This window comes from Rhizobium sp. Root1204, assembly GCF_001424965.1.
In the GTDB taxonomy this organism is placed as follows: Bacteria; Pseudomonadota; Alphaproteobacteria; order Rhizobiales; family Rhizobiaceae; genus Pararhizobium.
Genome location: NZ_LMCZ01000001.1, coordinates 286,969 through 342,665, shown reverse-complemented (window position 1 = coordinate 342,665; position 55,697 = coordinate 286,969). Strand labels below are relative to the sequence as shown.

Below are 55,697 nucleotides of genomic sequence, written 5' to 3'. Positions count from 1 at the left end.
CTGTTCGGCATAATAGCGCAGGAAGTCGATGGCTTCGCGGACCTCGGCGATGGCGTTGGGCAGCGACTTGCCGGCCTCGCGGACGATCAGGCCGAGGAGTGCGGGCATGCGGTCCTGCATCAGGTCGGCGGCGCGCACCAGGCATTGGGCGCGCTCGCTGGGCGAAACGGCGCTCCACTTGGCACCTTCGGCGCGGGCGATCTCGACGGCACGGCGCGCGTCATCCTCGGCCGTTTCGATCACGGAGCCGACGATATCGCGGTGATCGCCGGGATTGAGGACCGGGCGGCTCTCGCCGCGCAGGGTTTCGGCGCAGAGATGTGGCGCAGCCTTCCAGTCCGTCGCGGCACTTGCCTTCAACGCTTCCGAGAGCATCGACAGCGATGTCTCGTTGGAAAGATCGAGACCGGCGGAATTCGCTCGCCCGGCGTAGAGATCGACCGGCGCCTTGATCTGATCATGCTGGGCACCCATCACCGGCATGGCGCGGACGGTATCGACCGGATCGGCGATCAAGTCGTCGATCGAGACGGCCGGATCGGCGATGCGGTTGACGAAGGAGGAGTTGGCGCCGTTTTCGAGCAGGCGGCGGACAAGGTAGGCAAGTAGCGTCTCATGCGTGCCGACTGGTGCGTAGATGCGGGCCGGGCGGTCGAGATTGGCCTTGCCGACCACTTCGTCGTAAAGCGGCTCGCCCATGCCGTGCAGGCACTGGAATTCATAATCGCCAACCTTGAAGTCAGGCCCGGCCATCTCATAGATCGTTGCCAGAGACTGCGCATTGTGGGTGGCAAATTGCGGGAAGATGACGTCCTTGGCGGCAAGCAGCTTGCTGGCGCAGGCAATGTAGGAGATGTCGGTGTAAATCTTGCGGGTATAGACCGGGAAACCTTCGAGACCGTCGATCTGCGCGCGCTTGATCTCGGCATCCCAATAGGCGCCCTTGACGAGGCGTACCATCATCCGGTGGCCGGAACGGCGGGCGAGATCGATGATGAAATCGAGCACGAACGGGCAGCGCTTGCCATAGGCCTGGACGACGAAGCCGACGCCGTTCCAGCCGGACAGGGCCGGGTCGAGGCGCAGTGATTCCAGAAGATCCAGCGACAGTTCCAGCCGGTCTGCTTCCTCGGCATCGATGTTGAGGCCAATATCGTAGCTCTTGGCGATCAGCGCCAGCGCCTTCACCTTTGGCAGCAGTTCGCCCATGACACGGGCCGACTGGGCGCGGACGTAGCGCGGATGCAGGGCCGACAGCTTGATCGAGATGCCCGGGCCTTCATAGATGCCGCGGCCGGCGGACGCCTTGCCGATGGCGTGGATGGCGTTTTCGTAGTCGGCATAATAGCGCGTGGCGTCGGCGGCTGTCGTCGCGGCCTCTCCCAGCATGTCGTAAGAATAACGGAAGCCGCGGGCTTCCAACGGCCGCGAGCGCTTCAGCGCCTCGTCGATGGTTTCACCGGTGACGAACTGCTCGCCCATCATCCGCATCGCCATATCGACGCCACGGCGGATCACCGGCTCGCCAGCGCGTGCGATCAGGCGGGTGAGCGCGGCCGACAGGCTGCGATCGTTGACGGTCGAGGTCAGCTTGCCAGTGACGACGAGACCCCAGGTGGCAGCGTTGACGAACAGGGAGCGGCCGCCGCCGATATGCGAGCGCCAGTCGCCGTCGGCGATCTTGTCGCGGATCAGCGCATCGCGGGTTGCGGTGTCGGGAATGCGCAGCAGGGCTTCGGCCAGGCACATCAGGGCCACGCCTTCCTGGCTCGACAGCGAGTATTCATGCACCAGACCCTCGACACCGGAGCCTTTGTGCTTGGCGCGCAGGGCGGTGATCAGTTTGCGGGCCGTCGTCCTGGCGCGGGCGCGAACATCATCGGGAAGCGTCGCGGCCGCCACCAGCGGCGGCAGGCATTCGGTCTCGGGGCGGCGATAGGCGGCGGTGATTGCCTGACGCAAGGCGGTCTGTTCGGCAATCGGCGGGGCGAAATCGGCAAAGGGAGCGGTCGGGCTATTAGAAGTGTTTTGCGGCAGCGGCTGGCTCATCAGATCGTCCCTGTTCGAAGCTGTCAGGCACACGCAGTGTGGCCCGGAATTCATGGGCGCAAAATAGGGTAGACGGCTCCGGATAGCTATCCGGGAAAATGAGACTTACGGCGGATGTTTCACCGATTATGATTGTCAAGACCGTACACTCTGCGGCCGTATCCAGATTGAGCCGGATGATCCGGTGTCAGAGAAGCACTTTCTGGGATAGTTTATGGCGAGCCATCAGGCATTCGTCATCGCCCGGCATGCAGGTTCGGCAGACAATCGGGCGCACGGCATAGATCTTGCAACCGACATGAACGCCCAGCTTTCCGTCGAGCGCCGAACAGCGATTGTCCTCGCAGCGCATGCCGCCAAGATCGGCTGACACATATTCTGCCGGGATACGGTCCAGTTCCTCGTCAGTCTCAAGTGAAAACCGTGGCCAGTCTTCGGAATAGCTGCAGCACGCGCCGCAACTCTGGCAGTCGAAATCATCGGTGGGAACGGCAAGGGTCATGCGGGTAGGGTAGCTGAAATCATGCGGGAACGGAATGGGGTGGCGTCATACACGGGTTAACCCTCCCCCTTGTGGGGAGGGTCGTAGCGAAGCGGAGGGGAGGGGCTCTTTTATAAACAGAAAGTCCCCTCCCCAACCCCTCCCCACGAGGGGGAGGGGCCTGACCCATCACGCCACCGCCGCTTCCCTGATCGCGATCTCATAGTCTTCCGTATGCACCAGAATGCCGGTGTCGGTCATCACAGCGATGCCATAGGCGGCGGGTTCGTCGACGGAGAGCGAAGGGTCAGGCGCATCAAAGGGCATCGGCTGCTGGTGGACTGGGCTCTTGAACACCGAAAACGGAATGCCGCGACTGGAGCCCGAAATCGTCCGGTGCACATGGCCAGCGAAAATGTGCAGCACATTGCCCCGGCGTTTGACGACGTCGTAGAAATCCACCTCATTGATCAGCCGCATCAGGTCCATGCCGGTAAAGCCGGTGGCGTGCGGCGGATGGTGCATGAACAACAGCACCGGCAAGTCGCCTGCGGTCTCCAGTTGGCGGTCGAGCCAGGCAAGCCGCTTGGTGCAGAGGAAACCGGCATGGCTGCGCGGGTAGTCGTAAGGCGGTGCAAACAGCGTATCGAGGATCACGGCGCGGCAATCGGGAAAATCGATGACTTGCTGGACGAAACCGTCGTCGTCTGTCGCAACGTCTGGAAAGACATCGCGAAAGGTTTCGCGGTTGTCATGATTGCCTATGGTGATGGCAAGCGGCGGGATCAGCTGGTCCAGCAGACCTTTCAGCCGCTCGTAGGAGGGCTGATCGGCCCGGTGGGCCAGATCGCCCATGACAATGATCCTGTCCGCATCGGCGTGGTAACGGTTGACGTGGTCGATACCGGCGGCGAGCCGTTTGAACGGATCGAGGCCAATGATGGACTGCCCCACGGGCACCATATGCAGGTCGGTGAAGATAATGAGCTTCGTCATTTCGCGGAAATCCGATTAAAAAAGAAAACTCTAATTAATAGATTCACGCTGTCGCTGGATGCGGCGCACGTCAAGCAACATAATTGGGAGGATTCGATCAGAGGGGCCGGTTTCAAACCACATCCCAGGCCACGCCCTTGGTAAGGCACGCCGTACTCATCAAGGCGGACTATCGATGTGAAAAATCCGCGGGCGTGGTAACCGTCAGCGGATAGATCAATTTCGCGGCCGGTCTGTATCCGGGGAAAACGGTGCCGCGCCGCAGTTCTGGCTTTTCACTTTACCCGGCCCGCCTTTGGTACAGTCAGGCTTGCCTGTTCGTTCGGCTCGATGCCGGTCGCGGCGGCGATGGCGATTGCCGGCTGAATGATCTTGCCTTGCGCGAACACGTCACCCATTTCGGCGGCCTGGCTGAACATTGCAGTTGCGGCAGCGCGATCGACGGGCATGCCTTCGCCGTTCTCCAGCATCAGCCCGAGATTGACCATCGCATCGACATTGCCGCGATCGGCGGCGAGTTTGTAAAATTGTGCGGCCTTGTGGTTATCTTCCGGAATCTGCGTGCCCTCATCCAGCATGACGGCGAGATTGAAGGCGCCCAGATTATCCTTGGCGGCCGATGCCCGCTCGAACCATTGCGCTGCAAGTTCACCGTTGGCCGACGTGCCGATGCCGTCGCGATAGGCAACGCCGAGATTGTAGGCGGCGAGAATATTGCCGGTAGCGGCAGCCTTCTGGTAGAGCGCAAACTCCGCTGCATGGTCACCACGTTCACCGAGCATCACGGCATAATTCACCATCGCGACCGCATGGTTGCCCTCCGCCGCCTTTTCCAGCATCGCCATGGCTTGCCCGCGTTGGCCGGCAGCATGGAGCACGCGGGCAAGCTCAAAGGTCTGCCGGGGGCCGCTGCCCTGGTTGTAAGCCTCGCGGCAAGCCGAAAGGGCAATGCCGATGCGGATGTCCTCGGTCGCGACGGGGCGAAAGGCGAGGTTGCGTTGCAGATCGTGTTCACTGCCTGCTTCCGCATCGCACTGGTCTGCCGGCAGCAGCGCCGAGGCAGCGCGAGCGGAAGGAATGGCGATCGCGGCGACTGAAAGCAGACTGACGGCGGTAAGCAGGATCGCGTTGATGGCTGAAATGCGCTTGCTGGGTCCGTTTTTCATGGCGTTCTCCTTGGCGTTTGTGTCACCCTATGGCGCACGCCGGTCTGCGGCTGTTCCTTGGGAAACAGTCCGTGGTGCAGCCGGAGAGGAGGATCAGGACAGGCCGGGAAAAGCGGCATCCAGACGGAAGCGGGATTTCCCACCCCGCCGATATGGATCGCTCGCCGAAAACCGGGTTATGTGAACAAGGAGCAAGGACAATGACGCCAGACATTCAACTGCTGCGGCAAGGCCTTATCGGGCGGCGGACATTCATCGCCGGCTGTGCGCTGGTCGCCGGTGGTCTTGCGGCCATACCGACCCAGGCAAGTACGGTGATCGGCAAGGCATCTGACGTGCGCGGCAAGGTCAATCTCAAGCGGGCGGAAAAGCAGGAAGGGCTGGCAACGGGCGCGCAGATCATGGACAATGATTTTGTGGCGACCGGCAGCGACAGTTTTGCCGATCTGGCGCTGGTCGGTGACACGCGCATCCTTTTGGGCAGCAAGACGGAGCTGCTGCTCGACAGCTTCATTGCCGGCCAGGGGGGGACGATGGAGCTCGGGATGGGGCAGATGGTTTTTGACCGGCCGGAGGGCCTGCCGAAGATCGATCTGGCGCTGCGCACCACGTTCGGCATGATCGGCGTGCGGGGCACGAAGTTTTTTGCTGGCCCCAATCGCGGTGTCTTTGCCGTCTTCGTCGAACACGGCCAAGTGTCTGTGGATGCCGGCGGAGTCCAGCGGCTGGTTGGTGCCGGTGAAGGCATCGAGATTGCAAAGCCGGGCGAAGCGCCGAACGAGACTGTGAAATGGAAGGAAGCCCGGATCGTCGAGGCTTATGCCAGCGCCGGTCTGAAACGTTAGAGCGGCCCATCGTTAGACAGAAGCGCTCCAAGCCTGTTCAGGCTTGACTGGTGAACAGCTCCATTTCGCCAAAGCCCCGGATTTCGTGCATGCCGACCGAGCGCAGTGTGCGGCCGCTCTGGACGGCGGCTTCCGGGCCGATGCAGATGGCGGTGCCGAGAAATTTGTTGGCTTCCTGAAGCCGGGCAGCAAGGTTGATGCAGTCGCCATGCGCGGTATAGTCGAGCTTGCCACCGGCGCCGACTTCGCCGAGCACGGCGATCCCCGTTTCGATGCCGATGCGGGTGCGGCCGAACTGGTGTTCGGCAAAACCCGGACGCTGCCGCATTTCCTCCGTCAGAGCCCGGATTGCCTCGGCACAGTCGATCGCCTTGTTGACGTGGTCATCCAGATCCTCCGGCGCATTGAAGAAGGCATGCACCGCGTCGCCAACCACCTTGTCGACCATGCCGCCATACTGTGCGACGAGACCGTTGACCTCAGCGTAGTAGATGTCGAGCAGGGTGACGAGATCGCGTGGCGGAAGCTTCTGGGATAGTGTGGAAAAGCCCTCGATATCGGTAAACAGGGCAGTGACCGGGCGTTCTTCTCCCGCCACGCGGTCGTCATCCGGGTTATCGATATATCGCGCGACGACGGATTGCGGCAGGTATTGCGAGAATTTGCTGCGCGCCGCGGATTCCGCCCGCCGCACACGGGCGAATTGCAGCGTGCTGGTCACGGCAAGTACGAAGATCAGAGCAAGGCTGATGCCGACGGCATCGACCAGGAGAGCGGAGCCGGCATAGATCGCGGTGGCCGCGGCGATCGTGGCGGAGATGGCCAGAAGCCCGAGGGCAACGGCGGTGACCGGCCGCAGGCGCGTGGCGACAAAAGCCACCAAAAGCCCGCCGATCAGGGCCAGCGCCGCTTCGAACAGGGGCAGTCTTGCCTGTCTCTCGGGAATGAAGCCGGTAAGCACGGCATTGGCGATGTCGGCATGGATTTGCACCGATGGCTCAAGCGGCATCGAGGCGGTGGAGCGCAGTCCGCCGAGATTGGGCAGGCTGCTGCCGATCAGCACCGTCTTGTCCTTGAAACGTCCCTCGGCAACCGCGCCGCTCAGCACATCGCCCGCCGACACCGTGCGCGCCTCGATGGCGCCAATCGGGCTGGCGGCAAAACGCAGGCTGCCATCCTCGTCCAGCTCGATCAACCGGCTCTCAAGCTTCAGCCAGGCGGGTTGCCCGCCCAGAATTGGCGTGCGGCCGCCTGCGGCCAACCGCGCGGCTTCCAGCCCCAGCGCCGGATAGGCGTCATTGCCGATAATCGAGAAAGCCTGGACCCGGCGGATACGGGCATCCTCGTCGCCCACCAGAAACGCCGCTGCTGCCGAGTGCGACGCCGTTTGCAGGAAGCTGCAGGATGCTTCCGCGCCATTGATGAACCAGAGATCGGGAATGGTGACCGGCTTGCGGACCGCAACCGGCGGCACGGGGGCCGGATGCTCCGGTCCCCCATCGGCGATCAGGAAGCCGAGAATGACGGGCACGCCGGAAATCGCCTGCGTCAGGGCAATGTTGGATGGTTCCGCCGGATCGCAGGCCGTACTGAAGATGAAATCGAGGGCGACAGCCCTGGCGCCCGCCTTTGATAATTTCGACAAGAGACCGGCCATTTCGCTCCGGCCCCAGGTCTTGTCCTGCAACTGCTGCATCGATTTGCGATCGACGTCGATGACGACGATTTCTGCCGATTGGGGCGCCGGAACCCATTGGGTGAGGGAATCGAAAAACTGTTCCCGCTGTGTCTCAAGCGCAGGCCCACCATAGAAGAACAGCAGCAATGCGCTGAAAAGGCTCGCAGCCGCCCCCGCAAAAAGCGGCCGGATTCGGGCCAGGCGGAAACTTTTCAAAGGGTTATTCCTCCTCCGGTTCCGCGATCTTCTGCAGGCGGCCGATGTGGCAGGTGATGACGCCGTCGACCCGCTTGATCGCGGCGCTTTCCTCCAGCGCCAGAATGGCCCGGTTCACCTTGGGGCGGCTGGCGCCGAGTATTCCAGCAATGTCGGACTGGCTGAGCGTGATGCGGAGATTTGCGCTTTCGGGCAGGTCGGTTCCGTGGATCTGTTTCAGTGTGGCGAGGAAAAAACGCGCGACGCGAGCGTGCAGGTCGTAAAGCGCGATCGTCTCCAGCCGGTCTGTCGTGTCGCGCAGCTGCGAGCAGAGATAACGGATGATCGATTCCGCTGCATTCGGCGTGTGGGTGATGAAGTCGAGGAAGGCTTTCTTGCTGATGACATAGCCTTCAGTCGCCGTGATCGCCGTTGCATCGGCGGAACGCGGCTGGTTATCGAGAATGGCCATTTCGCCGAAAAGCGCTCCAGCCTCGATATGGCGAAGCAGCAATTCGCGGCCCTGTGGCGTGATCAGCGACAGCTTGATGCGGCCGGACAGGACGGCAATCATGTAATTACCCTCATCGCCGCGCTGGAAAATCACCGTTCCCGGCGTCCATTTGCGATAGGTCGCAAGTGCTGCGATCGCAGAAATCGTCTCCTTGTCGAATTCCTCGAAAATCGGAAAGGAACGCCAGAAGGCTGGACTCTTGTTGATCTCGCTCATTTGCTTCCCCATCCGCAAATTCATTGCTGCCCCGCCGAAATTCTTCTCGCAGTCTTTAAGGCGTTGCAACAAAAAACACTCAGGATGCGGTAATGCCCGGGATATGCTGGCGCTGCCATGGTGGTTTCGCTGTCACAACGATGTTCATTACACGTGACCGTTTGCTCGGTTGACGATCTGCGCAAGGCGTCTACTTATTGTGAACGATCTGTCTCCGGCGCATGGGCTGGATGAATTGGGAATTGCTGATAAATCTGTCGCCAACAAAGAACCCAACCGGAGTCTCTTCCAATGCCGCAGAATGCAGTCCTCCTCGTCGCACGTATCCTTCTGTCGATCCTCTTCATTATCGCCGGCTACGGCAAGCTCACCGCACTCGGCGGCACTGCCGGCTATTTCGGCAGCATGAACCTGCCGCTCCCGATGGTCACGGCCATCCTCGTCACCGCCGTCGAACTGCTCGGTGGTCTTGCCATTCTCGTTGGCCTCTTCACCCGCCCGGCAGCTTACATCCTGGCGCTCTTCTGCGTTGCCACGGCGTTCATCGGCCATGGTGACTTCTCGGTTGCCGGCAACGACATCCACTTCATGAAGAACCTGGCCATGGCTGGCGGCTTCCTGTTCGTCGCCACCTTCGGTGCCGGTTCCCTTTCGGTCGATGCCAAGCGCGCCTGATTGCTGAATAGCTGAATAAAAAAAGCCCGCCGATTGGGAAAATCGGCGGGCTTTTTCGTGTCTGGATAATCGTCAAGGATAGATGACGCCCTTGCGCAGGATGACATTGCCGTAAAGCCGCGGTTCGCTGGTCTGGACGACGGTATGGGCTGCGCGAACCCTCGGATAGAATTCCGGCCCGAGAAGTGGTGTGACTGCACGGTCGGGTTCGTATTTGGCGCAGCAGTCGATAATGTCCTGATGCACGGGGTCGAGTGCATCACGATCCTGTTTCACGGTGGCGCGAAAAATGGCTTCCTGCACGAAGTCGTCGATCGGCAGAACGCTGAGGATGGCGTCGAGAACCGGGATTAGATGATGCCCGTCGAGCCGGATCAGCCGGCGGCCATGCTCCATGCCGGGATAATTTCCATCGACCAATGCGATTTCGTCGCCATGGCCCATGGCGCGCAACGTGCTTAAAAGCTCGGGGCTTAAAAGCGGGTTCAGACCTTTCAGCATCAGGGTGTTTCCTTGAAAAGAACGTTGGTATCTATGAGGTAACGGGAGAACAGCGGCAGGCTGGCGCCACCAATGGCGCGGGCCTGGGCACCGACAGCACCTTCAATGATGTCAGGCAGGATGACGCCTTCAAGATCGAGTTCGCCCGCCGCATTGCGGATTGCCGCGACGATGCGTTCGCGTACCCAGCCGGGAAAGCCTCCGTCGATCACGGCGGCGCCGAAATCGATGATCGAGGCGGAGGAGACGATGGCCTGCGCCAGTGCCGCGGCCGTCAGCTGAATCCAAGTTTCCAGCGGTTCGCCGAAATCGATCCATTCATCAGCGGAATACCAGAGTGGCTTTGGGTCTATGCCCTTATCGCGCAGCAGATTTTCGAGCACGTATATCGAAGCGATCTTCAACAGCTGCTGCGGCTTGCCATTCTTATCGGAAACCTGCAGCGGGCCGACGGCGCCTGCCGTTCCGGTGCGGCCGGAAAACAGCGCCGAGTTCAGGACGATACCGCCGCCGATGAACGAGCCGATATAGAAATAGATGAAATCCGGATAGGAAGAGCCGACTCCGAAGATCAGTTCGGCACCGCAGGCGCTGGTGGCATCGTTCTGCATCAGCACGGGGTGATGGGTGCGGGCCGCCACCTCTTCGCGCAGATCAAAACCGCGCCAGCTGTTCATCGCCTCGCGCGGTGCGCCGGTCTCCTCGGCCCAGCTCCAGAGCTGGAAAGGGGTAGCGATGCCGACGCCCGCGATACGTTCGCGTTGCTCCGCAGTCAGCATCTTTTCGAGTTTGGGGATACCTTCTACGATGAAGGACAGGATGTCGCCGGGCATCGGATAGGCATGCGCTTGATGTAACTGCAGGCGGATATTGCCGACGAAATCCATCAGCACGAGATCGCAGCTGCGCCGGCCGATCTTGACGCCGTAGGAATAGACCGCATCCGGATTGAGCCGCATCGGGATCGAGGGCTGGCCGACACGGCCGCGCACGGGTTCGCCGCGCATCAACAGGTTGTCTTTTTCCAGCGCCCGCATGATGACCGTCACCGTCTGTGCCGAAAGGCCGGAACGCCGGGCAATGTCGGCCTTCGACAGGCTGCCGTGGCGGCGCACCAGCGACATGACCAGCCGTTCGTTGTAGGCCCGCACGCGAGTCAGATTTGCGCCGCCGCCGGGGTCGAAGACGTCCGGAACGGTCGATGCACCGCCGGAACCGGCCTGAGATGTCATGCCCGTTACCTCCCTAAAGCGTGACCTCCTATCCGGGCTGGGTTGTTCCGGACTGGCCTCCTGATCGCGCCTTTATTTTGTTTCTTGCATGCACTGCAACCAAGAGAGGCGCATGCCGATTTTCTGCGCAGAGAATGGCACAGATTTTTAATAATTCAATTTGATTTATTTATTGACAGCATTTCATTTTGATGTTTGTTTTGTGTCCGGAAGCGCCACCCGCACAGAGGAGATGTTGCGGTGGGCGAAGCCTGACGGACCGGTTCGCCGGTTCCATTTTTCAATCCTTGGGAGGATTTCATGAAGAAGACTATTGTTTCCGCCGCTCTCGGCGCGCTGGCGCTTGGCGTCGTATTTTCAGCCCCTGCCCAGGCCGCCGGTGTTTCGGCTTGCCTGATTACCAAGACCGATACCAACCCCTTCTTCGTCAAGATGAAGGAAGGCGCCGAAGCCAAGGCCAAGGAACTGGGTGTTGACCTGAAGTCCTATGCCGGCAAGGTCGATGGCGATCATGACAGTCAGGTTGCTGCCATCGAATCCTGCATCGCCGATGGCGCCAAGGGTATCCTGATTGCCGCTTCCGACACCAAGGCCATCGTTGACCAGGTCAAGAAGGCGCAGGATGCCGGCCTTCTCGTGATCGCGCTCGACACCCCACTGGATCCGCCCGGTTCCGCCGATGCAACATTCGCAACGGACAACCTGCAGGCCGGCAAGCTGATCGGCGCCTGGGCCGCCGCCACCCTCGGCGACAAGGCAAAGGATGCCAAGATCGGCTTCCTCGATCTCGTTCCCTCGCAGCCGACCGTCGACGTTCTGCGCGACCAGGGCTTCATGATCGGCTTCGGCATCGACCCCAAGGATCCGGCGAAGATTGGCGATGAGGACGATCCGCGCATCGTCGGCCATGACGTGACCAACGGCAACGAAGAAGGCGGCCGAACCGCCATGGAAAACCTTCTCCAGAAGGATCCGGACATCAATGTCATCCACACGATCAACGAACCCGCTGCAGTCGGCGCGTATGAAGCGCTGAAGGCCGTCGGCAAGGAAAAGGACGTTCTGATCGTTTCCGTCGACGGCGGTTGCCCGGGCGTCAAGTCGGTGGCTGAAGGCGTCATCGGTGCAACGTCGCAGCAGTATCCGCTGCTGATGGCCTCGCTCGGCATCGAAGCGATCGCCCAGTACGCCAAGGACGGCACCAAGCCGAAGCCGACCGAAGGCAAGGACTTCTTCGATACGGGCGTGGCACTCGTCACCGACAAGCCGGCCGCCGGCGTCGAGTCGATCGACGTCAAGACTGGCACGGACAAGTGCTGGGGTTGATGCCTTAGGGCTTTGAGCACACAATCAATATGGAAGGGCGGTTTCATGGCCGCCCTTTTCAACAACCGGTTGGTAGGCCGGTCTCTTGGGAGGGAGGCGTTGTCATGACAAGCGTCCAGGAATTCGAAAAAACACTGGATCAGAGCGACAAAACAGTCGCTTCATTCGAAGATCGTTCGCTTCTGCGGCGCGTTCAGCATTTCCTGCATTCGACACCGGCCGCCGTGCCGGCAATCGTGCTGATTGTATCCATTATCGTGTTCGGCGTCCTCAAGGGCGAGCGGTTCTTCACCGCCGGAACGCTGACTTTGATCCTGCAGCAGATCGCCGTCGTCGGTATTCTTGGCGCGGCGCAAACGCTGGTCATCCTGACTGCCGGTATCGATCTCTCGATCGGCGTGATTATGGTCCTCTCCGCGGTTGCGATGGGCAACTGCGCGGTCACCTATGGCATGCCGGCGCCGCTCGCCGTGCTCGTCGGCTTTATCGTCGCCGGCGTTTGCGGTCTGATCAACGGCTTCCTCGTTGCCCGGCTGAAGCTGCCGCCGTTCATCGTCACGCTTGGAACATGGAGCATTTTCGCGGCGACGAACTACATCTATTCCGCCAACGAAACCATTCGCCGCGCCGATATCGAGGCGTCGGCGCCCTTCCTTGGGATCTTCGGGTACAGTCTGAAGCTCGGCTCGGCGGTGTTCACGCTCGGCGTGATCATGATGGTCGTGCTGGTGCTGGTACTCTGGTATGCGCTCAATCACACCGCCTGGGGGCGGCACCTTTATGCCGTCGGTGACGATCCTGAAGCCGCTAAACTTTCCGGTATCCGCACCGACCGCGTCCTGCTCGGCACCTATGCGCTGGCGGGTCTGATTGCCGGGCTTGCCGCCTGGGTCTCGATCGGCCGCAATGGTTCTATCTCGCCCTCCTGGGCGGTGACCGACTACAACCTGCAGGCCATTACAGCAGCGGTGATTGGCGGGATCTCGTTGTTTGGCGGCCGTGGTTCCATCCTCGGGACCTTGTTTGGCGCGCTGATCGTCGGCGTCGTCTCGATGGGCCTCAACATGCTCGGTGCCGATCCGCAATGGAAAGTCGGTCTTACCGGTGTCCTCATCATCTCGGCCGTCGCGGTCGACCAATGGATCAGAAAGGTAGCCGGCTGATGGAACCCCTTCTCACCGCACGTGGTATCGTCAAGCGCTACGGCCGCGTCACGGCCCTCGATCAGTCCGATTTCGATCTCTATCCCGGCGAAATCCTCGCCGTGATCGGCGACAATGGTGCGGGAAAATCCTCGCTGATCAAGGCGATCTCAGGCGCCGTCCGGCCCGACGAGGGGGAAATCCGCCTTGACGGAAAGGTCGTGCACTTTTCCAATCCGATGGAGGCGCGCGCCGCTGGCATCGAGACCGTCTATCAGAACCTTGCGCTGTCGCCGGCTCTGTCGATCGCCGACAACATGTTCCTCGGTCGCGAAATCCGCAGGAGCGGCCCGATGGGCTCGCTGTTCCGGATGCTTGACCGGCCGAAGATGGAGAAGATCGCCCGCGACAAATTGAGTGAACTGGGGCTGATGACGATCCAGAACATCAATCAGGCGGTGGAAACCCTGTCCGGCGGCCAGCGACAGGGGGTCGCGGTGGCGCGTGCCGCAGCCTTCGGCTCCAAGGTCATCATTCTCGATGAGCCGACGGCGGCCCTTGGGGTGAAGGAATCGCGCAAGGTTCTGGAGCTGATCCTCGACGTTCGCAAGCGCGGCCTGCCGATCGTGCTGATCTCGCACAACATGCCGCATGTGTTCGAGGTGGCAGACCGCATCCACATCCACCGGCTTGGCAAACGCCTCTGCGTCATCAATCCGAAGGACTATACGATGTCGGATGCCGTCGCCTTTATGACAGGGGCCAAGGTTCCGCCGGAGGCTGCCGTCGCATGACCATGACGCTTGCCGCCATCGCGGATAGCATCGTCGAGAAGGCGGGTAAGTCGTCCCGCTTCATCGTCGCCATCGCCGGCCCCCCGGGGGCCGGCAAGTCCACGCTTGCAGATGCGCTGCAGGAGGAGCTGACGCGCCGTGGCGAAAAATCGGCCGTGCTGCCGATGGACGGTTTTCACATGGACAACGGCATTCTCGAAGAGCGCGGCCTGCTGAAGCGCAAAGGCGCGCCGGAGACCTTCGATGTGCGCGCCTTCATCGATATCGTTTCAGCGGTGCGCAAGGCCGATGAAGAGGTTCTCGTGCCGGTATTCGACCGGTCGCGCGAAATCGCCATTGCGTCGGCCCGGCCGGTATCGCCGGAAATGCGTATCATCCTTGCTGAAGGCAATTACCTGCTGCTGAACGAGGCGCCGTGGTCGCGGCTCGATGGCATGTTCGACCTGTCGATCTTCGTCGGTCCACCCTATGAGGTGCTGGAAGAGCGGCTGCGGCAGCGCTGGGTCCATTATGGGCTGGATGCCGCGGGCATCGAATGGAAGCTCTACGGCAACGATCTGCCGAACGGCAAACGGATCATCGACAATTCGAGGCCGGCCGATATCGCCATCGAGATTTTCGAAACGGCCTGATGCCGGGCAATCGATCATTGTTTTCCGCCACACAATGATGCTATCGGAGCCTTCGGTCAGCGCATGCCCGAACCCATGCGCAAAAGATTGCGTCTGGAGATACCGCCATGAGCCCACAGTCCGTCACCGAACTGACGATCCGCCGTCCCGACGACTGGCATCTGCATCTGCGCGATGGCGGCATGCTCAAGGGCGTCATCGGTGACACCAGCCGCCACTTCGCCCGCGCCATCATCATGCCCAATCTTGTGCCGCCGGTGGTGACCACCGCCGATGCGACGGCCTATCGCGAACGCATCATGGCCGCCTTGCCGAAGGGCGACCGTTTCGAGCCGCTGATGACGCTCTATCTCACCGAGGGAACCAACCCGGATGACGTCGAGGCTGGTCATGCCAGCGGCCTGATCAAGGCCGTCAAGCTCTATCCGGCCGGCGCGACCACCAATTCGCATGGCGGCGTGCGCAACTTTGAAAATGCCATGCCGGTTCTGGAGCGGATGGCCAAGATCGGCCTGCCGCTTTGTGTCCACGGTGAGGTGACGACGCCGGAAATCGATATTTTCGACCGCGAAGCCGTCTTCATCGAAACCGTGCTCGAGCCGCTTCGTGCCCGCCTGCCGGAACTGAAGGTGACGATGGAGCATGTCACCACCAAGGACGGTATCGACTACATCAAGTCGGCAAAGAGCAATCTCGCCGGTTCGATCACCACCCATCATCTGATTATCAACCGCAACGCCATCCTGGTCGGCGGTATCCGCCCGCATTACTATTGCCTGCCGGTCGCCAAGCGCGAACTGCATCGTCTGGCGCTGCGGGCTGCGGCAACCTCCGGCGATGGCCGTTTCTTCCTCGGCACGGATTCTGCGCCGCATGTCGATCCGCTGAAGGAGTGCGCCTGCGGCTGTGCCGGTATCTATACCTCGATCAACACGATGAGCTGCCTTGCGCATGTGTTCGAACAGGAAAATGCCCTGGACAAGCTGGAGGCCTTCACATCGCTGAATGGTCCGGCCTGGTACGGCCTGCCGGTCAACGAGGAGACGATCACATTGCGCAAGCAGGCAGACGCTCTGACATTCCCGGAAAAGATCGAGACGGAAGCAGGTACGGTGACGGTGTTCGATCCGATGTTTCCGCTGCATTGGGCCGTTTCCTGAAGGTGAGCCAAAGCCCGCCTCCGGGAAACAGGCGTTGTGCTGTCAGGATTTGAGCTTCGAATTGCAGATGCTGTAGAAGCCGCCGCCCTTTTGGATCCAGGCAAGGCCGTTGAGTGAATTGTCGGCCTTGTCGGCCTTGTATTGATCGAGGCAGGTATGCATCCGGGCCTTGCCCGCAGTCTCGGTCGAATATTTGGAATCGACCTTGGTCGGGAAGACGACGCCTTTCGGTGCCTTTGCCGTGGTCTTGGCCGGTTCCGGCATATTCTCCGTATTGGCCATCGTTGGTTCCTGGTCGGTACTCATCGCAGCCGGTTTTTTCGCGGCCGTTTTCGTGGAAGCCGGTGTCATGGATGTCGCGGCGGCATCGGTTCCGCATTGCGCTTTGCGGAAATCGTTCCACTTCATTCCGTTCAGCGTTCCGGCCGACTGGGCCGTTTTATACTTGGCGCTGCAATCCGTCATGCTCATGGCATTTGCGGCGGAGGACAGGACGAAGGGAGCAAGAGAAAGAGCGGCGAGGGTGGCAAGGCTGATCATCTTCATTGGATAACCTCATGATACGAGGGCATCAGGCGTTCAGCGACGCGTTGAACGTCCGCCTCAACTACAGATATGTCTCCCGGTTTGTGTCCGGATCGTGGTTTTTTCTCTAATATAGCTGAAGCTTACCAAGAATTAATCTGGCGGATCTTGCCGGTGGCGCGCTACGCTGACCCGGTGACAGAGTGCTGTTTGAAATCGGCGAGCGGCGGACTTGATCGGGGAAAAAACTTCGCCTAACAATGGGGCAGGCCGGATGCGGCCAGCCGCCCCGCAGTGCCTTGGCACGAATGGTGAATGCATCCATCCAAACCTTCTCATCCTTGCCTTTTGGCGTTGATGGCGAACGGGTCAGCAGAGCGGGCACTGATCGTCCTGTTTGCCGCCAGACGGAGGATGAACCATGCGCGATTTTCGCGATGCAAAACTGATGGCAAAGGTGCTGAAACAAGCCTTTGCCGATCGCAACACAAACCTTTCCCACAGCGAAGCCCTTGAGATCGTCGCCGGTCAGTTTGGCTACGATCAATGGAATATCCTGTCGGCAAAGATCGACGCGGCAGACAAGCCGCAAAGGCAGGACGGCCACGTCGGCATTCAGCCGCCGATCCCGATCTTCCGCATCTTCGATGTCGCCAAGGCGATGGAGTTCTATTGCGGTTTTCTCGGCTTCACGCTCGATTGGGAACACCGCTTCGGCGACAATTTTCCGCTCTATTGCCAGGTCACCCGGGAAGACATGATCCTGCATCTGAGCGAGCACGCCGGTGACGCGAGCCCCGGCGCCCGTGCCTTCGTCCGCGTCGGCGATGCCGTGGCGCTGCAGGCGGAACTGGCGGCCAAAAACTACCGCTACATGAAGCCCGGCGTGACAAAGGCACCGTGGGGGCTGGAGGTCGAGGTGATCGATCCCTTCAACAACCGCATCACCTTCTGCCAGCAGCAGGGCGAGAGCCAGAACGGCTGATTTTGGCGGCGCGGCGGCTCTGCCGCGCCCTCCACCTCTGGCATTGCGCGGCCCGACCTGCTATGCGGCGGGTGATAAAAATCCGAAGCTGCAGGAGCCCCGCCGATGATCCAGACATCCTTTCCCGACAAGGCCGTGATGGCCGAACTCGTTGCCAAGATGCTCTGGGAAATCAAGGCGGTGCATTTCAGTGCCGACAAGCCCTACAAGCTGGCATCCGGCATGGCGAGCCCTGTCTATATCGATTGCCGCAAGCTGATTTCCTATCCGCGCATCCGCTCGGCGGTGATGGATTTTGCCGCGGCCACAGTGCTGCGCGAAGCCGGTTTCGAAAAATTCGATATCATTGCCGGTGGCGAGACGGCGGGTATCCCTTTCGCTGCGATGCTGGCCGAGCGCCTGGCGCTGCCGATGATCTATGTCCGCAAGGCGCCCAAGGGCCATGGCCGCAATGCCCAGATCGAAGGTCATATGCCGGAAGGCGCCCGCGTTCTCGTCATCGAGGACCTGACGACAGCGGGCGGCTCGATGTTCAAGTTCATCGATGCCATCCGCGCCGCTGGCGGCGTCGTCGATCACGGCATGGCTCTGTTCTACTACGATATCTTCCCGAAGGCGCGGGGCGAGATGTTGGACAAGGGCGTGACGCTGCACAATATCGCCACCTGGCGCGATGTACTGGCTGTTGCCAAGCTGCAGAAATTGTTCGACGAAAAGACGTTGTCGGAGGTCGAGGCCTTCCTCAATGCGCCGCTCGAATGGTCCGGTCGCAACGGGGGTGTCAGCGAACTCGCGACAGCTTGAAAACGGCGCTGGAAATCCGGCGGAGTTTGGTTTAAATCGATTGAAATGACATCCAGGATAGGGAGGACGTTGCCGTGATCGTTTGCTGTGGGGAAGCCTTGATCGACATGCTGCCACGCCAGACGACGGCGGGCGAAACAGCGTTTGCTCCCTATTCCGGCGGTGCGATCTTCAACACGGCCATCGCTCTTGGGCGTCTCGGCATCCCCACCGGCTTCTTCACCGGTCTCTCCGACGACATGTTCGGCGACATGCTGCGCGACACGTTGAAATCCAGCAATGTCGATTTCGGTCCCTGCGCAACCCTGTCGCTGCACACCACCGTTGCCTTTGTTAAGCTGGTCAACGGTTCGGCGACCTATGCCTTCTTCGACGAAAACACGGCCGGCCGGATGATCACCAAGGATCACCTTCCGGCGCTCGGCGATTTCTGTGAGGCGCTGCATTTCGGCGCCATCAGCCTGATCCCTGAACCGTGCGGGTCGACTTACGAAGCGTTGATGACCCGCGAGCATCAGAAGCGGGTGATCTCCTTCGATCCCAACATCCGCCCCGGTTTCATCAAGGATGCCGAAGCCCACAAGGCCCGCATGCTGCGGATGGCGGCAATGTCCGACATCGTCAAGTTCTCGGACGAGGATCTCGACTGGTTTGGCGAAGAGGGCACGCATGACGAACTGGTGGCCAAGTGGCTGCAGCGCGGCCCGAAACTCGTGGTCATCACCAAGGGCGCCGATGGGGCCGACGGCTACACGACGCGCGGCAAGGTGTCGGTACCAGGCGAAAAGGTCGAGGTGGTCGATACGGTCGGTGCTGGTGACACGTTCGATGCGGGTATCTTGGCGTCGCTGAAGATGAACAATCTGCTCACCAAGGAACAGGTTGCAAACCTCAGCGAGAGCGCCGTCCGCGACGCTTTGGCACTGGGTGCGAAGGCGGCCGCCGTTACCGTTTCGCGGGCGGGGGCAAACCCGCCGTGGAGCTACGAGATCGGGCTGTAATCCACCTCCCCCTTGAGGGGGGAGGTCGCCGCGAAGCGGCGGGTGGGGGTGACCACCACGAACGCCACAATCAATTGCATATGCCCCGCAACTCACCCCACCCCGGCACTGCGTGCCGACCCTCCCCCTCAAGGGGAGGGTGAGGTATTGCTGCCTCGGCAATCTACATCAGCCGTAAGCGGCGGCCTCGTCCTGCAAAGGCATTTTGGGGCACGCCTGCGAGATTTGACAGAAACTGGCGGGCGCATTCACTCCAGCTGAACGTCAGCGCTTTCTGCCGTGCGTCCTCCCGGGACAATGCCAGGGCGGCAAGCGCCGCCTGCTGCAGGTTGCTCGACAGTGCGCCGCTGCCGTCTCCCAGAATATCCTTCGGCGCCGTCACTGGGAAAGCGGCAACAGGGCAGCCGCTGGCGAGTGCCTCGAGGATGACATTACCGAACGTGTCGACCCGGCTTGGAAAGACGAAGACGTCAGCCGATGCGTAGAGCGTCGCCAAGTCCGTTCCCAGGCGTTTTCCGAGGAAATACACATCCGGATAGCGCTGCCGCAAAGCGGCCAGATCCGGGCCGTCGCCAACGACGATCTTGCTCCCGGGCAGGTCGAGATCGAGAAAGGCCGGCAGGTTCTTCTCCACGGCAACCCGCCCGACATTGAGGAAAATCGGGCGGGGAAACGGCAGGTCCTGACGGCGTGCCGGATCGAACAAAGCCGTATCAATACCCCGCGTCCAGCGCTTGATATTGTGAAAGCCGTGCGCGGCCATTTCGGTGCCGAGCGACGCGGTCGCCACCATCATGCCATTACCGGAATTGTGAAACTGGCGCAGCCACCAATAGCTCCAACTTTCGGGGATAGGCAGGCGGGCGCTGACGAACTCTGGAAAGCGCGTGTGATAGCTCGTGGTGAACGGCAGGCCCCGGCGCAGGCAGATACCGCGTGCCACGAGACCAAGTGGCCCTTCCGTGGCGATATGGATGTAGTCGGGCGCCACCGCGTCGATTTCGCCCGCCACCTGCTTACGCGTCGGCAGCGCCAGCCGGATGTCGGGATAGAAGGGCAACGGAAAAGTGGTAAAGCGTTCCGGTGTCAGAAAGTGAATGGCGATGCCCTGTTCTTTCAACGAGCGGGCGAGTTCATCGAGCGTGCGCACAACGCCATTGACCTGCGGATGCCAGGCGTCGGTAACAACGAGAACGGTTTTTTCCATAAGTCGCCTCGATGCGGCTTTGGCACCTGCGGGAGCACCGGCTGACCTCGAATCAGGTGGCTGCTGCATTTGGCCCGTTTGATCATGCTCTGATGACAGGCAGATGATTGCCATATCGGCGAGCGGCCTCAGGGGGAGGCAGCAGAACCGGGCGCAGCTGCGCCCGGTTCTGCTGATCCTATTGTGCGCTCAAGGCGGGAAGGACGAGATCTCCGACCTTGTAGATATGAAATTCGCTTGTGGACACGGTGTCGAGGGATTTGAATTTTTCCACGAAGACGGGATCGGAGAAAAATTCGTCGACATTGTCAGCACTGTGGATTGCCTCGATGTTGACGACGGTTTTGCCGTCGGTGCTTTTCGACAGGTTGCTCCAGAGAAAGCCTGCCTTGCGTTCGGCAACATAGTGCACGACGTCCTGGATGATCTGGAACGCCTCATCCTGTTTGCCTGGGTGGGCGTGGATGACGTTCACGACAAATACGGTTGGCTGGGGAGTGATTTGAAATTCGGCTTTTGGGGAGTGAGTCACGTTGTCTCCATTCGCAAAACGATCGACGGAAAATGCCGTCGGGTCGAGACTTAGTGCGTGGCGACGCTTGGAAAAACGGGTTATGGCTCCGTTGATAACGGACGTGGATGTCCGTAATAGAGCGTCGTCGTGGAAACCATTGGTTCCTTGAATGTGTTCGTGATCGTGGCGGAAACCCGCAGCTTTGTCGGAGCAGGGGAGGTTCTCGGTATCTCCTCGTCGGCTGTTGGCAAGGCAATGGCCCGTCTGGAGAAGAGGCTTGGTGTCCGGCTGTTTCACCGCAGTACCCGCAGCATCGCGATCACCGCAGAGGGCACAATGTTCCTCGAGCGTTGCCGCCGGATTTTCTCCGAGATAGAAGCCGCGGAGCAGGAACTGTCGCAAACGCTTGCCGCGCCGCGCGGCCGTCTTCGCGTCAGCCTGCCACTTGCCGGCATGCTGTTCATGCCGGCGATTACCAAGTTCATGCGCCTGTTCCCGGAAGTCTCCATCGATCTCGATTTCACGGATCGTCTGGTCGATGTGATTGAAGAGGGTTTCGACGCTGTCGTTCGAACGGGAGACATAAGCGATAGCCGCCTGATGATGCGCAGCGTCGGTAAATTCTCTCATCGTATCGTCGGAACGGAGGAATACCTGGCGCGCTTCGGAATTCCCGCAAAGCCTCAGGATCTGTCGGCACATATCTGCCTTCATCACAAATACCCGTCTTCCGGGAAGCTCGAACGCTGGCCGCTCAGGCATGATGTCAAACAGGGGAAATTGGAGCTGCCTGTGTCCTCCATGGCGAGCACGCTGGAACCGCTGGTCAGCATGGCAGAGCAGGGGCTTGGCCTTGCCTGTTTGCCGCTCTTCACGGTTCACGCCCAGATCGCCGGGGGAAAGCTTGTGCCGGTTTTGGGCGACTATATCGAGGACGTCGGCGAGTTTAGCATTCTGTGGCCGTCCAGCCGGCATCTGTCGCCAAAGGTGCAGGCGTTCGTCAGGTTCATGAGCGAAAACCTGTTCCGGACATGATGCGGCCTGCGGCAGCTGCTCAGCTCGTCATCTGCTCATCAAGGCCAGTTGCTCGTATCCGCGGCCAGCCGAGGCGGCGACGACGGCCAAGAGCGAACCTTCGAAGGTACGCACATGGACGGTGAGCGAGCGATAATCGCTATCGCGGCCAATCCTGTCGGCAATCCTCTGGCCATAATAGACGGCCGATCCGACGTCGAAATGGTCGACGCCTTCTTCATCGACAACCTGTTCATTGCCGAAATGCAGATCGAAGAAATAGTGTTCCACGTTATGCCCCGAACCCATGCGCCGCTGGAGATTTCTCCGGCTTGAGGACGCAGGTTCAGGGATAGCGCATTGTGTCCGAATACAGGCTGAATTGTGCGTTCAGCCTGTATTCATCGCGGTTGGATGGAGCAGCGTTATTTCGCTGCCTTCAGCAAGGCGGCAACCAGGCCTGCTGTGGAGCTGTCGTGACCGGTAGCGCTTTCCTTGCCTTCAACGACCGGCAGCAGGCCTGTTGCCAGTTCCTTGCCGAGTTCGACACCCCACTGGTCGAAGGAGTTGATGTTGAACAGGGCGCCTTCAACGAAAACGCGGTGTTCATAAAGAGCAATCAGGCGGCCGAACGTGAATGGCGTCATCTGGTCATAGACGAATGTCAGCGATGGACGGTTGCCTGTAAAGACGCGGTGCGGGGCGATCCGGTCGATGAAGTCCTTGTCCAGGCCCTTCGACGCCATTTGGGCCTTGGCTTCAGCGAGCGTCCTGCCCTTCATCAATGCTTCCGATTGGGCAAGGCAATTGGCCATCAAAAGCTGGTGCTGGTGGCGCAGGTTTGGCTCATGGCCGTTGGCGGCGATCATGAATTCGGCCGGGATGATGCTCGTGCCCTGATGGATCAGCTGATAGAAAGCGTGCTGACCGTTGGTGCCGGGCTCGCCCCAGACGACCGGGCCGGAATTGCCCTCGACCGGTGTTCCGTCCAGCGTCACACCCTTGCCGTTTGATTCCATGTCCAGCTGCTGCAGATAGGCCGGGAAACGCGACAGGCGCTGATCGTAGGGCAGGATGGCGCGGGTGGCGTAACCGAGCACGTTGCGATGGTAGAAGCCGAGAAGACCGAGCAGCATCGGGATGTTTTCGCGCAAGGGGGCCGTGCGGAAATGGTTGTCGATCGCGTGCGCACCGGCCAGGAACTCGCCAAAATTCTCCTTGCCGATGGCAATCATCAGCGGCAGGCCGATCGCTGACCAGATCGAGTAGCGTCCGCCGACCCAATCCCAGAAACCGAAGATGCGGTCCGCGTCGATGCCGAAGGCGGCAACCTTGTCGAGCGCTGTCGAGACGGCGCAGAAATGATGGCCGACGGCCTTTTCGCCAAGCTTTTCGGCAATGAACGCCCGCGCGGTCGCGGCATTGGTCATCGTCTCAATGGTGGTGAAGGTCTTGGATGCAACGATGAACAGCGACGTTTCCGCGTCGAGCAGCTTCAGCGTGTCGGCGATATGCGCGCCATCGATGTTGGAGACGAAATGCAGGCGCGGGCCATCGTGATTGGGCGCCAATGCCAGGGTCGCCATGACGGGGCCGAGGTCCGAGCCGCCGATGCCGATATTGATGACATCGGTGATCTTCTTGCCGGTGGCGCCCTTCAGTGTGCCCGAGCGGATGCCGTCGGAAAAGACGCCCATGGCTGCAAGCACGGCGTTGACATCCGGCATCACATCCCTGCCATCGACCAGGACCGGTGTGTTGGAACGGTTGCGCAGCGCGGTGTGCAGTACGGCGCGGCCTTCGGTGATGTTGATGATATCGCCTGCAAACATCGCGTCTCGCTTCTCGGCAACTTTCGCAGCCTTGGCGATGGCTTCCAGCCCGTCCAGCACCTTGTCGTTGACGGCGCATTTCGAATAATCGAACAGCATGTCGTCCAGCGTGACGCTGTATTTGGCGAAACGCTTGGGATCGCTCGCGAAAGCAGCCCGGATGTCTGTTGCGTTGGTGTCGGAAACGGTGGATTTCAGCTGTTCGACAAGCGCGCTCATGGCAGGTTCCTTGCGTTGCGGAAGGGTTGCGATAGCTAGTCGCTTTGCCCTTGGCAAATCAAGTCTGTCCTCATGCCAACACTAAAAAAGCCCAGCGGCTTTTTCGGGCGACGATCAAATATCGCCTTATGGTTGCAGGTGGGCGTATTTGCCGTATGCTCTTCGCGTTAGAGGGCTAAGCAGCAACGTCAAACCAGCTGGCGCATCCGGACAGATGGGCTTTCCGGACTGTAGCAGGACACAGCCCTGTCCTCGAATGTGGAGGTGATCTATGTGGTTCCGGCCATTTAGCGTCACGTTTGGCATAGGAAAAATCCGCACGAGCTGGTTAATCACCGTGCGGGTCAATTTCTTAGCCTAGCAAAGGTGGCTGGAGTTCACGCTCCAGTCACCACTCCGCCAAAATAGATGTTTTGCGGCACTCTTACAAGCGAACGCAGCCTTTACCCGCGCAGGTCTTTGCGCAGAATCTTGCCAACATTCGATTTCGGCAGTTCGGTGCGAAACTCGACAAATCTTGGCCGCTTGTAGTTGGTGAGGTTCGCCGCGCAATGCGCCTTGACGTCCGCTTCCGTCAGGTTCGGGTCCCTCTTGACGACGAACAGCTTGACGGCCTCGCCCGAATGTTCGTCCGGCACGCCGATGGCGGCGCATTCGAGAATGCCGGCGAGGGTCATCGCCACTTCCTCGATCTCGTTGGGGAAGACGTTGAAGCCGGAAACCAGGATCATGTCCTTCTTGCGGTCGACAATTTTGACCAACCCTTCCGGGTTCATGAAACCGATATCGCCAGAACGGAAGAAGCCGTCGGCGGAGATGGCTTTGGCGGTTTCATCCGGCCGCTGCCAGTAGCCGGCCATGACCTGCGGCCCGCGGATGCAAATTTCGCCGATATCGCCGAGCGGCAGGGTGTTGCCGTCCTCGTCGCGAATCTCGACATCGGTCGACGGCAGCGGCAGGCCGATCGTGCCGGTAAACGCATTGCCATCGAGCCGGTTGGCGGTCGCAACTGGTGAGGTTTCCGACAGGCCGTAGCCTTCCTTGATCGGCGAGCCGGTCATTTTTTCCCAGCGTTCCGCGACAGGGCGCTGCACAGCCATGCCGCCGCCAAAGGTCAGCGCCAGGTCGGAAAAGTTCAGCTTCTGAAAATCGGCATTGTTCATCAAGGCGTTGAACAGCGTGTTGAGGCCGGGAAAGATATTGACCCTGTACTTGGCGATTTCCTTGACGAAAGCCGGAATGTCGCGCGGGTTGGGGATCAGGATGTTCTCGCCGCCGGTGCTCAGGCCCATCAGCGAATTCACCGTCAGGGCGAAGATATGGTAGAGCGGCAGGGCGCAGAGGAACACCAGCCGGTCAGGGCGCTTCTTGTCGAGGAAGGCTGTTTCCAACCAGAGCCCCATCTGAGACATGTTCGATAAAAGGTTGGAATGGGTCAGCGTGGCGCCCTTGGAGACGCCTGTCGTGCCGCCGGTATATTGCAGGAATGCGACATCGCCGGGCTTCACATCGACGGCCTTGAGCGTCTGACCGGCACCCTTTGCCAGCGCCGCCTTGAAGGACAGATGCCCCGGCAACGACCAGGCAGGCACGAGCTTCTTCACCTTGCGCACGACGATATTGACGATCAGCCCTTTGAGGCCGAGAAGATCGCCCATCGTCGCAACGACTGTATGCTTCAGATCCGTGCGTGCCGCCACCTGCTCGACGGTGTGGGCGAAGTTTTCCAGCACGAAGATCGCCTTGGCGCCGGAATCCTTCAACTGGTGTTCCAGTTCGCGAGGCGTGTAGAGTGGGTTAACGTTGACCACCGTATAGCCGGCCCGGAGGATACCAAAGACAATCACCGGATTCTGCAGGATGTTCGGCATCATCACGGCAACGCGGTCACCCTTGGCAAGGCCGGTCGATTGCAGCCACGCGCCAATCTTGCGGCTCTGCGCATCGAGGTCGCCGAATGTCAGCGTTTTGCCCATGCAGGTGAAGGCGGCGCGATCAGCATATTTCTTGCAGGATTGCGCGAAGAGATCGCCGATCGAAGCATAGGGTAGGGGATCAATATGGGCTGGCATGCCCGGCGGGTAGGATTGAAGCCAGGGTTTGGCCGTTTGCGGGCCTGGGGTCTGCATCAATGTATCAGGCATCATCTCTCTCCCTCATCGATCCGTCGCCGCGCAGCCAAAAAAAGAAGCGCACCGTCTCTCCCTTTTCCATGCGCAACCCTGTCCGAAAATGTCTCCGGAAAGCGCACTGCGCATCAGCGAAAATCCCTCCAGATTCTCCGCCCGGTCAAGATGGGGCTTTTGTTGCACGCCATCAAGATCATTCCGGATTATATGACCTTGACGTAAACGTCAATAAGTGGTGTGCATCCGGCCAGATTTCGTGGTATCTCGCCGCATCAATCTCTTTGCGAGCAGGCGCAAAAGGGTATATTGCATTGCAATAGCGCCCAGGCTTTCCTCCCGTTTCCGCCTTGGCTTCCCATTTCAGAACGAAAATCCTTTGGGCCGATGCGGCTCCAGGCAGGACTTGCTATGTCAGACGACGCTCTTTCTTCCGTTCCGGCCGCTCGCTGGGGCGGCATGTCCAGTGCAGAATTGGCCCTTGCCGTCGGTGGCTTTGGCATCGGCACCGGTGAATTCGCCATCATGGGGCTTTTGCCGCAGGTGGCCGGCGATCTTTCGGTTTCGGTACCCTTTGCTGGCCACGTCATCAGTGCCTATGCGATCGGTGTTGTTGTAGGTGCGCCGCTCATCGCCGTACTGGCCGCGCGGTTTTCAAGGCACAATGTTCTGCTTGCCCTGATGAGCCTGTTTGCGCTTGGTAATCTTGCCAGCGCCGCCGCCGGAAGTTTCGGCCTTCTGGTTGCCGCCCGCTTTCTCGCTGGCCTGCCGCATGGCGCCTTTTTCGGCGTGGCGGCTTTGGTCGCCGCCGGCATGGCGGCTCCGCACCAGCGGGCGCGCGCCATCGGCCGCGTCATGATGGGCCTGACGGTTGCGACCCTGCTCGGCACGCCGCTTGCTGCGTGGTTCGGCCAGGCGCTCGGCTGGCGCGCCGCCTTTGCCATTGTCGGCGCCATCAGTGTGCTGACGGTCGTGCTGACATGGCTTTTCGTGCCAAAGGACAAGGCCAATCCAGCAGCTACGCCATTGAAGGAACTGGGTGCTCTCGGCAAGAGCCAGGTCTGGCTGACGCTCGGCATCTGCGCCATCGGTTGCGGCGGCATGTTTGCAGTCTTCAGCTATATCACTCCGGCCCTGACCGAAGTTGCCGGCATATCGCTTGGAACTGTTCCGATCATGCTGTCCGTGTTCGGCGCGGGTATGATCCTTGGCAATATCGTCGGTTCGCGTCTGGCCGACTGGAAGCTGATGCCGGCGATCGGTATCGCACTGGTCTTCAACCTCGTCGCCTACGTACTGTTCTACTTCACCATGACAACGCCGTGGATGGCGGTGATCAACGTTCTGCTTATCGGTGGGGGCTTTGCCGTCGTGCCGGGTATCCAGATGCGGTTGATGGATGTGGCGGGCGAGGCGCAGACCCTGGCGGCCGCCGCCAGCCATTCGGCCTTCAATTTGGCCAATGCGCTCGGGGCCTGGCTCGGCGGCCTCTCCATTGCGGCCGGTTACGGCTGGACATCGACCGGCCTTGTGGGCGCGATGATGTCTGTGGCGGGCATCGGCATTTTCCTGTCGTCAGTCTTCCTCGACCGCTCGAAGGTTGCAACCGCTTAAAGGCGAGGCCTTCGGCAAAATGATGCTGCGTCCGGCCGTTGTTCTTCCCGGTTGTTATTGTTTGTCATCGGCTTGTGTTGACCATGCGGGCATACTTACTTATGCCGCATGTTGACGGGTTACCGCTGGTAATGGAAACACGCTGGCTAGCCGTGAGTTTTGCTGTCATCTTGAGTGACACTTGGAGGAATGCCTTTTGCAATTGAGCAATCGTGAGCGCGGTGAACTGCCGTCGGAACCGCGGCTTTTCGGGCGGACGGCCTATGAACGTTCGGCGCTGGTTGGCCCGATTGCGGCTGCGCGCTGGCTTCTGGTCTTCGTTCTCTTGGCAGGCGTCTATTTCTTCCATGGCTTTCTCGTGCCGGTACTGGCGGCCCTCGTCATCGGTTTCGCCAGCTGGCCGATCTACCGCAGGCTTCTTGGCGCTATCGGTGGCAACCGGACGATCGGGGCGACGATTGCCATCATTGCGGTGATTTCCTTCATTGTCGCGCCTATCTCGCTTGCAGCCGTCTATGCGGTCGATGAGGTCCATAACTGGGCCGTCTGGACGATCGAGACCAACGCCGCCGGTGCACCGGTGCCGGTGTGGCTGACGCAAATCCCCGGCATCGGCGTTTGGCTGAGTGTCCAGTGGGCAAAATATGTCGGCCATCCCGGTGCGCTCGGCGAACTGGTGCAGCTCGTCAGTGGGTCCAATATCGGCAATATCTATCGCGGCGTGCTTGTCGTCGGCGCATCGGCTTTCCAGTCGATGCTGACGCTTCTGTTCATGTTGATCACGCTTTTCTTCGTCTATCGTAACGGAGAAAAGCTCGTCTCTCAACTTGATCACCTGGGTGAACGGATACTGCCGATGCGCTGGGAGCGCGTTTCGCGCATCGTGCCCTTGACCATCAGCTCGACGGTGACCGGCATGGGTGTCATCGCCATCGGCGAAGGTATCGTGCTGGGGATCGCCTATTGGATGGCGGGCGTTCCGTCACCGGTGACGCTCGGCATCATCACCGGCATGATGGCACTCGTTCCCGGCGGTGCGCCGCTGTGCTTCACACTCGTGTCGATCTATCTCGTCGCCAGCGGGTCGCCCGTGGCCGGCGCGGCGCTTTTCGTCTGGGGAACGGTCGAACTGTTCATTGTCGACAAGACGCTTCGGCCAAGGCTGGTCGGCGGCCCCATCAAGCTGCCCTTCCTGCCGACATTCTTCGGGCTCGTCGGCGGCGTCAAGACGATGGGCTTCCTCGGCCTGTTCGTCGGACCGGTGCTGATGGCGCTGCTCGTATCGATCTGGCGGGAATGGTTGCGCGAGGTGACGGCTCCAACGCCACCAGGCACGATCATCAAGCCAGACTGACGGCGTCGTCCTGATCGCGCCAACCCTTATCCGCGCCAAGCCGATTTCCTTCTCTTGCGCGAAAGTGAATCCAGAGATTGGTGGGAATTGCCGCGTGATCTGCGCGCCGTGTTGCGCTAATGGTTTTTGATGCCTGATGGCATCCCGCCGCTGTCATGGCTGATCCATTCGAAAGTTCAGGAAAGCAGATGAACCGCACCTATTACGCCCCCACGGGTGGCGCGCCAGCGCAAACCCAACTGTTGACGGACCGCGCCGTCTTTACCGAAGCCTATGCCATCATTCCCAAGGGCGTGATGATGGATATCGTCACCAGCTTCCTGCCGTTCTGGGAAGATACCCGGCTCTGGGTTCTGTCGCGTCCGCTCTCCGGTTTTGCCGAGACCTTCTCGCAGTACATCATGGAAGTCGCGCCCGGGGGGGGCAGCGACCGGCCGGAACTCGACGATGGCGCCGAAGGTGTGCTGTTCATCGTCGAGGGCGAACTGACGGTGACGCTCAATGGCGAAGCGCATCAGATGCGCCCGGGCGGCTATGCCTTCATCCCGCCCGCGAGCAAGTGGTCGGTGCGCAATACCTCCGGCCAGACGGTTCGGTTCCACTGGATCCGCAAGGCGTATGAATTTGTCGAGGGACTCGATGTCCCGACACCTCTTTTCCTCAACGAAGCGGATATTGCGCCGTCACCGATGGCTGGCACCGAAGGCAAATGGGCAACGACCCGTTTTGTCGATCCCAACGACCTGCGCCACGACATGCACGTAACGATCGTCACCTTCGAGCCAGGCGCCGTCATCCCGTTTGCAGAAACCCATGTCATGGAGCACGGGCTCTATGTGCTGGAAGGCAAGGCCGTCTACCGGCTCAATCAGGATTGGGTCGAAGTCGAGGCCGGCGACTACATGTGGCTGCGCGCCTTCTGCCCGCAGGCCTGCTATGCTGGCGGCCCCGGAAAGTTCCGCTATCTGCTCTACAAGGACGTCAACCGCCACATGAAACTGAAGCCGCGCGCCTAAGCTGCGGCAAGTGTGTCGCGTGTTCCTGCCGGAAAGCCTCAGGCAAATCCGGCGGGAATGGGCGCGATCGCCCGGTCGCTGCCATAATCGCGTTGATGGGCCATATGGCCACGGAGGCGCCGCGGTTCAGACTTGATTTCAGATGCCGTCAGCTCAAAAACGCCGTCGGCATAGGTGCCGGTATCGTCAGCGTCATCGCGCTTTGCCTTGAGAAGATTGAAGATCATCGCAGGTCCTCCCGGTTTTTCGCATCAACGGCCAGTTCGCCGAACCGTTCCGGTGATAGCCGGAAAATAGTTAAAAAATTAACCATGTTTTCGGGCGAAGCGCGATCGAGGACGCCATGCGTGCCGCACCGATCCTACACCTGTTGTAAGACATCCGGGAGTCGTGCAGCTTTTTTGGAGCTAGGGCTGCGTTAGTTCAATGATCCGCCAACCAGGTCGTCGCTCAGAATCCGGAAGGCCTCGTCGAGTGCGTCCACCAGAATATCGGTCAGCTTGTCGCCGTTGTCGTCCTGAAGAAAAAGCGCGATGGCTGCGTCGTTGGGCTCGCCTGAATATTCGATGATGTTCGACATGTCATTGTCCTCTGCTGCCCGGCATCATGCCGGAGGTGAGGGCAAGATAGGTTGCGTCGCTTGCGCCGGGCTTGAACATCCCGATGTGGTGCTACGCTTCGCATTAACCTTCGATTAAGGATTTGAACAGTCCTGCGGCGTCATTTTCGTGTTCCGCGTCCGCGCACCGTCATTGGATTTGCAGATCGGCCGGAAATCTGAAAACATACCCAGATAAAAGGACTTGCCCTGTTTCAACGTCGCGCCATCTCCCCATTCTGGAGGAAGCATGAGCCACAAGTTAGTTATGATTCTCATTGCCCTCGGAGCGTCCGGCGCGATCTTGTCCGGTTGCGTCGATGACAGCGGATATCTCTATACCAATGCGCCTGTGCCCACCGCCTATCGCGAGCGGGTGGTGATAGAGCAGCGCTATTACGACGTCAGGCAAGGGCCGAGCTATTATCATCGGCGCAGTCCGCGCGTTTTCTACGTTCAATCGGGAGACCGCAGAAGCCCCCGATGCTTCGGGACGAATTGCTACGTCGGTGCGACCTACAGGGAAGATCCCTATTACCAACTGGCTAACTGACCGGAGCGAGCCTGTTGCGCCTTGAGTGCTAGACTTTGGAGTGACGGGAATCCACGCAGCCTCGTAAAGGCCTGTTCTCGTCATGCTTTTTGGGAGAAAACTGGTGCCGCTTGCAGGACTCGAACCTGCGACCCCATCATTACGAATGATGTGCTCTACCACCTGAGCTAAAGCGGCCAGCATGCGTTGCGCGATGCCGCGAAACGATGTGTGAGGGGCTGATACCTGCAAACGGATGCGATTTCAAGCCATCAGTTTTGAGAACGGGAAAAAAGCTTCCGGCAGTTCGAATGGCGCCTTCTACAGCGCCAGTTTTTGCCTTGCTGCCGCATATTCCTCGGCCAGCCTGTCGACGAGATTGGCGGTGGGAGCGATTTCCGTGACGGCGCCGATACCCTGGCCGCAGCCCCAGATATCCTTCCAGGCCTTGGCGCCGGTCGTGGCCGTCTCGAAATCCATCTTGGAAGGATCGGCTTCCGGTAGATGGTCGGGGTCCATGCCGGCAGCGGCAATCGAGGGCTTGAGATAGTTGCCGTGAATGCCGGTGAAGAAGTTGGAGTAGACGATGTCGCTGGCGCTGCTGCCGACAATCATCTGCTTGTAGGCGTCGCTGGCGCGCGCCTCGGTCGTGGCGATGAAGGGCGAGCCGATATAGGCCATGTCGGCTCCCATTGCCTGTGCAGCCAGAACCGCGCCGCCGGTCGAGATTGCCCCGGACAACAGCAGGGGTCCATCAAACCACGTGCGGATCTCCTGGATAAGGGCGAAGGGAGAGAGCGTGCCCGCATGGCCGCCAGCACCGGCCGCAACGGCGATCAGTCCGTCGGCGCCCTTGCGGATGGCCGAGTTGGCGTGGCGGTTGTTGATCACGTCGTGCAGCACGATGCCGCCATAGGAATGGATGGCCGCATTGACCTCGGGCACAGCGCCAAGCGAGGAAATGACGATCGGCACCTTGTATTTGACGCAGAGCATCAGGTCGTGCTCAAGCCGTTTGTTGGACTTGTGGACGATCTGGTTGACCGCGAAGGGGGCTGCCGGCCTGCCGGGATTACGGGAATTGTGAGCGGCGAGGTCTTCGGTGATCTCGGCCAGCCATTCGTCCAGCTGTGCCTCCGGCCGCGCATTCAAGGCCGGAAACGAGCCGACGACACCGGCCTTGCACTGCGCCAGCGTCAGGGCGGGGTGCGAGATGATGAAGAGCGGTGCTGCGACGACGGGCAGGCGCGTGGTGCCGTTGAGGATGGCTGGCAGGGACAAGGTTCACTCCCGGTTTGTTATTTGACGTTTCCGTAAACGTAAGAACCTTAGCAGCGGCTTTGTGTTTTGCAAGGCCGATTTGTCGTGGCTGCTGGTCATGGTTCGGCCAAAACCACCGGGTTTTCCCCGGCGCTGATGGCCCGTTTGATGCGCGAGGCTTGCAGATCGCAGCGTCAACCGTTACCCAATTGTTAACATATTCAAAAGCGTGCCGGGTTTCCTAAAAGGATGTCAGGCCATGACGATGGATTTGATTGTAAGGCCCGTAGCCGGTCGTGCATGGTTTTTGGGTAACAGCAATCCGGCCGCTTCGGCTTTCGATGCGCGCAGTATGCTTTGCAAGGGCGTGAATGCCTGCACCAAGAAGGACGAAGAGTGAGCGGACTGGAAACTGCTATCAGACAGGCGTTGGAACGCTCCGAGCGGGCGAACTCCGAAACGCGTGCGCGCATCTATCAATCGGCGCGCAACGCGCTGGAGGCCGGCCTTAGAAAGCAGGATGTGCACGATCCCGAGGTGATTGCCCAGCAGCGCCACCGGCTCGAAGGCGTCATTCACGCCATCGAATTGGAGGAGCGCGCCAGCCTGAAAGCCGCTGCATCCGTGCCGCCGCCGATCCAGGTTGAGACCCGCAGCGCGCCGGTTCCTTCGGCAGAGCTTGATCACGACATCCGCATGCCATCCGAACGGCATGCGGGTCGTACCGGTAGTCCTGTTGCGGATGGTGGCCTTGCGGGCCTGCGTCCGGAGCGCCGCGACGGCGCGCGTGCTGCGGACACGGCACCCTTGACGGAACCGGCCGCCGGCAAGCGCGGCAAGGCCGCAAAGGCAGATGCGGCGGCAGTAAAACCCCGGCGGCGCAAGCGCGGCAGTTTTCTCTCCTTCGTCATGGTCATCACCACGCTGGTTGCAGCGGTGGTCATGGGGGCGTGGTGGGTTGAAACCAGCGGACTTTTGAAAACGGCGGCAGAGCGCGATACCAGTGTCGCCAATCCGCCCTCGACAGTGCAATCGGAGGATTTCGACGGCGCGGCCGGTTTGAAGACGCTTGGAGCGCAAGCGGGCTTTTCCGGCGATTGGGTTGAGGTCTTCACACCTGCTGATGCAAGCAACGTCAAGGCCAGTAGCCGTGCTGCTGCCGATCCCGTCAGCGACGAGCGTGGCCAGCGTCTTCGTATCACCTCGGCGACGGCGGATGCCGACGGCAATGTGTCGATCGAGATTCCTGTTTCGGTGCTTGAGCAGATTTCCGGCAAGACATCGACTGTCGCCCTCAGCGTTCAGGCGGATACCGGTAAGCAGACGCAATTTTCTGTCGAATGCGATTTTGCCTCGCTCGGCGATTGCGGCCGCCACCGGTTCACGGTGAACGATGAAAAGAACGACATGCTGTTCCAGGTGACATTCGATCGCAGTCTTGCCCCGAGTTCGCCTGGACATATCCTGATCAACAGCGATGTCACGGGTGCCGGCAACAGCGTCAGCGTCTATGCGGTGCGGGTCCTTCCCGGCCAATAAGCTTTTTGGTAAGCGCTGCGGCTATTTCACAAAGCCGTGGCCGAAGCCGAGAATCTTGTCATCGATCTTGCCGATCGCCTTCTCGTCCTTGCCGTCATAATCGGCCGAATTCAGAAGGTGACGGATCAGGTTGAGATGCGCACGTTTCTTGTCGTTGGCGCGAACGACAACCCAGGGCGCATGGTCGGTATGCGTTTCCCGCAGCATCGTGTCGCGCGCCTCGGTGTAGTCGTCCCACTTGGTCAGCGCCGCAATGTCCATCGGCGAGAGCTTCCAGACTTTCAGCGGATCGTGACGGCGGTCGTGAAACCGCTTCAACTGCATTTCCCGGCCGATATCCAGCCAGAACTTGAAGAAATGGATGTCATCGCCGGTGATCAGCTTTTCAAGCCGCGGCGTCTGGTTCAGGAACTTCTTGTGCTGTTCTGGCGTGCAGAAGCCCATGACAGGTTCAACGCCGCCCCGGTTGTACCAGGATCGGTCGAACATCACGAATTCACCGGCCGTCGGAAAATGCGAGATATAGCGCTGATAATACCACTGTCCCTGTTCCGTCTCGGTGGGTTTGGGCAGGGCAACGACGCGAGCGGAGCGGGGATTGATATAAGACCGGATGGCATAGATGGAGCCGCCCTTGCCGGCCGCATCGCGCCCTTCGAACAGGGCGACAACACGCTTGCCGGTCGCCTGCAGCCAGAACTGGACCTTCACCAGCTCGATCTGCAGCTTTTCCAGAAGATCGTCATATTCGTCGCTGTCGAATTTCTTTTCGTAAGGGTAGTCGCCGGAAGCCAGCGCCTTGTCGTCGATCCAGTCTGGCAGCTTCGGATTGTCGATGTCGAAAACCCGCTCCTTGCCATTGATCACGAGTTCGACCGGCTTGTTTTTTTCCATGTCCATCATGATGTACCCTCGCTGGATATTGTTGCTGCCGGTCGCCGATTTCATGGGAGGAGGCCACAATTGCATTGCGAATTCAAGCATGCCGTGAAAATCATGTCATGAACCTCCGCTATCACCGGTCAATTGCACCGTGCTCGTGAGAAAATCTTGGAAGATACAAACAACGTCTGGGTTCGACTGAAAGAGACCGCCAAGTCGGAGAAATGGGTCATCGGCCTGTCCGTTGCTGCCGCTGCAGGTCTCGTTTTTTCGGGCATTCATGCCGCAGCTGTGCTGCTGTTCTGGCTTGTCTGGATGACGGTCCTGTTCAATCGTTCCGCAGACACCAAGCCGCCGATTCCGGTTGCCGTGCCGTCCGTGGTGGAAGAAACCGATCTCGACATGCTCGCGACGGGCTTCAATGCACTCGACACGCCAATTTTGGTGGTCGCACCCGATGAAACAGTGCTTTTACAAAATCAGGCGGCGGAAAAGGCGTTCGGCACCATTCCGCCGAACACGGACCTGTCGGCACGGGTGCGTTCGCCCGGCATCCTCGATATGGTTCGCGAGACCATCGTCACCGGCAAGGTCAACCAGATCGAACATTCGGAGCGGTTTCCATCCGACGCGGTCTACATCGTCCGGGTCGCGCCGGCCGAGGTTGGCCAGCGGGCCGACAAGCGGCTTTATGTCCTGTCCTACAGGGATATTTCCCAGGCGCGTCGGATCGACCGGATGCGCTCCGATTTCGTCGCCAATGCCAGCCATGAACTGAGAACGCCGCTGGCCTCGTTGCGCGGTTTTATCGAGACTTTGCAAGGGCCTGCGCGCAACGACCAGAAGGCACACGAAAAGTTTCTCGGCATCATGCACGAGCAGGCGACGCGGATGAGCAGGCTGGTCGATGATCTCCTGTCCCTGTCGCGGCTGGAACTCAAGTCCCATATCGCGCCGGATGAAGCGATCAGCCTGGGGCCGCTGCTTGGTCATGTCCGCGATGCTCTGGCACCACTTGCTGAAGACGTCGGTGTCGAAATTTCGCTGATCGTGCCGGATGAGCCAGTGACCGTGCAGGGTGACCGTGACGAGCTGACGGAAGTCTTTGAGAACCTGATCGAAAACGCCTGCAAATACGGCCAGGAGGGCAAAAAGGTCGAGGTCACGCTCTCCGGTGGAGGTGATGCTCCGGCAGAAGTTTCCGTTCGCGATCACGGGCCGGGCATTCCCGCGGAGCACGTTCCGCGCATTACCGAACGATTCTACCGGGTGAATGTCGAGGCCAGCCGGTCGAAAAAAGGCACGGGCCTCGGGCTTGCCATCGTCAAGCATATCCTCACCCGGCATCGCGCCAGGCTGCTGGTTCAGTCTGAAGTCGGCAAGGGCACGGTCTTTACCGTGAGGTTTTGACACAAACCTGTCTCCGAAAATGTCATTTTTAGAAAATAGTCAATTATTTCAATTGATTGATATGTCACAAATGTTTCGTCAAGTTGACATAAAAGGTGTGGGCATCGGGCGCTAACTAGGGCGGCCGATCGACACGGCGAAAGCGAGCGCTGGTGAAAAGCGCACCCACACAAGCCCATTACGGGAGTATTCTGATGAAGTCCTTGAAACTTACTGTTGCAGCTCTGGTTGCATCCGCCGCGTTTGCAGGCGTTGCCATTGCTCGCGACCAGATCCAGGTTGCCGGCTCCTCGACCGTTCTGCCTTATGCAAAGATCGTTGCCGAAACGTTCGGCGAAACCTTCCCTGACTTCAAGACCCCGGTTGTTGAATCCGGCGGCACCGGTGCGGGCCTCAAGGAATTCTGCAAGGGCGTTGGCCCGGACACGATCGACATCGCCAATGCATCGCGCCAGATCAAGGACAGCGAGCTGGAAACCTGCAAGGCAGCCGGCGTTACCGAAGTCCAGGAAGTCAAGATCGGTTATGACGGCATCGTCTTCGCAACGGACAGCGGCAATGCCGATCTGAAGCTCGTTCCGAAGGACCTCTACCTCGCGCTCGCCGCTGAGCTCGTCATCGACGGCAAGCTCGTTGCCAATCCCTACAAGAAGTGGTCGGAAGTCAACAAAGACCTGCCGGACGTAGAAATCGCTGCTTACATCCCGGGCGAAAAGCACGGCACGCGCGAAGTCTTCGACGAAAAGATGCTGGCTCACGGCTGCAAGGACGCTGGCGCTGACGTTGCCATCAAGGGTCTCGTCGCCGACGAAAAGGAAGCTGCCAAGAAGTGCATCGCCGTCCGTAAGGACGGTCTGGCGATCGACATCGATGGCGACTACACCGAAACGCTCGCCCGTATCGCTTCCAACAAGAACGGCATCGGCGTTTTCGGCCTGTCCTTCTATGAAAACAACGCTGACAAGCTGAAGGTCGCGACCGTCAGCGGCGTTGTCCCGTCGGGCGCAACGATCGCTTCGGGCGAATATCCGGTTTCGCGCCCGCTGTTCTTCTACGTCAAGAAGGCTCACCTCGGCGTTATCCCGGGCCTGAAGGAATATGTTGAATTCTTCCTCGACGACCAGATGGTCGGCCCGGACAGCCCGCTGGCTGCCTACGGTCTCGTTCCGGCTCCGGATGCCGAGCGCGAAGCCGACCGCAAGGCCTTCACCGACGGTAACATGCTCTAATTTAGTGCAAAAACCGGCACGGCAGCTTTGCCGTGCCGGGCATCCCGAGTATGCGGATTTGCCGGCTTTCAATGAGTGAAAAGCCGGGGGGACATATCGATGAGCACTTCTCTTATTCTTTTGATCATTTTGATCGTTGGCCTTGCGGCATATTTTGCCGGACGCGCGCGCGCGATGGCCAGCTCCAAAGGCAAGCTTTCCGCCCTGCATTCGCTTCCTGGTTATCATGGCGTCTATGTTGCCATCTGGGCGGTCCTGCCGGCTGCGTTCGTTCTTGCCGTATGGCTTCTTGCCAGCCCGTTCTTCATTGAAAATTCCGTGCGCTCCGCCTTGCCGGATACGGTGAAAAGCCAGGGCGCTGCGACCACCGAGCTGATGCTCGGTCAGGTTATGCAGGTAGCCAACGGCCTGAAGCGGCTGAGCAGCGATGAGCTTGCGGCCGTCACCAGCGGCTCCAGCAACCTTCGGGAGGCGCTGGCCGCCAAGGGTGTGCCGATGGCAAATGCCGGCGAGCCCTACATGGTGGAAGCCGCGCAGCACTATAATTCCCTCAGAGATGGCAGCCGGTGGGTAATGAGCCTAGTCGTGCTGATCATTGCTATTGCCGGGGCCGTCTTCGCCATTCGCGGTATCAGCGCGCCGTTCCGGGCCAGAAACCGCGTCGAGCGCGTCATGCTGGGCACGCTCCTTGTTGCCTCTTCGATCGCGATCCTGACAACGGTCGGTATCGTCGGCTCCATGCTGTCGGAGGCCATCCGGTTCTTCCAGTCGGTGTCCCCGAGTGCGTTCTTCTTCGGCACGGTCTGGGACCCGCGCTTTTCGGCAGCCGGCAGCGGTGGCACGGAAGGCCAGTTCGGTCTTCTGCCGCTTCTCGCGGGCACGCTCTACATCGCTCTTGTCGCCATGTTGTTTGCTGTGCCGGTCGGCCTGTTCGCGGCCATTTACATGGCGGAATATGCAAAGCCCGTCGTGCGTGGCATCGCTAAGCCGCTCTTGGAAATTCTCGCCGGTATCCCGACTATCGTCTACGGCTTCTTCGCGCTGGTGACCGTCGGGCCTTTCCTGCGCGATATCTCCGCCCAGCTGAACGGCCTGGTCACTGGCAACTATGTCAATTTCATCCAGGCACAGAGCGTTCTGACAGCCGGTCTCGTCATGGGCATCATGCTGATCCCGTTCGTGTCCTCATTGTCGGATGACATCATCACGCAGGTCCCCCGCTCGCTGCGCGACGGCTCGCTCGGCCTCGGTGCGACGCGCTCTGAGACGATCAAGCGCGTCATCCTGCCGGCGGCGCTGCCCGGTATCGTCGGCGCCCTGCTGCTGACGGCCTCGCGTGCTGTCGGTGAAACAATGATCGTGGTGCTGGCTGCCGGTGTTGCCGCCCGCATGCAGCTCAACCCGTTCGAGGCGATGACCACGGTCACCGTCAAGATCGTCAATCAGCTGACGGGCGACCTTGAGTTCAACTCGCCGCAGACGCTGGTGGCTTTCGCTCTTGGCATCACTCTGTTTGCCATCACGCTCTGCCTCAACATCTATGCACTCTACATCGTGCGCAAGTATCGGGAACAGTACGAATGACCGACATGACATCCTCCGTACAGTCCACCTTTGTGCGCCCGGCGCAGGCAAGACGCGATATCGGCATCAAGAGGCGCTATGCTGCCGAACGCCGCTTCAAGGCTTACGGCCTGACAGCTATCCTGATCGGCCTGTTCTTTCTGTTCGTGCTGTTGTGGACCGTTGTCTCCAAAGGCTACACGGCCTTCCAGCAGACGGCGATTACCCTGCCGATCGAGTTTTCGGAAAAGATCATCGATCCGAAGAACGAACGTGGCGCCAATCCCGCCAAGTTGATGACGGCGAATTATCCGCTGCTGGTGCGTGACGCGCTGGTAAAGGCCCTCGGCATCGATCCCGCCAACAAGCCGCTCGTCAAGCAGGCGACGGACATGGTTTCGGCCAGTGCCCGCACACAGTTGCGCGATCTCGTCGTTGCCAATCCGGCGATCATCGGTACCACCGCCACTGTTTCGCTTCTGGCGGAAGGCAATATCGATAGCGCCAACAAGGGCCAGATCGACCTGACCGTTGCTGAAGCCAACCGCAAGGTGAAGGATCAGCAGATCGAATGGATGAAGAAGCTGTCCGAAACCGGCGCAATGGCCAAGCAGTTCAATACCGGGCTGTTCACCTATGGTGCATCGAGCCGTCCTGAGGCGTCGGGTATCGGCGTCGCCGCCCTCGGCTCGCTCTACATGATGCTGATCGTCCTTGTGCTTGCCCTTCCGATCGGCGTCGCGGCGTCGATCTATCTCGAAGAGTTCGCGCCGAAGAACCGGCTCACCGATCTGATCGAGGTCAACATCAACAACCTCGCGGCGGTGCCGTCTATCGTCTACGGTCTGCTCGGCCTGTCGATCTTCATCAACTTCGCCGGCATGCCCCGTTCGGCTGCCGTCGTTGGTGGCCTGGTGCTGACGCTGATGACGCTGCCGACGATCATCATCGCCACCCGAGCAGCTCTGAAGGCGGTTCCTCCGTCGATCCGCTCGGCAGCCTTGGGTCTCGGTGCTTCCAAGATGCAGACCATCTTCCATCACGTCCTGCCGCTCGCCATGCCGGGCGTCCTGACCGGTACGATCATCGGCCTGGCACATGCGCTCGGCGAAACCGCGCCGCTGCTCCTGATCGGCATGGTGGCCTTCGTTGTCGACTATCCGGGCTCGCCGATGGACCCGTCCACTGCTCTGCCGGTCCAGATCTACATGTGGGCCAACGAAGCCGAACGTGCATTTGTCGAACGGACTTCGGGTGCGATCATGATCCTCTTGATCTTCCTCGTCGTCATGAACCTTGGCGCAATCCTGTTGCGGCGTCGCTTTGAGCGTCGCTGGTAGTGAGGTAAGAACATGAACATGATGTCAGAAGCAGCAGTTGAAAAGGCGCTGGACCAGAAAATGAACACTGTTCCCTTCAAGATGATCGGAAAGGACGTTTCGGTTTATTACGGCGAGAAGCGCGCGCTTTTCGATGTAAACCTCAACGTTCGCGAAAACACCGTCACCGCGCTGATCGGCCCGTCGGGCTGCGGCAAGTCGACGTTCCTGCGCACGCTCAACCGCATGAACGACACGATCGACAGCTGCCGCGTCACCGGGAAGATCACCCTTGATGACGGCGATATCTACGACCCGAGCATCGACGTCGTCGAACTCCGCGCCCGCGTCGGCATGGTGTTCCAGAAGCCGAACCCGTTCCCGAAGTCGATCTACGAGAACGTCACCTACGGTCCGAAGATCCATGGCCTCGCCCGCACCAAAGCGGACCTCGATCAGATCGTCGAGACGAGCCTTCAGAAGGCCGGCCTCTGGAATGAAGTGAAGGACCGCTTGCATGAATCCGGCACCGGCCTCTCCGGTGGTCAGCAGCAGCGCCTGTGCATTGCCCGCGCCGTTGCGGTCAGCCCGGAAGTCATCCTAATGGACGAGCCGTGCTCGGCCCTGGACCCGATCGCGACCGCCAAGGTCGAGGAACTGATCCACGAGCTGCGGACAAACTACACGATCGTCATTGTCACACACTCGATGCAGCAGGCAGCCCGCGTGTCGCAGCGGACCGCGATGTTCCACCTCGGCAATCTCGTCGAGGAAAACGACACCGACAAGATGTTCACCAACCCGGATGACCAACGGACCCAGGATTACATCATGGGCCGCTTCGGCTGAGGACTGAGCTTGCCACCCTGTCATGAGGGCAGGGTGGTGGTCTTCCAACCCGGATTGTGATCGCAAGGAAAAACAATCATGTCTACGCACATTGCTTCCGTCTACGACGAAGATCTGAAGTACCTGACCCGGCGCATCTCCGAGATGGGCGGTCTGGCCGAACAGATGGTGGCCGAATCCGTACGCGCCTTGGTCAATTCCGACCTGGCGCTTGCCCAGAAGGTCATTTCCGACGACGCCATTCTCGACGAGGCCGAACGCCAGATCGGCGAAAAGGCCATTGTCACCATCGCCAAGCGCCAGCCGATGGCTGCCGACCTGCGCGAAATCATGGGATCGATCCGCATTGCCGCCGATCTTGAACGGGTCGGTGACCTTGGCAAGAACAACGCCAAGCGCGTCATCGCGGTCGCGAGCGCCAGCCTGCCGCGCCAACTGGCCCGTGGTCTGGAGCATCTGGCCGAGCTTGCGCTCGTTCAGCTCAAGGAAGTGCTCGATGTCTATGCCTCCCGCTCGCCGGAAAAGGCCAATAGCATCCGCGAACGCGACAACGAGATCGACGCGATCTACACGTCGCTGTTCCGCGAACTCCTGACCTACATGATGGAAGACCCGCGTAACATCACGCCGTGCACGCATCTTCTGTTCTGCGCCAAGAACATCGAGCGCATCGGCGACCATGCCACCAATATCGCCGAAACAATCTACTACATGGCGACCGGCGCGCAGCCGGCTGGCGAACGTCCAAAGGACGACACAGCCAATACGGTCGGTGCGATCGGCAACTGATCGCCTGAGAAAGTAAGTAAATTCTTACGCAATGATCGCGCGAGCGGCCGCTGGAGCCGCTCGGCACGCCTCCGGCCATCCGGCCGGACGCCAAGGAGCAGAACTGAATGTTGCCAAGAATTGCCGTTGTTGAAGACGAAGAGGCGCTGAGCGTCCTCCTCCGATACAATCTCGAGGCCGAAGGGTTCGAAGTCGACACCATCAACCGTGGCGACGAGGCGGAAATGCGCCTGCAGGAACGTCTGCCCGATCTCCTGATCCTCGATTGGATGTTGCCGGGTGTTTCCGGGATCGAACTGTGCCGCCGGCTGCGCCAGCGTCCGGAAACCGAACGGCTACCGATCATCATGCTGACAGCGCGTGGCGAAGAGAGTGAGCGTGTTCGCGGTCTGGCTACGGGCGCCGACGATTACGTCGTCAAGCCGTTCTCGACGCCGGAACTGATGGCGCGGGTGAAGGCGATGTTGCGCCGCGCCAAGCCGGAAGTGCTGTCGACGCTGCTGAAGTGCGGCGATATCGAACTCGACCGCGAAACCCACCGTGTCCACCGCAAGACGCGCGAGGTCCGTCTCGGGCCGACGGAGTTCCGTCTCTTGGAATTCTTCATGGCATCGCCGGGCCGGGTCTTTTCGCGTTCACAGCTGCTGGATGGCGTCTGGGGCCACGATATCTATGTCGATGAACGCACCGTCGACGTCCATGTCGGCCGCCTGCGCAAAGCATTGAACTTTTCCAATATGCAGGACGTGATCCGTACAGTGCGCGGCGCGGGCTATTCCCTGGAAAGCTGAAATCGTACAGGAAAGAACCGTCAGGCGTTGCCGAGCGGTTCTCCAATCTCGATGGCGTGACCATCCGGATCGTAGAAGCGGAAAACCCTCTGGCCCCAAGCCTGCGTCTCGATGGGGTGGATGAGGTTTACAAGGCTGCCGATGCGCCCGAAAAGCGCATCCAGATCATCATGTTCGAAATAGAGCAGGATATTTTGACGGCCGTACGGCCCGGAAACGTCTGACGGCTGTCCCCAGACCGTCGTTTCGAGGGATTTGCCATCATGGATGGCAAATCCCGTTTCAAATAAGACGAAATTGCCGAAATCACGGCTGACTGCCAATCCCAGCATCTCGCTATAGAAGATTTTCGAGATGCTGATATCCCGTACAAACGGGATGGGATTGACAAAACGCACGGCCGATCCGGCCTTAGCGTGCCCGGCGGCGCTCGCCGGACGGCTGGTAGGCCAGCTTGGCGTGGAAGGTGCAGTACGGCGAAGTGTCCGGGGAATCGTTGCCGCAGAAGTGAAACTCGTCCTTCATCGGATCGCCGATCGGCCACTTGCAGGTACGGTCGGTCAGCTCGGTCAGGACCAGACGGCGAGACATCGGAATAACAACGTTGTTGCCAGCCGGTGCTGTCTCCAGATTCTCGATCGCGTCGATTTCCACCTCTTCCTTCATGACGGTCGCACCGGTGGTGCGGGTCACTGTGCGGGTGGCGGTGATGCGCGATGCGGTATAGTTCGGTGCGCGTGGTGCGGCGGAAGGTGCCGGGCGCTTGACGCGGGCCGTTGCCGTGCTGCCACCAGCCTTTGCGCGGCCGGGCAGGCAGAGACGGTGAACCTTGCCGATGACGGCATTACGGCTGACGCCGCCGAGCTGTGCTGCGATCTGGCTCGCGCTCAAGCCTTCGGCCCACAATTTCTTGAGTTTTTCGACCCGCTCGTCAGTCCAGTTCATGGTCTTGTCTCCATTCCCAGCGTTGGTGATGGTCGAATCCTCCACCGAGCCCTGGGTGTAACCCGAGGCTGAAACGCGATAACACTTTTGGTGACTAGGTCCGCCGCATGCGTTCTAGTAATTATTTCTTAACGTAGAGCCCGTGGGACTCCCTGACAAGAGTCCGGAGAATCCCACCGAATCGATTTCCGAGTTTTCCCCAACTTGCTTGCGATGCGTGGCATTTTTGCAAGGGTATCCGGCTAAAAAATTTGCGGCCGCTGTATATCCGCGAATTGCTGGAAATCATGGGCTTTTGTTGACATCGCATTGCGAAGTGAAGATAGTGCCATTGCCGCCGAAAGGCGGCATTTTGATTTTTTATGGGCTGGTCACAGCCTTGTTGACGGCGCCGTTTATACAATGGCCGTGATGGTTTGAGGAGACATGCGCCATGGCCGATGCCACGCCGCTTTATGACACATATGCACGCGCACCCTTGCGGTTTGAGCGCGGCGAAGGCGTCTGGCTGATTGCTGAGGACGGCACCCGTTATCTCGATTTCGCCGCCGGTGTGGCGGTCAATTCGCTCGGTCATGCACATCCGCATCTTGTATCGGCATTGAAGGAGCAGGCGGACAAGGTCTGGCACCTGTCAAATCTCTATGAAGTCCCCGGCCAGGAAAGCCTCAGCCGCCGCCTGACGGAAGCGACGTTCGCCGACAAGGTGTTCTTCACCAATTCCGGTGCAGAAGCGCTCGAATGCGCGATCAAGACGGCGCGGCGCTATCATTTCGCCAAGGGTCAGCCTGAAAAATTCCACATCATTACCTTTGAAGGCGCGTTCCACGGCCGCACACTGGCGACCATCGCTGCCGGTGGGCAGGCGAAGTACCTGGAAGGCTTCGGCCCCAAGGCGCCGGGTTTCTATCAGGTGCCGTTTGGCGACATGGGCGCCCTGAAGGCTGCCATCAGCGAAGAGACTGCCGCGATCCTGATCGAGCCGATCCAGGGTGAGGGTGGTATCCGCACCGTTTCGAAGGAATTCCTGCAGGAACTGCGTGCGCTCTGTGACGAGTATGGCCTGCTGCTCATCCTCGATGAGGTCCAGTCCGGTGTCGGCCGCACTGGCAAGCTTTTTGCCTATGAATGGGCGGGCGTAACGCCGGATATCATGGCGGTTGCCAAGGGTATCGGCGGTGGCTTCCCGCTCGGCGCCTGCCTTGCCACGGCAGAGGCAGCCTCCGGCATGGTCGCGGGCACCCACGGCTCGACCTATGGCGGCAATCCGCTGGCCATGGCTGTCGGCAATGCCGTGATGGATGTCATCATGGCCGATGATTTTCTCCAGCACGTCCGCGATGTCTCGCTGGTCTTCCGCCAGGGGCTTGCTTCACTTGCCGATCGTTTCCCCGAGATTATTGAGGAAATCCGTGGCGAGGGCCTGATGCTCGGCATCAAGGCCAAGGTGCCGTCTGCCGATCTCCTGAAGGCCATCCGTGCCGAACGGCTGCTGGCGGTACCAGCGGGCGAAAACGTTATCCGCCTGCTGCCGCCACTGGTGACGACGGCCGAGGAAGCCCGTGAAGGCCTGGCGCGTCTCGAGCGCGCCGCCGAACAGCTGACAGCGGAGCGACGACAGGCATCGGCCTGAACGACGCTTCACTGACACGCTGAAAAACACAGGACTCTGAATAGAATGGCCGGTACCAGACACTTTCTCGATCTTTCTGCCATGACGACAACCGACTTGCGGTCGATCATCGAAGACGCCCGCGTGCGCAAGGCTGCCACCAAGGCCGGCACCGCTGAAAAGCCGCTGGCCGGCAAGATGCTGGCGATGATCTTCGAAAAGCCTTCGACGCGCACCCGCGTGTCCTTTGATGTCGGTATGCGCCAGCTTGGCGGCGAGACGTTGTTCCTGTCCGGCACCGAAATGCAGCTCGGTCGCGCCGAAACCATCGGCGATACCGCCAAGGTTCTTTCGCGCTATGTCGATGCGATCATGATCCGCACCACTGATCACAATCGGCTGCTGGAACTGGCCGAGCATGCCACCGTGCCGGTGATCAACGGACTGACGGATGCGACGCATCCCTGCCAGATCATGGCCGATATCATGACGTTCGAGGAGCATGCAGGCCCGGTAAAGGGCAAGACGATTGCCTGGACCGGCGACGGCAACAACGTGCTGCACTCCTTCATCGAAGGCTCGGCGCAGTTCGGCTACCGGATGAACATGGCTGTGCCGCTCGGTTCGGAGCCTGACGACAAGATCCTCAACTGGGCGCGCAACAATGGTGGCGATATAAAGCTCTATCATGATGCCGATCAGGCCGTGGATGGCGCCCATTGCGTGGTTACCGACACCTGGGTATCGATGAACCAGGAACACCGCGCCCGTGGCCACAACGTCTTCCAGCCCTTCCAGGTTAACGCCGCGCTGATGGCGAAGGCCGACAAGGATGCGCTGTTCATGCACTGCCTGCCTGCCCATCGTGGCGAGGAGGTGACGGATGATGTGATCGATGGCAAGCAGTCGGTGGTGTTCGATGAAGCCGAGAACCGCCTGCACGCGCAAAAATCCGTCCTTGCCTGGTGCCTTGGCGCGCTCTAGCGGTCTGGCCCGGCATATTGAAAACCGGGCAGCGGCACACGATCTATGCATCAAGCTGATGACCGGCAGGTGGCGTGTCCGCCTTCGCCGGTCGTTCGTATTCAAAAGCAACCATCCATCCGCGCCGCCGTCCTGATTGGAGGCGGCAGAGCGACGGCCGTTTTTTCAGGAGCGATCTGGACAAAACCGGCCTGCCCAGGATCAATAGAAGCATCGAACAGCGTCCCGGCCTTCACGGCGGGCAGACGTTCGAGGGCTAGGAGTTAGAGCGATGACGGAAGCAAACGTGGGCCTTGGCCAGTTCGATTACGCCGGTGACGATCATGTCGTGCCGTTTCAGGTGGAAGGCCTTGATGTGCGCGGCCGCGCCGTCCAGCTCGGCCCGATGCTGGACGCGATCCTCGAGCGCCACAATTATCCGCTGCCGGTCGCCCGTCTCGTCGCTGAAACCGTCGTTCTAACGGTACTTCTCGGTACGTCATTGAAGTTCGAAGGCAAGCTGATCATCCAGACCAAGAGCAATGGTCCGGTCGATCTGGTCGTCGCCGATTTCGCGACGCCGGACCGGGTACGCGCCTATGCCCGCTACGATGAAGAGGCTCTGAAGATTGCTGAAGAGAACGGCCTGACCCAGCCTCAGCATCTGCTGGGCGAGGGCGTTCTTGCGTTCACCATCGATCAGGGTGCGCATATGCAGCGCTATCAGGGCATCGTGCCGCTCGACGGAGCCTCGCTGGAGGAAATTGCCGGCGTCTATTTCCGCCAGTCGGAACAGATCCCGACCAAGGTCCGCCTTGGCGTCGCAGAACTGCTCGACCGCGATGAAAACGGCAAGCCGCGTCATCGCTGGCGGGCTGGTGGCATGGTTGCGCAGTTCCTGCCGGACGCGCCGGATCGTATGCGCCAGGCCGATCTGCATGGTGGCGACGGGGATGACGGCAACGGCGCTCTTGCGGTCGATGATTTGTGGGATGAAGCCAGCGTCATGGTCCAGACCATCGATGCCGACGAACTGACCGATCCGACCGTGGGTACCGAGCGTCTGCTCTACCGGCTGTTCCACGAGCGCGGCGTCAAGGTCTATCCGCCACAAGCGGTCTATGACAAATGCAGCTGCTCGCGCGAAAAACTGCGGGATGTTCTGGCAAGCCTCAGCCAGGATGATATCGATCACGCGGCCGAGGATGGACTGGTATCGGTCACCTGCGAATTCTGCTCGACGACCTACCGGTTTGAAGCGACGGAAGTGAAGCCGCAGTAAAAACGCTGCGGCTCTAATTCAAGGTCCGGTTCTGGCCGGGCGAATCCAGCGAGAAAGCGGGGATGTCGACGGTGAACGACTCCCCGTGCGTGTTTTCCATCGAATAATGGCCGAACATGACGCCGGATGGTGTATCGAGCGGGCAGCCGGATGAATATTCATAGGTGTCGCCGGGATTGAGAACCGGCTGCTCGCCGATCACACCTGGGCCGTTGACCTCATCGACCTGGCCGTTTTCATCGGTGATATGCCAATAGCGCGTCATCAGCCGGACTGTCTCGCCGGACAGGTTCGAAATCAGGATCCGGTAACCCCAGACATAGCGGCTGTCATCCGGATCGGACTGCTCCTCCAGATAATAAGGCTCGACGGTCACCTCGATGTCGCGTGTCAGCGCGCGGTACATATGCAAACCCTTTTCAAGTCCATAGGCGATATTCTACAGCAAGATGGTTTCGTCAAGAATAACGCATAGGGTAAACTGTAAGGATAGGGTACGGCATGCTCGACGGTCATGTGAGGCGGTGGATTGACCCTTGGCTGGAGCGGGCTGGCAGCGCTTTGGCTGGTCATGGTATCACGGCGAACACCGTCACCGTCACCGGCTTTCTGATCGGTCTCGCGGCTGCGGTCGCTATCGTCCTGGATTCTTACGTCTGGGCTTTCATTCTGATCGGGATCAGCCGGATTTGTGACGGCCTCGACGGTGCCGTCGCGCGATCGACCCAAAAAACCGATTTCGGCGGCTTTCTCGATATCGTGCTCGATTTCGCCTTCTACGGTCTCATCCCGTTCGCCTTCATCCTTGCCGATCCCTATGAGAATGGCATTGCCGGCGGGCTGCTGCTGCTGTCTTTCTATGTCAACGGCGCCAGCTTCCTTGCTTTTTCGATCATGGCCGAAAGGCGCGGTCTCTCGACGGAGGTGCGCGGTGCCAAGTCGCTCTATTTCACCACGGGACTTGCCGAGGCGACCGAAACGATCGCTGTCTTCCTGGCTTTCTGCCTGTTCCCGCAATGGTTTTCCGAGATCGCGGTGATCTTCGCGCTCGTCTGTTTCTATACGGCGCTGTCGCGCACCATGCTGGCCAGAGCGAGTTTCAAAAGAGAGAGCCAGGCATAGAAAAACGCCCGCATCCGGAGATAAGGGCGTTTCACAAAATTCAATAATCAGGCCTGGACCGACTTCAGCGCGCGGGCAAAATCCTCGATCAAATCCTCACTGTCCTCGATCCCGGCCGAGAAGCGCACGGTGCCGGGCGAAATGCCGAGTTCGGCGCGGGCTTCGTCCGAAAGGTTCTTGTGCGTCGTCGTCGCCGGATGGGTGATCAGGCTCTTGCTATCGCCGAGATTGTTGGAGATCAGCACGACATCCAGCGCGTTCTGCAGCGCAAAGGCAGCTTCCTTGCCGCCCTTCAGCTCGAAGCAGACCAGTGTCGAGCCACCCTTCATCTGCCGGGCGATGATATCGGCCTGCGGATGGTCCTTGCGGCCGGGGTAGATCACCTTGGCGACCTGCTTCTGTTCGGCGAGGAAGTCGGCGAGACGCGCGGCATTCTCGCTCTGCTGGCGCACACGCAACGGCAGGGTTTCGATGCCCTTCAACAGCGTCCAGGCATTGAACGGCGACAGAGCAGGCCCTGTGTGGCGGAAATAATCCTGCAGGTGTTCGCTGATCCATTCCTTGTCGGAAAGGATCACGCCGCCGAGGCAACGGCCCTGACCGTCGATATGCTTGGTGGCGGAGTAGACGACGATATGGGCGCCCAGTTCCAGCGGCTTTTGCAGGAGCGGGGTTGCAAAAACGTTGTCGACGATGACCTTGGCGCCGATCTGATTGGCGATCTTGGCGACTCCGGCAATATCGACCACTTCCAGTGTCGGATTGGTCGGGCTTTCGAGGAAGAACACCTTGGTGTTCGGCCTGACGGCCTTTTCCCAGTTTTCAAGGAAACGGCCGTCGATCAGGGTGAATTCGATGCCGTATTTCGGCGCCAGCGTTTCCACTACCCAGCGGCAGGAGCCGAACAGGGCGCGGGCTGCAACGATATGATCGCCGGCCTTCAGCTGGCAAAGGATCGCAGCCGAAACAGCGGCCATGCCGGACGCGGTAGCGCGCGCATCCTCGGCACCTTCCAGCGCGCACATGCGTTGTTCGAACATATCGTTGGTCGGGCTGCCGTAACGGGCATAGATGAAGCCGTCCGTCTCGCCCTTGAAGCGCGCTTCTGCGGCTTCGGAAGTTTCGTAGACGAAGCCCTGCGTCATGAAGATGGCTTCGGAGGTTTCACCATGGTTTGAACGGGTCGTGCCGCCGTGAACGAGCTGGGTCGCGGGGCGCCAATTTTTGCTCATCGATCGTCTCTTTCAACACAAAAAAAACCGGCCGCGAAAAAGCAAGCCGGTTTCAAACCCGGCCTTTTTAGCTATTTGTTTAACGTGGCTGCAAGCCGACCGGCCAAATCACCACGGGATAAGTTCGTATTTACTGATAAGGCGCGCTTGCGTCAATTCCCGTGAACAACAAGATATGTCACAGGGACAATTTGAGTTATGACGTGCCGGTAGCGGCAAAGAGGACGATGGAAATGACCAGGGCCACAGGCATTCTAGCTGATCGCGCCATTGCTGCGCTGTTTGATGCGGGGCGGTTGAAAAGCGAGGCGAAGCTCGATGCCGACCAGATCCAGCCGGCCAGCCTCGATCTGCGCCTCGGTTCGAAGGCCTTCCGGGTCCGTGCCAGCTTCATGCCCGGCCCCAGCCATCTGGTAGCCGACAAGCTCGACCGGCTGAAACTGCACGTTATTGACCTTACCGAAGGTGCGGTTCTGGAAACCGGCTGCGTCTACATCGTGCCACTGATGGAAAGCCTCGACCTGTCGCCGGATATGTCGGCCTCGGCCAATCCGAAGAGTTCGACCGGCCGCCTCGATATCTTCACCCGCGTCATTACCGACCGGGCTCAGGAGTTCGACAAGATCCCGGCCGGCTATTCCGGCCCACTCTATCTCGAAATCAGCCCGCGGACGTTCCCGGTCATCGTCCGGCGCGGCTCGCGCCTGTCGCAGATCCGTTTTCGCGTCGGCCATGCGCTGCTCACCGAAACGGAAGTCCTGGCGCTGCATGAAAGCGACGTCCTCGTTGCCAGCGACAAGCCGAACGTCTCAGGCGCCGGCATCGCGCTGTCGATCGATCTGAAAGGCACCGGCGCCGACGGCTTGATCGGCTACCGTGGCAAGCACCACACGGCCGTTGTCGATGTCGACAAGAAGGCCGAGCACGGCATCTTTGATTTCTGGGAGCCGCTCTACAGCCGCGGCCGCGACGAACTGATCCTCGATCCCGACGAGTTCTATATCCTTGTCTCGCGCGAAGCCGTGCACGTCCCGCCGCTTTACGCCGCTGAAATGACCCCGTTCGATCCGCTGGTCGGCGAATTCCGCGTCCACTATGCCGGTTTCTTCGATCCGGGCTTTGGCCATGTCTCGGCGGGTGGCAAGGGCAGCCGCGCCGTGCTCGAAGTCCGCAGCCATGAAGTTCCGTTCATCCTCGAACACGGCCAGATCGTCGGCCGTCTGGTCTATGAACATATGATGGAGCGTCCCGAAGGTCTTTACGGTCTCGGACTTGGTTCCAACTACCAGGCGCAGGGCCTGAAACTCTCCAAGCATTTCCGCTCGGAGTAAATAGACGCCCGCAAAACCGGCTGCCGCCTTGACAGGCAGCCGTGCTTGGTGGAAACCTCCAGCGCAAGGCGGGTATGATGTAGTGGTAGCTTGTCAGCTTCCCAAGCTGATCGTGCGGGTTCGATTCCCGCTACCCGCTCCACTTTGTTTCTCAAGTGGTGCTGCGCTTAATCTCTACGCCCTTCAAGCATACGGCCTGCTCGCCTTCCAAACAGTGAGCAGCGTCAACACTCGCCGTGCCCGCTGACGGGGACGTGCGGTGTCTTGTTCCAGGAAAACGGGTTGGTTCGCAACTCCAGCAGGGCTTTCCACGCCGCCAGGGACATGGCCAGCCAGTAGATAGGCACGAAAATCCAGCGCCAGCCTACTGCGCGCTTCTCACGGCCTGTCATCCGGTTCCGGCCGAGTGAGATGAAGACCGCGTAACTGCCGAAGATATTGATGATATCACAGGTAAACAGCCAGAAAGTCAGCCAGCTTTCCGAGGAGGGCCTATCGTCCAATATCAACCATGTCAGATAGGCGAGGAAGCCGACAATGATGGGATGACTGAGTGCGGAGAGCAGCAGGCCGGCAATCAGGATCTGGAAGACGATGAAGGCGGGCCACCCCATCTCACCCGCCAGTTGCCCGGGTTTGCGCATCAACACCAGCCATGTTTGCAGCCAACCCTTGAACCAGCGGGTGCGTTGGCCAAGCCAGACGGACCGCGAGACCGGCGCTTCTTCAAGCGTCGGCTTGAAGATGACGCGCGAGCGATAGCCAAGCCGGTACAGCCGCAGCCCCAGATCGGCATCCTCTGTCATGTTGTAAGGGTCCCAACCGCCGACCTGTTTCAGCTCCATTGTGCGAAAATGATTGGACGTTCCGCCAAGCGGCAAGGGCAGGCCGGTCAGGGACAGCATCGGCAAAAGACCACGAAACAGTCCGGCATATTCCAGGGCAAACAACGCGCTCCACCAGGATTGCCGCGCATTGGTGATGATCAGCGGCGCCTGCAGGCAAATGACCTGCGGCGGTGCCGCCGTAAAGGCCGCATGAGCCTCGCGCAACTGGCCGGGATGCGGCCGGTCTTCGGCATCATAGACGGTCACATAGGTGCCGCGAACGCCGGGAAGCGCATAGGCCAAGGCCTTCGGCTTGGTGCGGGGCATGTGGACAGGTACCAGAACGATCTCGTATTCGCGCGCCAGCCGCAAAGCCCTGAGCGCGGCGATGGTTGCGATATCGTCCTCCTCGCAGATCAGCTTTATGTCGAGGCGCGAGCGTGGCCAGTCGAGCTGGTCGAGCGCCTGGACAAGTTGCGCTACGACGCTCTCTTCTCTGTAGAGCGCGACAAGCACCGAATAGACCGGCAGCGGCCCGGGGGTGTCTGGTGCGTGTTGTTGTTGCTCTCCGCGCGTCTGCAGCAGGGCGAAGCCGAGTGCGTAAAGCCGCACCAGGAAATTGGCAAGGTAGAACAGCGTCAGCACGATATGCAGGATCAGCATGCTGACGAGCGGAATAACGACTGCGGCTACGGCCATGGTGCACAGCGCAATCCCGGCATAAAAACCCTGTTTGCCCCAGAAGGTGATGCGGGCACTGTGGAGTGGTACGGTCTCGAAGAGCGCACGCGTCACCGCCGAAACGCGCCGTTGGCGTCCGGCCCGCCAGGCGGTGTCACGCACCGTTGATGGCGTGGAGGCGGCGAGTGACGGGCGAAGCTGCGGCATGCGCTGTAAAAGGGATGCAAGCCCGGCAATGCGGTTTAACGAAGGAACGATGACGGTGACCGGTGGACGGCTCGCATGATGGACCCGGATTATTTCCGGCCGCGTGAGCTGGGTATCGAGCCCCTCTACGTCCTGAACACGGCCGGGATCGATCACGGGCAGGAAATCAAGCCCCAGTGTTTCCGCCAGTGCCTCGAAATAGAGTGTCTCGTCGATCTCGCCGGATGCGAGCAATTCGTCTTCGACGGTCGTTCCATGCGCCTGCGCAAGCTGCATGGCCCGCGCAATCGAAGGTTTGCCGATACCCATTTGAAGTAGCAGCCGTCCCTCGTGCTTCAATGCAGGCGCGAATCCTCCCACGGCGGTATCAGGCTGCGATCGCCCGGCCGGCGGTTCATTCGCGGTAGCCATTCCGGAATTGTCCGGATATTCTTCCAGACGCATGAAAACCCCATTGCCGCGTGACGCGGCAAACCCCCTATCTTGTCCCGGGAATGATCATAATGTTACGCGCTTTCCGTGCATCTCTAAAATTTTACGGGATTTTCTCGCTGTGCGTGTTGCTGGTTGCAACTTTTCCGGCTGCACCCCGTGCGGCGGAGGGGGTTAACGATCTGCCGCTGTTGTTCGACGCGCGGGAGCGGATCGCGAAGCCGGACCTGAGTGGCCTGGCGCGCCTGCGGTTCCTGACCACTGTCGATTTTCCGCCGTTCAACTTCATCGACCAGTCCGGCAAACTTGCCGGTTTCCATGTTGATCTGGTCCGCGAAATCTGCCGCGAACTGGAAATCGACGCCAAGTGCCAGATCCAGGCCGTGACCTTCGCGGAGTTGCTGCCAGCGCTTGAGGGCGGACAAGGGGAAGCTGTGATCGCCGGGATTGGTACCAGCGCGGAACTGCGGCAACGGTTCGCCTTTTCGCGCGCATTCATGCAACTTCCGGCCCGCTTTGCGGCCAACCGTCAGGTGATGGGAAGCAATCTTTCGGTGGCAGGGCTGGCGGGAAAACCGGTTGGAACCGTGTCGGGAACCACGCATGAGGCCATGCTCAAGGCATTCTTTCCGAAACTCGATGTGCGGCCGTTCCCGAGCCGAGACACAATGCTGGCCGCTTTGAAGCAGGGAAGCGTCGCCGCAGTGTTTTCAGACGGCATGCAATTATCCTTCTGGACGGCCGGCAGCGATGCCGCCGGTTGCTGCGCGCTGATCGACGGCGCCTATTTCTCGCAACGCTTCCTGGGCGAGGGATTGGCGATCATGAACCGCAAGGGAGATTCCGCACTGACGCAGGCGATCGACCACGCGCTGCTGGAGCTGTCCCGCAAGGGCCGGCTGAACGAGATCTACCTGCGCTATTTTCCGGCCGGAATCTATTGAACGGCTGTCATTCCAGCTTTCGGAACGGCAGCAGCAGCGACCAGACGAGCCGTGCAGGCGAAGCGCCGGGATACTGGGCAAGCCCGATCTCCATGGTGTCCGGCGGGCATTTCGAGCGTTCCCGGTAGGTTGAAAACAGCCGGTCCCAGACGGAAAGGTTGAAACCGTAGTTCGTGTCGGTCTCGTCCGGATCGGTGGAGTGATGGATGCTATGCATGTCCGGCGTGACGATCAGGCGGCGCAACACAAGATCGGCGCGGGCGGGAAGTTTCAGATTGGCGTGGTTGAACATGGCTGCGCCATTCAGGACGATTTCGAAGATCAGGACGCTGACGGGCGGCGCGCCGATCGAAACGATGACGGCCGATTTCCACAGCACCGACAAGAGGATTTCCAGCGGATGGAAGCGCAGCGCCGTTGTCAGGTCCAGCCCGGTGTCGGCATGGTGAACCCGGTGAATGCGCCAGAACAGCGGCACCTTGTGAAAGATCACATGCTCCAGCCAGATGGCGAAATCGAGAATGATGAAGGCCAAAACACCGCTGACGAAGGGTGGCAGCCCGAGCATCGGTAAAAGTCCGTATCCGTGCGCGTCTGCGAACAGGGCGATCCCGGTGGCCGCAGCCGGAAAGATCAGCCGCAACATCAGCGACGACAGGACGAGGATGGACAGGTTGGTAAACCACCGCCGCGCTTTCAGCGCCCGCATCAGTTCCGGGCGCTCCAGCCGGGGGTGAGCCAATTCGAGTGCGGCAAGCGACAGGAAGATTGCGGCAAAGAAGGCCAGGCGCCAGGCCGGTTCGCCGATGCCGAATATCTGTACCGTCATACCTCTCCCATCCTTGTCTCGCCGGCAGCCATTCTATCGGCGCGGTGATCAAGATGAATGCACTTTGGCGTGAAGCGGAAATCCGCTTTCTTTCACTTGCGGAAGCGGGCCATGGCGCCGCGCTCGATGGCAGCGCAGGTCAGTTTGTCCAGTCCCAGCCGGTCACGCAGCAATTGCAGCAGCCGGATTTCCTCCTGGACGATCGAAAGGTCAGCGGCGGCAATCTCGACTGCCAGCGCGTAAGCCGTGTCGTAGAGGCGCGCGGGAAGGGCTTCGCGCACGACTTCGAGTGCAATGTCCAACCCCTCCGGGCCGTCGAGAAGGGCAGTGCATTCGCGTGCGGCATGCATCAGGTGGTCATGGTCGAAACCGTCAAAGACCGGCAGGAAACTGGTCAGTCTGCCGATACGTTCCAGTTCCGTATCGGTCATGGCCGTGTCGACGGCCGACATCATCACCATGACGTAGATAAGGGCTTCGTGATGGCTCATGGTATTGGGCATGGGATATCCGTGTTGCTGTACCGGTTCTGTGAGGTATGAACCATTGCAGCCGTCTACAAGCCCTCACCGGTCATATCAACGCCGGTCTCCGCATCCCCCGGGTGCAGCGTCTCCTCCCGCGGCGCGGGCGCGGTGTTCAAATCGCGTGGATCATCGCCGAAAAAGCCGAGACGGGACTGGCGGGCGGTGGCCACTTTGCCGGCGAGCGGCGAT

56 protein-coding genes, 2 tRNA genes, 1 pseudogene and 1 riboswitch (2 of these 60 only partly in view) are annotated in these 55,697 nt (G+C 60.1%); of the genes and pseudogenes, 31 read left to right on the top strand and 28 right to left on the bottom strand.

Features of this window, described 5'->3' with window-relative positions; all coding sequences use genetic code 11:
* From putA to ASC96_RS34335, 5 genes and pseudogenes are all read right to left on the bottom strand, one after another.
* A protein-coding gene (putA, locus tag ASC96_RS01635; protein ID WP_060500706.1) for a trifunctional transcriptional regulator/proline dehydrogenase/L-glutamate gamma-semialdehyde dehydrogenase crosses the window boundary here: on the bottom strand, window positions 1–2,049 show its 5' portion. The gene continues 1,647 nt to the left of window position 1, outside the view; 2,049 of the gene's 3,696 nt are visible here — the first part of the coding sequence; its start codon is at window positions 2,047–2,049; its stop codon lies off the left edge, out of view.
* 187 nt (window positions 2,050–2,236) lie between these two features.
* Window positions 2,237–2,551: a YkgJ family cysteine cluster protein gene (locus tag ASC96_RS01630; protein WP_037204632.1), complete on the bottom strand. Its 315-nt coding sequence runs from the start codon at window positions 2,549–2,551 to the stop codon at window positions 2,237–2,239.
* Window positions 2,552–2,719: 168 nt separating this feature from the next.
* Window positions 2,720–3,526: a phosphodiesterase gene (locus tag ASC96_RS01625; RefSeq protein ID WP_060500704.1), complete on the bottom strand. Its 807-nt coding sequence runs from the start codon at window positions 3,524–3,526 to the stop codon at window positions 2,720–2,722.
* A gap of 275 nt (window positions 3,527–3,801) precedes the next feature.
* Window positions 3,802–4,128 (bottom strand): tetratricopeptide repeat protein, encoded by a 327-nt coding sequence (locus ASC96_RS34340; protein WP_347360122.1) that lies wholly within the window; start codon window positions 4,126–4,128, stop codon window positions 3,802–3,804.
* 18 nt (window positions 4,129–4,146) lie between these two features.
* Window positions 4,147–4,692 (bottom strand): annotated as a pseudogene (locus ASC96_RS34335) (sel1 repeat family protein); the annotation flags it as partial.
* A gap of 221 nt (window positions 4,693–4,913) precedes the next feature.
* On the opposite strand from ASC96_RS34335, the gene ASC96_RS01615 reads away from it, so the two are divergent.
* The gene (locus ASC96_RS01615; protein ID WP_060501376.1) at window positions 4,914–5,537 is read left to right on the top strand and encodes a FecR family protein; all 624 of its coding nucleotides are present in this window, start codon (window positions 4,914–4,916) and stop codon (window positions 5,535–5,537) included.
* Window positions 5,538–5,574: 37 nt separating this feature from the next.
* Here the strand turns inward: ASC96_RS01615 and ASC96_RS01610 are convergent, their stop codons facing one another.
* The gene (locus ASC96_RS01610; RefSeq protein WP_060500702.1) at window positions 5,575–7,431 is read right to left on the bottom strand and encodes an adenylate/guanylate cyclase domain-containing protein; all 1,857 of its coding nucleotides are present in this window, start codon (window positions 7,429–7,431) and stop codon (window positions 5,575–5,577) included.
* 4 nt (window positions 7,432–7,435) lie between these two features.
* A complete protein-coding gene (locus ASC96_RS01605) occupies window positions 7,436–8,140 on the bottom strand; it encodes a Crp/Fnr family transcriptional regulator (protein ID WP_060500700.1) in 705 nt (234 codons plus the stop codon).
* A 291-nt stretch (window positions 8,141–8,431) separates the two neighbouring features.
* Between ASC96_RS01605 and ASC96_RS01600 the strand changes: the two genes are divergently transcribed.
* Window positions 8,432–8,815: a DoxX family protein gene (locus ASC96_RS01600; protein ID WP_060500697.1), complete on the top strand. Its 384-nt coding sequence runs from the start codon at window positions 8,432–8,434 to the stop codon at window positions 8,813–8,815.
* Window positions 8,816–8,887: 72 nt separating this feature from the next.
* Here the strand turns inward: ASC96_RS01600 and ASC96_RS01595 are convergent, their stop codons facing one another.
* Window positions 8,888–9,316, bottom strand: coding sequence for an RbsD/FucU domain-containing protein (locus ASC96_RS01595; RefSeq protein WP_060500695.1), 429 nt, complete (start codon window positions 9,314–9,316; stop codon window positions 8,888–8,890).
* On the bottom strand, window positions 9,316–10,548 hold the full coding sequence (locus ASC96_RS01590; protein ID WP_060500693.1) for an ROK family transcriptional regulator: 1,233 nt from the start codon (window positions 10,546–10,548) through the stop codon (window positions 9,316–9,318). The genes ASC96_RS01595 and ASC96_RS01590 overlap by 1 nt, the downstream gene beginning before the upstream one ends.
* A gap of 300 nt (window positions 10,549–10,848) precedes the next feature.
* Here ASC96_RS01590 and ASC96_RS01585 point away from each other — a divergent pair, with 300 nt between their 5' ends.
* The 5 genes from ASC96_RS01585 (at window position 10,849) to pyrC (ending at window position 15,602) form a co-directional block, all read left to right on the top strand.
* Entirely contained in the window at window positions 10,849–11,874 is a 1,026-nt protein-coding gene (locus ASC96_RS01585; RefSeq protein WP_060500692.1) for a sugar ABC transporter substrate-binding protein, read from the top strand.
* A 104-nt stretch (window positions 11,875–11,978) separates the two neighbouring features.
* The gene (locus ASC96_RS01580; protein ID WP_060500690.1) at window positions 11,979–13,037 is read left to right on the top strand and encodes an ABC transporter permease; all 1,059 of its coding nucleotides are present in this window, start codon (window positions 11,979–11,981) and stop codon (window positions 13,035–13,037) included.
* The gene (locus ASC96_RS01575) at window positions 13,013–13,810 is read left to right on the top strand and encodes an ATP-binding cassette domain-containing protein (RefSeq protein WP_082511891.1); all 798 of its coding nucleotides are present in this window, start codon (window positions 13,013–13,015) and stop codon (window positions 13,808–13,810) included. The genes ASC96_RS01580 and ASC96_RS01575 overlap by 25 nt, the downstream gene beginning before the upstream one ends.
* Entirely contained in the window at window positions 13,807–14,442 is a 636-nt protein-coding gene (locus tag ASC96_RS01570; protein ID WP_060500686.1) for a nucleoside triphosphate hydrolase, read from the top strand. Before ASC96_RS01575 ends, ASC96_RS01570 begins: the two co-directional genes overlap by 4 nt.
* 107 nt (window positions 14,443–14,549) lie before the next feature.
* Window positions 14,550–15,602, top strand: a complete 1,053-nt coding sequence (gene pyrC, locus ASC96_RS01565) for a dihydroorotase (protein WP_060500684.1) — start codon at window positions 14,550–14,552, stop codon at window positions 15,600–15,602.
* A 42-nt stretch (window positions 15,603–15,644) separates the two neighbouring features.
* Here pyrC and ASC96_RS01560 read toward each other — a convergent pair whose 3' ends face one another.
* Entirely contained in the window at window positions 15,645–16,148 is a 504-nt protein-coding gene (locus tag ASC96_RS01560; RefSeq protein WP_060500682.1) for a hypothetical protein, read from the bottom strand.
* Between the two features lie 400 nt (window positions 16,149–16,548).
* Between ASC96_RS01560 and ASC96_RS01555 the strand changes: the two genes are divergently transcribed.
* The 3 genes from ASC96_RS01555 to ASC96_RS01545 all read left to right on the top strand — a co-directional run bounded on the left by ASC96_RS01555 (window position 16,549) and on the right by ASC96_RS01545 (window position 18,917).
* Entirely contained in the window at window positions 16,549–17,112 is a 564-nt protein-coding gene (locus ASC96_RS01555; RefSeq protein WP_060500680.1) for a glyoxalase superfamily protein, read from the top strand.
* A gap of 105 nt (window positions 17,113–17,217) precedes the next feature.
* The gene (locus ASC96_RS01550) at window positions 17,218–17,916 is read left to right on the top strand and encodes an orotate phosphoribosyltransferase (RefSeq protein ID WP_060500678.1); all 699 of its coding nucleotides are present in this window, start codon (window positions 17,218–17,220) and stop codon (window positions 17,914–17,916) included.
* 74 nt (window positions 17,917–17,990) lie between these two features.
* The gene (locus tag ASC96_RS01545; RefSeq protein WP_060500676.1) at window positions 17,991–18,917 is read left to right on the top strand and encodes a carbohydrate kinase; all 927 of its coding nucleotides are present in this window, start codon (window positions 17,991–17,993) and stop codon (window positions 18,915–18,917) included.
* 163 nt (window positions 18,918–19,080) lie between these two features.
* Here ASC96_RS01545 and ASC96_RS01540 read toward each other — a convergent pair whose 3' ends face one another.
* Window positions 19,081–20,124, bottom strand: a complete 1,044-nt coding sequence (locus ASC96_RS01540) for a glycosyltransferase family 1 protein (RefSeq protein WP_060500674.1) — start codon at window positions 20,122–20,124, stop codon at window positions 19,081–19,083.
* A gap of 178 nt (window positions 20,125–20,302) precedes the next feature.
* Window positions 20,303–20,656: an antibiotic biosynthesis monooxygenase gene (locus tag ASC96_RS01535; RefSeq protein WP_060500672.1), complete on the bottom strand. Its 354-nt coding sequence runs from the start codon at window positions 20,654–20,656 to the stop codon at window positions 20,303–20,305.
* A gap of 129 nt (window positions 20,657–20,785) precedes the next feature.
* Between ASC96_RS01535 and ASC96_RS01530 the strand changes: the two genes are divergently transcribed.
* Complete coding sequence (locus ASC96_RS01530) at window positions 20,786–21,673, top strand: LysR family transcriptional regulator (protein WP_060500668.1); 888 nt, start codon at window positions 20,786–20,788, stop codon at window positions 21,671–21,673.
* Window positions 21,674–21,700: 27 nt separating this feature from the next.
* On the opposite strand, the gene ASC96_RS01525 is transcribed toward ASC96_RS01530, so the two are convergent.
* From ASC96_RS01525 to ASC96_RS01515, 3 genes are all read right to left on the bottom strand, one after another.
* Window positions 21,701–21,943, bottom strand: coding sequence for a hypothetical protein (locus ASC96_RS01525; RefSeq protein ID WP_082511916.1), 243 nt, complete (start codon window positions 21,941–21,943; stop codon window positions 21,701–21,703).
* A 134-nt stretch (window positions 21,944–22,077) separates the two neighbouring features.
* Window positions 22,078–23,703, bottom strand: a complete 1,626-nt coding sequence (pgi, locus tag ASC96_RS01520; protein WP_060500664.1) for a glucose-6-phosphate isomerase — start codon at window positions 23,701–23,703, stop codon at window positions 22,078–22,080.
* A gap of 443 nt (window positions 23,704–24,146) precedes the next feature.
* Entirely contained in the window at window positions 24,147–25,847 is a 1,701-nt protein-coding gene (locus ASC96_RS01515) for a long-chain fatty acid--CoA ligase (RefSeq protein ID WP_060501375.1), read from the bottom strand.
* A gap of 393 nt (window positions 25,848–26,240) precedes the next feature.
* Between ASC96_RS01515 and ASC96_RS01510 the strand changes: the two genes are divergently transcribed.
* The 3 genes from ASC96_RS01510 (at window position 26,241) to ASC96_RS01500 (ending at window position 29,813) form a co-directional block, all read left to right on the top strand.
* Window positions 26,241–27,443 carry an MFS transporter gene (locus ASC96_RS01510; protein ID WP_060500662.1) on the top strand — a complete coding sequence of 401 codons (1,203 nt, stop codon included), beginning with the start codon at window positions 26,241–26,243 and terminating at the stop codon, window positions 27,441–27,443.
* Between the two features lie 196 nt (window positions 27,444–27,639).
* Window positions 27,640–28,797, top strand: coding sequence for an AI-2E family transporter (locus ASC96_RS01505; RefSeq protein WP_060500659.1), 1,158 nt, complete (start codon window positions 27,640–27,642; stop codon window positions 28,795–28,797).
* Window positions 28,798–28,985: 188 nt separating this feature from the next.
* Complete coding sequence (locus ASC96_RS01500; protein WP_060500657.1) at window positions 28,986–29,813, top strand: bifunctional allantoicase/(S)-ureidoglycine aminohydrolase; 828 nt, start codon at window positions 28,986–28,988, stop codon at window positions 29,811–29,813.
* A gap of 38 nt (window positions 29,814–29,851) precedes the next feature.
* On the opposite strand, the gene ASC96_RS01495 is transcribed toward ASC96_RS01500, so the two are convergent.
* Together ASC96_RS01495 and ASC96_RS33255 are read right to left on the bottom strand one after the other, a co-directional pair.
* Complete coding sequence (locus ASC96_RS01495) at window positions 29,852–30,040, bottom strand: hypothetical protein (RefSeq protein ID WP_060500654.1); 189 nt, start codon at window positions 30,038–30,040, stop codon at window positions 29,852–29,854.
* Between the two features lie 191 nt (window positions 30,041–30,231).
* Entirely contained in the window at window positions 30,232–30,393 is a 162-nt protein-coding gene (locus tag ASC96_RS33255; protein WP_164491957.1) for a hypothetical protein, read from the bottom strand.
* 268 nt (window positions 30,394–30,661) lie between these two features.
* Here ASC96_RS33255 and ASC96_RS01490 point away from each other — a divergent pair, with 268 nt between their 5' ends.
* Window positions 30,662–30,964: a hypothetical protein gene (locus tag ASC96_RS01490; protein WP_060500652.1), complete on the top strand. Its 303-nt coding sequence runs from the start codon at window positions 30,662–30,664 to the stop codon at window positions 30,962–30,964.
* Window positions 30,965–31,065: 101 nt separating this feature from the next.
* Here the strand turns inward: ASC96_RS01490 and ASC96_RS01485 are convergent.
* Both ASC96_RS01485 and ASC96_RS01480 read right to left on the bottom strand, forming a co-directional pair.
* Window positions 31,066–31,141: transfer RNA gene (locus ASC96_RS01485), tRNA-Thr, on the bottom strand.
* Between the two features lie 123 nt (window positions 31,142–31,264).
* The gene (locus tag ASC96_RS01480; RefSeq protein ID WP_060500650.1) at window positions 31,265–32,224 is read right to left on the bottom strand and encodes a nitronate monooxygenase family protein; all 960 of its coding nucleotides are present in this window, start codon (window positions 32,222–32,224) and stop codon (window positions 31,265–31,267) included.
* 238 nt (window positions 32,225–32,462) lie between these two features.
* On the opposite strand from ASC96_RS01480, the gene ASC96_RS32390 reads away from it, so the two are divergent.
* Window positions 32,463–32,603 carry a hypothetical protein gene (locus tag ASC96_RS32390; RefSeq protein ID WP_156393805.1) on the top strand — a complete coding sequence of 47 codons (141 nt, stop codon included), beginning with the start codon at window positions 32,463–32,465 and terminating at the stop codon, window positions 32,601–32,603.
* A complete protein-coding gene (locus ASC96_RS01475; RefSeq protein ID WP_060500649.1) occupies window positions 32,600–33,742 on the top strand; it encodes a hypothetical protein in 1,143 nt (380 codons plus the stop codon). Before ASC96_RS32390 ends, ASC96_RS01475 begins: the two co-directional genes overlap by 4 nt.
* Before the next feature lie 21 nt (window positions 33,743–33,763).
* Here ASC96_RS01475 and ppk2 read toward each other — a convergent pair whose 3' ends face one another.
* Entirely contained in the window at window positions 33,764–34,642 is an 879-nt protein-coding gene (gene ppk2, locus ASC96_RS01470; RefSeq protein ID WP_200954878.1) for a polyphosphate kinase 2, read from the bottom strand.
* 150 nt (window positions 34,643–34,792) lie between these two features.
* Here ppk2 and phoR point away from each other — a divergent pair, with 150 nt between their 5' ends.
* From phoR to phoB, 7 genes are all read left to right on the top strand, one after another.
* Entirely contained in the window at window positions 34,793–36,034 is a 1,242-nt protein-coding gene (gene phoR / locus ASC96_RS01465) for a phosphate regulon sensor histidine kinase PhoR (RefSeq protein ID WP_060500647.1), read from the top strand.
* A 194-nt stretch (window positions 36,035–36,228) separates the two neighbouring features.
* On the top strand, window positions 36,229–37,263 hold the full coding sequence (locus tag ASC96_RS01460) for a substrate-binding domain-containing protein (RefSeq protein WP_060500645.1): 1,035 nt from the start codon (window positions 36,229–36,231) through the stop codon (window positions 37,261–37,263).
* Window positions 37,264–37,362: 99 nt separating this feature from the next.
* A complete protein-coding gene (gene pstC, locus ASC96_RS01455; protein ID WP_060500643.1) occupies window positions 37,363–38,847 on the top strand; it encodes a phosphate ABC transporter permease subunit PstC in 1,485 nt (494 codons plus the stop codon).
* A complete protein-coding gene (gene pstA, locus ASC96_RS01450) occupies window positions 38,844–40,166 on the top strand; it encodes a phosphate ABC transporter permease PstA (protein ID WP_060500641.1) in 1,323 nt (440 codons plus the stop codon). The genes pstC and pstA overlap by 4 nt, the downstream gene beginning before the upstream one ends.
* 12 nt (window positions 40,167–40,178) lie before the next feature.
* Window positions 40,179–40,994 carry a phosphate ABC transporter ATP-binding protein PstB gene (gene pstB / locus ASC96_RS01445; protein ID WP_060500638.1) on the top strand — a complete coding sequence of 272 codons (816 nt, stop codon included), beginning with the start codon at window positions 40,179–40,181 and terminating at the stop codon, window positions 40,992–40,994.
* A gap of 75 nt (window positions 40,995–41,069) precedes the next feature.
* A complete protein-coding gene (phoU, locus tag ASC96_RS01440; RefSeq protein ID WP_060500636.1) occupies window positions 41,070–41,783 on the top strand; it encodes a phosphate signaling complex protein PhoU in 714 nt (237 codons plus the stop codon).
* A 107-nt stretch (window positions 41,784–41,890) separates the two neighbouring features.
* Window positions 41,891–42,574, top strand: coding sequence for a phosphate regulon transcriptional regulator PhoB (phoB, locus tag ASC96_RS01435; protein WP_060500634.1), 684 nt, complete (start codon window positions 41,891–41,893; stop codon window positions 42,572–42,574).
* 20 nt (window positions 42,575–42,594) lie between these two features.
* Here the strand turns inward: phoB and ASC96_RS01430 are convergent, their stop codons facing one another.
* Entirely contained in the window at window positions 42,595–42,972 is a 378-nt protein-coding gene (locus ASC96_RS01430; protein WP_060500632.1) for a VOC family protein, read from the bottom strand.
* A 13-nt stretch (window positions 42,973–42,985) separates the two neighbouring features.
* A complete protein-coding gene (locus ASC96_RS01425; protein ID WP_060500630.1) occupies window positions 42,986–43,519 on the bottom strand; it encodes a GcrA family cell cycle regulator in 534 nt (177 codons plus the stop codon).
* A 433-nt stretch (window positions 43,520–43,952) separates the two neighbouring features.
* Between ASC96_RS01425 and ASC96_RS01420 the strand changes: the two genes are divergently transcribed.
* The 3 genes from ASC96_RS01420 (at window position 43,953) to ASC96_RS01405 (ending at window position 47,376) form a co-directional block, all read left to right on the top strand.
* Window positions 43,953–45,152 carry an aspartate aminotransferase family protein gene (locus ASC96_RS01420; RefSeq protein ID WP_060500628.1) on the top strand — a complete coding sequence of 400 codons (1,200 nt, stop codon included), beginning with the start codon at window positions 43,953–43,955 and terminating at the stop codon, window positions 45,150–45,152.
* A 45-nt stretch (window positions 45,153–45,197) separates the two neighbouring features.
* Window positions 45,198–46,115: an ornithine carbamoyltransferase gene (gene argF / locus ASC96_RS01415; protein ID WP_060500626.1), complete on the top strand. Its 918-nt coding sequence runs from the start codon at window positions 45,198–45,200 to the stop codon at window positions 46,113–46,115.
* Between the two features lie 271 nt (window positions 46,116–46,386).
* On the top strand, window positions 46,387–47,376 hold the full coding sequence (locus ASC96_RS01405; protein ID WP_060500622.1) for an Hsp33 family molecular chaperone: 990 nt from the start codon (window positions 46,387–46,389) through the stop codon (window positions 47,374–47,376).
* A 13-nt stretch (window positions 47,377–47,389) separates the two neighbouring features.
* Here the strand turns inward: ASC96_RS01405 and apaG are convergent, their stop codons facing one another.
* Window positions 47,390–47,782, bottom strand: coding sequence for a Co2+/Mg2+ efflux protein ApaG (gene apaG / locus ASC96_RS01400; RefSeq protein ID WP_060500620.1), 393 nt, complete (start codon window positions 47,780–47,782; stop codon window positions 47,390–47,392).
* A 95-nt stretch (window positions 47,783–47,877) separates the two neighbouring features.
* Between apaG and ASC96_RS01395 the strand changes: the two genes are divergently transcribed.
* Complete coding sequence (locus tag ASC96_RS01395) at window positions 47,878–48,498, top strand: CDP-alcohol phosphatidyltransferase family protein (RefSeq protein WP_060500618.1); 621 nt, start codon at window positions 47,878–47,880, stop codon at window positions 48,496–48,498.
* A gap of 47 nt (window positions 48,499–48,545) precedes the next feature.
* Here the strand turns inward: ASC96_RS01395 and ASC96_RS01390 are convergent, their stop codons facing one another.
* Window positions 48,546–49,730 (bottom strand): O-succinylhomoserine sulfhydrylase, encoded by a 1,185-nt coding sequence (locus ASC96_RS01390; protein WP_060500616.1) that lies wholly within the window; start codon window positions 49,728–49,730, stop codon window positions 48,546–48,548.
* Window positions 49,731–49,776: 46 nt separating this feature from the next.
* A riboswitch (SAM riboswitch) is annotated at window positions 49,777–49,855 on the bottom strand.
* A gap of 108 nt (window positions 49,856–49,963) precedes the next feature.
* On the opposite strand from ASC96_RS01390, the gene ASC96_RS01385 reads away from it, so the two are divergent.
* Window positions 49,964–51,061: a 2'-deoxycytidine 5'-triphosphate deaminase gene (locus tag ASC96_RS01385; protein WP_060501371.1), complete on the top strand. Its 1,098-nt coding sequence runs from the start codon at window positions 49,964–49,966 to the stop codon at window positions 51,059–51,061.
* A 68-nt stretch (window positions 51,062–51,129) separates the two neighbouring features.
* A tRNA-Gly gene (locus tag ASC96_RS01380) sits at window positions 51,130–51,203 on the top strand.
* Window positions 51,204–51,285: 82 nt separating this feature from the next.
* Here ASC96_RS01380 and ASC96_RS01375 read toward each other — a convergent pair.
* Window positions 51,286–53,187: a glycosyltransferase family 2 protein gene (locus tag ASC96_RS01375; protein WP_244481790.1), complete on the bottom strand. Its 1,902-nt coding sequence runs from the start codon at window positions 53,185–53,187 to the stop codon at window positions 51,286–51,288.
* Window positions 53,188–53,279: 92 nt separating this feature from the next.
* Here ASC96_RS01375 and ASC96_RS01370 point away from each other — a divergent pair, with 92 nt between their 5' ends.
* Window positions 53,280–54,152, top strand: a complete 873-nt coding sequence (locus tag ASC96_RS01370) for a transporter substrate-binding domain-containing protein (protein WP_060501369.1) — start codon at window positions 53,280–53,282, stop codon at window positions 54,150–54,152.
* A gap of 7 nt (window positions 54,153–54,159) precedes the next feature.
* Here the strand turns inward: ASC96_RS01370 and ASC96_RS01365 are convergent, their stop codons facing one another.
* The 3 genes from ASC96_RS01365 to ASC96_RS01355 form a co-directional block, all read right to left on the bottom strand.
* On the bottom strand, window positions 54,160–54,981 hold the full coding sequence (locus ASC96_RS01365; RefSeq protein WP_060500612.1) for a sterol desaturase family protein: 822 nt from the start codon (window positions 54,979–54,981) through the stop codon (window positions 54,160–54,162).
* Window positions 54,982–55,073: 92 nt separating this feature from the next.
* Complete coding sequence (locus ASC96_RS01360; RefSeq protein WP_060500610.1) at window positions 55,074–55,484, bottom strand: tellurite resistance TerB family protein; 411 nt, start codon at window positions 55,482–55,484, stop codon at window positions 55,074–55,076.
* Between the two features lie 53 nt (window positions 55,485–55,537).
* Window positions 55,538–55,697, bottom strand: the final stretch of a protein-coding gene (locus tag ASC96_RS01355) for a thermonuclease family protein (protein WP_060500608.1). 719 nt of this gene lie beyond the right edge of the window; the window shows 160 of its 879 coding nt (coding positions 720–879); its start codon lies beyond the right edge, outside the window; its stop codon occupies window positions 55,538–55,540.

Excerpts from the sequence above, each read along its gene's own strand:
- ASC96_RS01585 (WP_060500692.1), top strand. The coding sequence starts at position 10,849 with ATGAAGAAGACTATTGTTTCCGCCGCTCTCGGCGCGCTGGCGCTTGGC.
- ASC96_RS01490 (WP_060500652.1), top strand. The coding sequence starts at position 30,662 with ATGAGCCACAAGTTAGTTATGATTCTCATTGCCCTCGGAGCGTCCGGC.
- ASC96_RS01385 (WP_060501371.1), top strand. The coding sequence starts at position 49,964 with ATGACCAGGGCCACAGGCATTCTAGCTGATCGCGCCATTGCTGCGCTG.
- ASC96_RS01600 (WP_060500697.1), top strand. The coding sequence starts at position 8,432 with ATGCCGCAGAATGCAGTCCTCCTCGTCGCACGTATCCTTCTGTCGATC.
- ASC96_RS01570 (WP_060500686.1), top strand. The coding sequence starts at position 13,807 with ATGACCATGACGCTTGCCGCCATCGCGGATAGCATCGTCGAGAAGGCG.
- ASC96_RS01405 (WP_060500622.1), top strand. The coding sequence starts at position 46,387 with ATGACGGAAGCAAACGTGGGCCTTGGCCAGTTCGATTACGCCGGTGAC.
- ASC96_RS01500 (WP_060500657.1), top strand. The coding sequence starts at position 28,986 with ATGAACCGCACCTATTACGCCCCCACGGGTGGCGCGCCAGCGCAAACC.
- ASC96_RS01590 (WP_060500693.1), bottom strand. The coding sequence starts at position 10,548 with ATGACATCTCAGGCCGGTTCCGGCGGTGCATCGACCGTTCCGGACGTC.
- pstC (WP_060500643.1), top strand. The coding sequence starts at position 37,363 with ATGAGCACTTCTCTTATTCTTTTGATCATTTTGATCGTTGGCCTTGCG.
- ASC96_RS01510 (WP_060500662.1), top strand. The coding sequence starts at position 26,241 with ATGTCAGACGACGCTCTTTCTTCCGTTCCGGCCGCTCGCTGGGGCGGC.
- pgi (WP_060500664.1), bottom strand. The coding sequence starts at position 23,703 with ATGAGCGCGCTTGTCGAACAGCTGAAATCCACCGTTTCCGACACCAAC.
- ASC96_RS01425 (WP_060500630.1), bottom strand. The coding sequence starts at position 43,519 with ATGAACTGGACTGACGAGCGGGTCGAAAAACTCAAGAAATTGTGGGCC.
- ASC96_RS01395 (WP_060500618.1), top strand. The coding sequence starts at position 47,878 with ATGCTCGACGGTCATGTGAGGCGGTGGATTGACCCTTGGCTGGAGCGG.
- ASC96_RS01540 (WP_060500674.1), bottom strand. The coding sequence starts at position 20,124 with ATGGAAAAAACCGTTCTCGTTGTTACCGACGCCTGGCATCCGCAGGTC.
- apaG (WP_060500620.1), bottom strand. The coding sequence starts at position 47,782 with ATGTACCGCGCGCTGACACGCGACATCGAGGTGACCGTCGAGCCTTAT.
- ASC96_RS01575 (WP_082511891.1), top strand. The coding sequence starts at position 13,013 with ATGGATCAGAAAGGTAGCCGGCTGATGGAACCCCTTCTCACCGCACGT.
- pstB (WP_060500638.1), top strand. The coding sequence starts at position 40,179 with ATGAACATGATGTCAGAAGCAGCAGTTGAAAAGGCGCTGGACCAGAAA.
- ASC96_RS01605 (WP_060500700.1), bottom strand. The coding sequence starts at position 8,140 with ATGAGCGAGATCAACAAGAGTCCAGCCTTCTGGCGTTCCTTTCCGATT.
- ASC96_RS01555 (WP_060500680.1), top strand. The coding sequence starts at position 16,549 with ATGCGCGATTTTCGCGATGCAAAACTGATGGCAAAGGTGCTGAAACAA.
- ASC96_RS01625 (WP_060500704.1), bottom strand. The coding sequence starts at position 3,526 with ATGACGAAGCTCATTATCTTCACCGACCTGCATATGGTGCCCGTGGGG.
- ASC96_RS32390 (WP_156393805.1), top strand. The coding sequence starts at position 32,463 with ATGACGATGGATTTGATTGTAAGGCCCGTAGCCGGTCGTGCATGGTTT.
- argF (WP_060500626.1), top strand. The coding sequence starts at position 45,198 with ATGGCCGGTACCAGACACTTTCTCGATCTTTCTGCCATGACGACAACC.
- ASC96_RS01420 (WP_060500628.1), top strand. The coding sequence starts at position 43,953 with ATGGCCGATGCCACGCCGCTTTATGACACATATGCACGCGCACCCTTG.
- pyrC (WP_060500684.1), top strand. The coding sequence starts at position 14,550 with ATGAGCCCACAGTCCGTCACCGAACTGACGATCCGCCGTCCCGACGAC.
- ASC96_RS01560 (WP_060500682.1), bottom strand. The coding sequence starts at position 16,148 with ATGAAGATGATCAGCCTTGCCACCCTCGCCGCTCTTTCTCTTGCTCCC.
- ASC96_RS01495 (WP_060500654.1), bottom strand. The coding sequence starts at position 30,040 with ATGATCTTCAATCTTCTCAAGGCAAAGCGCGATGACGCTGACGATACC.
- ASC96_RS01515 (WP_060501375.1), bottom strand. The coding sequence starts at position 25,847 with ATGCCTGATACATTGATGCAGACCCCAGGCCCGCAAACGGCCAAACCC.
- ASC96_RS01375 (WP_244481790.1), bottom strand. The coding sequence starts at position 53,187 with ATGGCTACCGCGAATGAACCGCCGGCCGGGCGATCGCAGCCTGATACC.
- ASC96_RS01550 (WP_060500678.1), top strand. The coding sequence starts at position 17,218 with ATGATCCAGACATCCTTTCCCGACAAGGCCGTGATGGCCGAACTCGTT.
- ppk2 (WP_200954878.1), bottom strand. The coding sequence starts at position 34,642 with ATGGACATGGAAAAAAACAAGCCGGTCGAACTCGTGATCAATGGCAAG.
- ASC96_RS01595 (WP_060500695.1), bottom strand. The coding sequence starts at position 9,316 with ATGCTGAAAGGTCTGAACCCGCTTTTAAGCCCCGAGCTTTTAAGCACG.
- phoB (WP_060500634.1), top strand. The coding sequence starts at position 41,891 with ATGTTGCCAAGAATTGCCGTTGTTGAAGACGAAGAGGCGCTGAGCGTC.
- ASC96_RS01365 (WP_060500612.1), bottom strand. The coding sequence starts at position 54,981 with ATGACGGTACAGATATTCGGCATCGGCGAACCGGCCTGGCGCCTGGCC.
- pstA (WP_060500641.1), top strand. The coding sequence starts at position 38,844 with ATGACCGACATGACATCCTCCGTACAGTCCACCTTTGTGCGCCCGGCG.
- ASC96_RS33255 (WP_164491957.1), bottom strand. The coding sequence starts at position 30,393 with ATGTCGAACATCATCGAATATTCAGGCGAGCCCAACGACGCAGCCATC.
- ASC96_RS01390 (WP_060500616.1), bottom strand. The coding sequence starts at position 49,730 with ATGAGCAAAAATTGGCGCCCCGCGACCCAGCTCGTTCACGGCGGCACG.
- ASC96_RS01360 (WP_060500610.1), bottom strand. The coding sequence starts at position 55,484 with ATGCCCAATACCATGAGCCATCACGAAGCCCTTATCTACGTCATGGTG.
- ASC96_RS01580 (WP_060500690.1), top strand. The coding sequence starts at position 11,979 with ATGACAAGCGTCCAGGAATTCGAAAAAACACTGGATCAGAGCGACAAA.
- ASC96_RS01630 (WP_037204632.1), bottom strand. The coding sequence starts at position 2,551 with ATGACCCTTGCCGTTCCCACCGATGATTTCGACTGCCAGAGTTGCGGC.
- ASC96_RS01370 (WP_060501369.1), top strand. The coding sequence starts at position 53,280 with ATGTTACGCGCTTTCCGTGCATCTCTAAAATTTTACGGGATTTTCTCG.
- ASC96_RS01460 (WP_060500645.1), top strand. The coding sequence starts at position 36,229 with ATGAAGTCCTTGAAACTTACTGTTGCAGCTCTGGTTGCATCCGCCGCG.